This is a genomic window from Streptomyces sp. NPDC043878 (genome assembly GCF_056435735.1).
The window spans coordinates 696020-752956 of record NZ_JBWKDW010000001.1 but is presented as its reverse complement, the minus strand read 5'-3'; the positions used below and the strand labels follow the sequence as shown (position 1 = coordinate 752956).

The window sequence follows — 56937 nt, the reverse complement described above, 5'->3', positions numbered from 1 at the left end:
ATGGGTGGAGGCGGACGGCGGTGTGTGGACCAGGAGCACCAGAAGCAGCGTCGCCGTATGGGCCGTCGGCATCACCCTGCGCCTCGCCCTGTTCGCCCTCGGCGCCGTGCTGGGGATCCACCAGGACAGCTCCGCACTGCTGCTCGCCCTCTCGGGCACCCTGCTCGTCCGCTCCGGAATCATGGTCTGGCGGACTCGGTCCCTGGAACGGCCCGCGGAAGCGGGTGCGGCGTACGGTGACGCCACGGCCCGGCCCGCCTGGAAGGAGCGCGTGTGAAGGACGACACCTGGACACGCTGGCCCTCACCGGAAGCGCTGCGACGGACCGGCATCTCCCGGGCTCGGCTCATGCTCGGCAGGGTCGCCCGGCTGCTGGCCGTCGGCATCCTCCTCTGGGGCGTCTTCACCAGTGACGACGGCCATGGCTGGGGTGCGGTGGCAGCGGCCGCCGGCATCGTCCTCGCCGCCCTCGCGGCCTGGGCCTTCTTCCGGACCACGCTGGCACACCGGCTCTGGCCGTCCTTGGTGCTCCTCGTTGTGCTGCTGGGCGTCGCGGTCGCCGCGCAGGCGGCCGGTTTCAGAATTCCCGCTCTCGTCCTCTGGTGCGCCTGCGCCGTGGCTTCCCTGGAGCGGCTGCCCCTGGCGGCCGCGCTGCCCGCGACCTCGGTGGCTCTCGCCGCCTACGCGGCTGTCAACGACGACGTGTGGCTGACCACCGCGGCGACGACGGCGGGGCTCGCCCTGTCCGGATATGTCCTACGGCTGGACGCCGAGGCCCGAGGGAGCGCGCAGCGACTGCTCGCTCAGGAGCGGGCCGCGCGTGCGGCGGAGAAGGAGTCGGCGGCCCTCACCGAGCGTTCCCGTATCGCGCGGGAGATCCATGACGTACTGGCACACAGCCTGTCGGCGCAGCTCGTGCACCTGGAGGCGGCCCGGCTGCTGATCGAGCGGGGCGCCGACCAGCAGCAGATCCTCGAAAGAGTGGTGGCGGCGCGGGGAATGGCACGCGACGGCCTGTCCGAGACCCGCCAGGCACTGTCGGCGCTGCGCGGGGAGCTGACCCCGCTGGAGGACTTCCTCACCGAACTCGTCAGCGCGTCCGAGGGTGCCGAGGTCACCGTTGAGGGTGAGCGCAGACCGTTGCCTGCCGAGGCGTCGCAGGCGGTGCGCAGGGTCGCCCAGGAAGCCCTGACGAACGTCCGCAAACACGCCCCCAGCGCGAAGGTGCGCTTGCAGCTCGTCTACGGCGATCACCAAGTGGCCCTCGTCGTGCGGGACACGGGTGGTTCGCCCGGCGAACTCACGGCCACCGGAGCCGGGTACGGTCTGCTCGGCATGCGGGAGCGTGCCGAGTTGCTGGGCGGCTCTTTGGCCGCCGGGCCGGACGAGGAGGGGTTTGTGGTGAGGTTGCAGGTGCCCGTATGACGCAGGAGGCGACGAGGAAGCCCGCGCGGGTCGTGGTCGCGGACGATCAGACCGTCGTCCGCGAGGGCATCGTGATGTTGCTGGGGCTGCTGCCCGGCATCGAGGTCGTCGGTGCGGCGGGTGATGGGAACCAAGCGGTGGAGCTGGTCGCCGAACTCGCCCCCGACGTCGTGCTGATGGACCTGCGGATGCCTCGGTGCGACGGGGTGGAGGCGACCCGGCGCATCCGGGCCGAGTATCCCGGCACGCAGGTCGTTGTGCTCACGACCTTCGCCGACGACGATTCGCTGTTCCCCGCGTTGAGAGCCGGTGCGCGCGGCTATCTCACCAAGGACGCGGGGGGCGACGAGATCGTGCGGGCGGTGCAGAGCGTGCTGTCCGGGGATGCGGGGCTGTCGCCGAGCATCCAACGGCGTCTGCTGGAGCGGCTGTCCGAACCCGAGCCCCCGCCCGCGGCGCCCGCCGAGGTGCCGGACGGACTCACCGTGCGGGAGACCGAGGTGCTGGTGCTGATCGCCGAGGGCCTGAGCAATCAGGAGATCGCCCGTCGGCTGCACGTCTCCACGGCGACCGTGAAGACCCACATCAACAACCTGTTCGCCAAGACCGGGCTCAAGGACCGTGCACAGGCGGTCCGTTATGCGTATGCGAAGGGTCTTGTGCGGCCAGCGGTGAATTGAGTCACCTGATGGGGTGAAGACCGCGGGGAAGAAGTGTCGGGGATCTTCCCGTTCTGTCCATCCTTGGGCATGCAGTCAAGCAACGGCCTTCCCCGCGGGGACGCGGGTGGTGCCGAGAGTCCGGCCGAGACCCCCACCGGTCATGACCAGGCCGCCAACGAGACGTCCGGCAGCGTCCGGTACGACGACCCCTGGTACGACGCGCTCGCCTCCGGATGGGGTGAGTCGCACACGGCAGGCGCGCCCGCGGCCGTCCCGGCGAGTCGGCAGGGTGAGGCACGGGCCGCCGCGGCGGCCGACGTGTACCTCGAGGTGCAGCGCAGCGCCGCGTTCCAGGAGGTGCGCAGCCGCTACCGCAGGTTCGTGGTGCCGGGCGTGGCCGTGTTCCTCACTTGGTACCTGGCCTATGTGGTGACCGCCACCACCGCGCCCGGGCTGATGGCGCGGCCCGTGGCCGGCGCGGTGAACGTCGCGATGCTCGCCGGGCTCGGGCAGTTCCTCTCCACGTTCCTGCTCACCTGGGCGTACACCCGCCACGCGCGGCTGCGCAGGGACCGGGCCGCGCTCGAACTGCGGTGGGACACCCAGGAACTCACGCGCGGTGTGCGGGGCGGTGTGCTGTGAGAGGCGAGCACCAGACTCTGGCGCTGCTGCTGTTCAGCGCGTTCGTCGCGGTCACGTTGGGCATCACGACATGGGTGAGCCGTCACCGGCACGGCTCGGCCGAGGAGTTCTACGCCGGCGGCCGTCTCTTCTCACCCATGGAGAATGGCTTTGCCATCGCGGGCGACTACATGTCCGCGGCGTCCTTCCTGGGGATCTCCGGGATCATCGCGCTGTTCGGCTACGACGGGCTGCTGTACTCGGTGGGCTTCTTGGTGGCCTGGCTGGTGGTGCTGTTCCTGGTCGCCGAACTGGTCCGCAACTGCGGGCGGTTCACGTTGGCCGACGTGGTCGCGGCGCGGATGAGCGAGCGGCCCGTACGGATCGCGGCGGGTACGTCCTCGGTCACGGTGTCCGTGCTGTACCTGGTGGCGCAGATGGTGGGCGCGGGCAGCCTGGTCGCGCTGCTGCTCGGCGGCACGGGCAAGGCGGCGCAGACCTGGACCGTCATCGGTGTCGGTGCGCTGATGGTGATCTATGTGTCGCTGGGAGGGATGCGGGCCACCACCTGGATCCAGATCGTGAAGGCGGTCCTGCTGCTCGGCGGCACCATCGCGCTGACCGTGCTCGTCCTGGTGCGTTTCCACGGTGACTTCGACCAGTTGCTGCTCACGGCGGCGGCGCGCAGTGGGCACGGCGACGCGTTTTTGGCACCCGGACTGAAGTACGGCGGCGACTGGACGGCCCGCCTCGACTTCATCAGCCTGGGTCTCGCGCTGGTGCTGGGCACGGCCGGACTGCCGCACATCCTGTCGCGGTTCTACACCGTGCCCACCGCGCGGGCGGCAAGGAGTTCCGTCGTCTGGTCCATCGGCCTGATCGGCGGGTTCTACCTGATGACGATCGTCCTCGGCTTCGGGGCCGCGGCGATCGTGGGCCCGGATGCCGTACGAGGGTCGAACGCGGCCGGCAACACGGCCGTCCCGCTGCTGGCCCTCGACCTCGGCGGCGGTGCCGACTCCACCGGGGGGACGGTTCTCTTCGCGGTCGTCGCCGCCGTCGCTTTCGCAACGATCCTCGCGGTGGTCGCGGGAATCACGCTCGCCTCGTCGGCCTCCGTGGCCCACGACCTCTACGCGTCCCTGCGGCGCCGCCACTCCAAGCCGCGCAGCGAGGTCGCCGTGGCACGCGTCGCCGCGGTCGGCATCGGGGTGGTCGCGATCGCCCTCGGACTCCTCGCGCGCGATCTCAACGTCGCGTTCCTGGTGGGCCTCGCGTTCGCCGTAGCGGCCTCGGCCAACCTGCCGGTGCTGCTGTACTCCCTGTTCTGGCGCGGCTTCACCACCCGCGGTGCCGTATGGGCCGTCTACGGCGGTCTCGTCCCGGCCCTGGTCCTCGTGCTGCTCTCTCCCGTCGTGTCGGGGAGCCCGGAATCGCTGTTTCCCGGCGTCGACTTCCAGTACTTCCCGCTGCAGAACCCCGGGCTCGTCTCGATCCCGCTGGGCTTTCTGGCGGGCTGGCTCGGCACCGTCACCTCGGCGGAGCTGCCCGACGAGGCCAAGCACGCGGAGACCGAAGTGCGCTCACTGACCGGGGCGGGGGCTGTGTAGAGGCGACGCCGTGACGGTCGTAGGGCATACGGCTACGGAGTCACCCAGGCGTAGCGGTGTTCCGGGCGGCCCGTGTCGCCGTACTTGAGGGAGAGGCGGAGGCGGCCGGCCTGTTCCAGGTGCCGCAGGTAGCGCTGGGCGGTGGAGCGGCTCAGGCCCGTTTCTGCGGCGACCTCGTGGGCGGACAGCGGATGGTTCGCGCTGTGCAGGACGCGGCAGATCAGGTCGGTGGTCGGCTCTGAGTGGCCACTCGGCAGCCCCGGTGCGGGCGGCGCCGGTGTGGTGCGCAGGGCGCTGAAGATCCGGTCGACCTGCTCCTGACCCGCGATGCCGCGACCGCCGCCGACCCGGTCGACGGTGCGGCGCAGGGCGGCGTAGGAGTCCAGACGGGTACGCAGCGCGGCGAAGGTGAAGGGCTTGACGAGGTAGTGCAGGGCGCCGAGGCGCATGGCGGTCTGCACGGTCGCCACGTCCCCGGCCGCCGTGATCATGATGACGTCGGTGCCGTGGCCCTGTTCCCGCATGCGATGGACGAGGTCGAGGCCTGTCCCGTCGGGCAGGTAGTGGTCGAGCAGCACCAGATCTATGGTGCCGCGCTGGACCGCGGCCAGTGCCTGGGCAGCACTGTGCGCGCGGGCGGCCACCCGGAATCCGGGAACCTTCCCCACGTACTTGGCGTTGATCTCGGCGACGCGGAAGTCGTCGTCCACGACCAGGACGTCAATCATCGGGCCTCTTTCCGTCAAGGCCTGACAGGCGTTGCGCCCGTGTTTCGGCTTCGCTGTTGTAGCGCGAGCAAAAGAAGCACAACAGGCCGTTGCAGGCAAAAGAACGGCATGTGCTCAGAAGACTGCTGCTGTGGCGCGCGCCACTTCTACCGTCCGGCCATGAGCGCAGACACCAGCCCCGCCATCGAGTTGCGGGGCGCGAGCAAGACGTTTCGGACCCCCTCCGGGGGTCTGCACACGGCCGTCAGGGGACTGGATCTCACGGTGGGACGTGGGGAGTTCGTGGCGGTCGTCGGTCCCACGGGGTGCGGCAAGTCGACCACGCTGACACTGGTCAGCGGCCTTGAGGAGCCGAGCGAGGGTGAGGTTCTGGTCTCCGGCGAGGCGGTACGCGGCGTCGGCGACAAGGTCGGCTTCGTCTTCCAGCAGGACGCCACGTTTCCCTGGCGCACCGTCCTGTCCAACGTCATGGCGGGCCCGCGCTTTCGCGGTGTGCCCAAGGCGGAGGCGAAGAGCAGGGCGCGCGACTGGCTGGCCCGGGTGGGCCTGAGCGCCTTCGAGGACCGCTACCCGCACCAGCTCTCCGGCGGTCAGCGCAAACGTGTCGCGCTGGCCGCGACCTTCGTCAACGACCCCGAGATCCTGTTGATGGACGAGCCGTTCTCCGCGCTCGACGTGCAGACCCGCGCTCTGATGTCGGACGAACTGCTCGAACTGTGGGAGGGCACGCGCGCCTCCGTCGTCTTCGTCACCCATGACCTGGAGGAGTCCATCGCGCTGGCCGACAAGGTCGTGGTGATGACCGCCGGGCCCGCCACCGTCAAGCAGGTCTTCGACATCGACCTGCCGCGGCCGCGCAAGGTCGAATCCGTCCGCCTGGAGTCGCGGTTCATCGAGATCTACCGCGAGATCTGGGAGTCCCTCGGCGAAGAGGTGCGCATCACGCGGGAGAGGGGTGCGGCCGATGTCGCCTGACATCCTGCCCGAGGCCGCGGTCGCGCTGCCCCTCACCGAGTCCGGCGGCAAGACGGATCGCGCCCAGACGCGCGCGCGTGCCGCACGCAGACGCAGGCTCGTCGTCACGGCCGCCCGCGTGATCCTCCTGGTCGCCGTTCTCGGTCTGTGGGAGGTGTGCGCCCGGACCAAGATCATCGACCCGTTCAACTTCTCGATGCCCTCGAAGATCTGGGACCAGATCTACACCTGGGTGACGCACGGCACCGCGCTGGGTCCGCTGGGCGAACAGATCTGGTACACGCTGTACGAGGCGCTGCTCGGCTGGGTCTTCGGTGTGGTCGGCGGTGTGGTCTTCGGCATCGCGCTGGGGCGGATCACCTTGCTCGCCGATGTTCTTGGTCCTTACATCAAGGTGCTCAACTCGATTCCCAGGATCGTCCTCGCCCCGATCTTCGTGATCTGGTTCGGGCTCGGCCCGGCCTCCAAGGTCGCCTCGGCCGTCGTCCTGGTGTTCTTCCCGGTGTTCTTCAACGCGTTCCAGGGTGCCCGCGAGGTCGACCGCAATCTTGTCGCCAATGCCAGGATCCTGGGTGCCAGCGACCGCAGGGTGACGCTCCAGGTCGTCATCCCGTCCGCCACCTCCTGGATCTTCACCAGCCTCCACGTCAGCTTCGGCTTCGCCCTCATCGGCGCCATCGTCGGTGAGTACATCGGCGCGACCAAGGGCATCGGCCTGCTCGTCGCGCAGTCGCAGGGCACCTTCAACGCGGCCGGGGTGTACGCCGCGATGGTCCTCCTCGCTGTCGTCGCGCTGCTCGCCGAAGGGCTGCTGACCTTCGGCGAGCGCCGCATCTTCCGCTGGAAGCCGTCGGACTCCGACAGCTGAACCGGCCCCTCCTCCCGAGTCTCCTCCTCCCCGCTCCGCCCACTCACAAGGACGTGAACCGCATGCGCAAGTCCGCCAGAATCGCCGCGCTGGCCGCCGCCGGTCTGCTCGCTCTCTCCTCGCTCACCGCCTGCGCCAACGACGCGGCGAGCACCGCCTCCTCCGGCTCCGGTGGCAAGGGGGACGGCAAGGGCGAGAAGGTCAAGATCATGGTCGGTGGTCTGGACAAGGTCATCTACCTGCCGGCCATGCTCACCCAGCGGCTCGGCTTCTTCGACGCCGAGGGCCTCGAGGTGGAACTGCTGAGCGAGCCGGCGGGGGTGCAGGCCGAGACGGCACTCGTCTCCGGCCAGGTGCAGGGCGCCGTCGGCTTCTACGACCACACCCTCGATCTGCAGGTCAAGGGCAAGGCCGTCGAGTCCGTGGTGCAGTTCTCGCACGCGCCGGGCGAGGTGGAGATCGTCTCCACCAAGGCGGCGGGCGACATCACCTCGCCCAAGGACTTCAAGGGCAAGAAGCTCGGTGTCACGGGCCTCGGTTCCTCGACGGACTTCCTCACCAAGTACCTCGCCGTCAAGAACGGCGTCAAGGTCAGCGATTTCACGCCGGTCGCCGTCGGCGCGGGGCCGACCTTCATCTCGGCGCTCCAGCAGGGCTCCATCGCCGGAGGCATGACCACCGACCCGACCGTCGCCACGATCCTCGACAAGAAGGCGGGGAAGGTGCTGCTCGACATGCGTACCCCGCAGGGCTCGGAGGAGGCCCTCGGCGGGCCGTACCCCTCGTCGAGCCTGTACATGCAGACGAGCTGGGTCAACAGTCACAAGGCCACCGTGCAGAAGTTGGCCAATGCATTCGTCAAGACGCTCAAGTGGATGTCCACGCACAGCGCGAGCGAGATCGCCGACACGATGCCGGCCGACTACTCGCAGGGCAACAAGATGCTCTACGCGGTGGCCATCAAGAGCACGCTGCCGATGTTCACCAAGGACGGCGTGATGCCCGCGGAGGGCCCCGAGACCGTCGAGAAGGTGCTCAAGGCGTTCAACCCCAACATCCAGAACGCGACGGTCGATCTGAGCAAGACGTACACGACCGAGTTCGTGAAGAAGGCGGCCGGCTGACATCTCCGCGCCCGCCGTGCGTGTGTGAGGAGGGCGTACGGCCCCTTCCCCCGCCCCAAGGGCCGTGCCTCAGGTGCGGGTCGCCCACACGTAACGGTGTTCGGGGCGGCCCGCGTCGCCGTATCGGAGAGTGAGCCGGGCCCGGCCCGTGCGCTCCAGGAGCTTCAGATAGCGCTGGGCGGTCTGGCGGCTCACCCCCGTCCGCTCGGCGATCTCCTGGGCGGACAGGGGGCCTTCGGCGTTCATCAGGGACCGCCGGACGAGCTCCGCGGTGGTGGGGGAGTGCCCTTTGGGCAGGTCGGGCTCCGAAGGCGTGGACAGCGCGCCGAAGATGCGGTCCACCTCGGCCTGTTCCGCCTCACCGCCGCTGTCAAGGGTGTGCCGCAGCTTCGCGTACGCCTCCAGCCTGGCCCGCAGGCCCGCGAAGGCGAACGGTTTGACCAGGTACTGCAGGGCGCCCTGCCGCATCGCCGCCTGCACGGTCGTCACGTCCCGTGCCGCCGTCACCATGATCACGTCGGTCTGATGACCGCGTCGGCGCATCTCCTGGACGACCGCCAGTCCCGTCTCGTCGGGCAGGTAGTGGTCCATGAGCACGAGGTCCAGGTGCGGTAGCGTCTCCAGCTGACGCAGCGCCTCGGCGGCACTGTGCGCCTCACCGGCCACATGGAACCCCGGCACCTTCTCGACGTAGGCGGCGTTGACGCGTGCGACCCGCGTGTCGTCGTCCACGACCAGCACCTCGATCACGACTCCTCCCGGGGCGCGGTCCGCGGCACGGAGGGGGCGGTGAGGGCCGGTTCCAGGTCCGGTCCTGCCAGGGCCTCGGGCAGGACGACGGTGAACTCCGCGCCGCCGCCCGCCGCTTCGCCGACCGAAGCGCTGCCGCCCTGCCGCTCGGCGAACCTGCGCACCAGGGACAGTCCGATACCGCGTTCCCGGTGCGCGGGCGGTTTCTTCGTGGTCCAGCCCTCCGTGAACACCGACTCGTGGTGCTCCGCAGGGATGCCCGGTCCGGTGTCCCGCACGCGGAGCACGACGGTACGGCCGTCCGCGCGCACTTCGACCTCCACGCGCGCGTGCGCGGTGCCGGCCACGGCGTCCAGGGCGTTGTCCACCAGGTTGCCGACAACCGTGACGAGCCCCCGGGGCTCGACCAGCCGGTCCGGGAGCCGCGTCCCGTCGGAGACCCACAGAGCGACCCCGCGCTCGGCGGCGACGGTGGCCTTGCCGACGAGCAGAGCGGCGAGCAAGGGGTCGTGGATCTTCTCGGTGACCTGTTCCGCGGTCGCGCGGTGGTCCCCGACCACCTCTCCCACGAACTCCACGGCGTCGTCGTACATCTCCAGTTCCAGCAGCCCGAGCAGCGTGTGCATGCGGTTGGCGTGCTCGTGGTCCTGGGCGCGCAGCGCGTCGATCAGACCGCGGGTGGAGTCGAGTTCCCGGCCGAGCTGCTCAAGTTCGGTGCGGTCGCGGAGGGTGGCGACGGCGCCGCCGTCGTCGGTGGGCATGCGGTTGGCGACCAGGACGCGCTGGCCGCGGACGGTGAGCAGGTCGGTGCCCGTGACCCGGCCGGCCAGCACGTCGGCCGTACGTCCGGTGCCGAGCGCGTCGTCGGGGGACCGGCCGACGACCTCGTCACCTATGCCCAGAAGGCGCTGCGCCTCGTCGTTGAGGAGGCGGACACGGCCGGCGCGGTCCAGGGCGACGACGCCCTCCCGTATGCCGTGCAGCATCGCCTCGCGCTCCGCGAGAAGCCCGGAGATGTCCGAGAAGGCCAGGTCCCGGGTCTGCCGCTGCACCCGGCGGGAGATCAGCCAGGCGGCGAGCGCGCCGACGGCCAGCGCGCCACCGGCGTACGCGAACAGCCCCGGGATCGCGTGGATCAGCCGCGCCCGCACGCTGTCGTACGCGATGCCCACGGACACCGCGCCGACTATGTCGCCCGCGCTGTTGCGCAGGGGCACCTTGCCGCGCGCGGAGCGGCCCAGGGTGCCGCTGTCGATCTCCATGACGTCCTTGCCGGCGATGGCCCGGCGCGGGTCGGTGGAGACCTTCCTGCCGATCTCCCGGGGCTCGGTGTGCGACCAGCGGATGCCCCGCAGGTCCATCACCACGACGTACTCGGCGTCGGTGGCGAGGCGGATCCGCTCCGCCTCCTGCTGGACGGGGCCCGCGGCCGTCGGAGGCGTGGTCTCGACCTCCTCCGCGATCCGCGGCTGCGCGGCGGTCGTCTGCGCGATGGACAGCGCCCGGCGCATCGCCTGGTCGTCCAGCTGCTGGCTGAGCGGCGCGAGGAACAGTCCGGTCGCGAGCACCGCGACCCCCGCGGCGATCGCCAGCTGCATCAGCAGCACCTGCGAGAACACCCGCCGGGGCAGACCGAGGCGCAGACGGCGTGCGGGGGGAGTGGGGCTCATACCCATGACGGTACGTGGACGGGCGGAAAGTGCGGTCGAGGGGGTCTGACCTGGATCGTGTTGATCAAGGGCGGCGTCGGGATCAACTGGTCAATGCTCGGGTACGGCGTCGGGGCGGGTCGGAGAACTGGCAGGCCGGCGCGGCAGCGGTCGGAGTGCGGTCGCCGGTGAGTCCCCTGCGGCCCACACGTTCGGCGAATCCCCTGCGGCCCGCACGTTCGCCGCCCGGAGCGCAGGGGGGCACGGCCTCCCTCAGCCCGTCAGGGCCGCCGTCAGTTCCTGCACCCGCACCACGTCCATGCGTGCCGGCGAGCCGAGGACCGAGGTTCCGCAGGTCTCCGGGCGGGGCGGCGCGGAGGCGCCCTGGGCCACGACGACGCGCCAGTGGCGTCCGTCGGTGTGCGCGACGGTCACCTCCCAGCGCGGAGCCGTACCGTCGGTCCGCACGACGGTCAGGGCGTCCGCCGCGTACTCGCCCACCGAGGTGCGCACCGCGAGCTCCGCCGCCTGCCCGGGCCGGTCCCAGGCGGAGTTCCCACGGCAGCCGTCCACGACGACCCGCCCTTCCCGGACGCCGTGCAGGATCGCCTCCACGTCGGCGGCTCCGACCCGGCCGTAGGCGTGTCCGTACGGCAGGACGAGCAGCGTCGGGGAGAAACGATGACCACCCAGATGGGTGACCTCCCAGGTGCCGTCCGCGCCGGCGGCGGCCAGCTCGGCCGCGAGGGGCCGCCCGAGCAGCGCGCAGCAGCGGTCACGCCTGCCGTTGGTGCACACGAGCGCGAGAGGGCTGCCCGCGTGAGGCCGGCCCTGGACCGCCCTGTCGAAGCCGCGGTGGTCGCCCGCGCCGAGAGCGGCGAAGTCGACGTCCAGCAGACGCCGGGGATCGCAGGTGGTGGCCTCGTGCAGCCAGGCGTTCCCGGGGCGGGTGTGAGCCGCGTACACCTGACGCGAGGTGACCGTGCCGCTGTCGGCGTGCCGTCCGGGCCGCCGGATGAGCGCGACGCGTACGCCCGTGCCCTCCGCGGCCGCTTCCAGGGCGCGCCCGACCAGGGGGTCCAGGTGGCTCGAAGTGAGCGCTCTGGGACCCCACGGCCCCGTCTGCTCGATGAGCAGCCAGGCGCTCGCGGTGGGCGCGGTTCCCGAGAGGGGCTCGTCGAGGCTCTGGGAGACGGTTGAGCACGTACTCACAGAGGTGAGCCTAACCTGACTCGCGGCGGGATTGCCTACGGCCGCCGTGGGTCCTGCTCCGGAAGGGGCCGCGGGGGTCGTGCGCCGACGTAGTGACCGCTCGGCCGCATGCGCAGGGGGCGTTCCCCGTACTCCTCCAGGGCGTGGGCGATCCAGCCCGCCGTACGGGCCACGGCGAAGATCGTCTCGCCCGCCGTGGGAAGCATGCCGCAGGACGCCGTGAACACGGCGAGAGCCAGGTCGACGTTGGCGTGCAACGGGGTGTGCCGAGCGGCGGTGGCCACGATGTCGCGGGCCGCGGCGAGGGCGGGCGCCGCCCGGGGCATCTCCTCCAGGAGGCCGAACAGGGCACGCGCGCGGGGGTCCTCGCCGGGATACAGCCGGTGGCCCAGCCCGGGGATGCGGCGGCCCGCGCGCAACTCGTCCGCGATCACGGGCGCCGCGCTGCCGTGGTCCAGCACGTCGAGCAGCAGTCGGTGGGCGACTCCGCTGGCCGCGCCGTGCAGAGGACCCTCCAGCACGCCGAGCCCGGCGGAGACGGCCGCGTAGGCGTGCGCGCGTGCCGACGCGGCGACCCGCACCGCGAGGGTCGAGGCCGCGAGGTCGTGGTCGACGAGGAGGGCGAGCGCCGTGTCCAGGACGCGCAGGGAGGCCTCGTCGGCGGCCGTCCCGCTGAGGCGTGTCCACAGCCGGTGAGCCATGGGGCCGCCGTCACGGTGGCCCCGCCCCATCGGCGGCAGCGCGGCGACCAGGGTGGGGATGAGGGTGCGCGCGGTGCCGAGCACGGACTCCTCGGACAGGTCGAACCGGAGCGGGTCCGCGGCCGCCGCGGCGATCGCAGCGACCCGCAACCGGTCCGTCGGAGTGGTGTGTTCGGGCAGTGCCTCCACGACGCGCCGGGCGACCGCGACCGAGGCGCGGGGCGCGGTGAAGGCGACACCGGGACTCAACTGCCCGGTCCACAGCCACTCGGCGACCTCTTCGTAGGAATGGCGGGCGGCCAATTCGACTGCGTCGACGCCCCGGAAGTAGTACCGGTCCGTCTCGATGAGCGTGAGGCGGGTGCGTACGGACAGCTCACCGCCGATTGAACTCGGGCCACTGTCCCGCCTGTTGCGCCGGGCGAGTGCCTCCACCTCCCGGGCGTCGAAGGTGCTGCCCCGGCCGCCGGCGACGCGTCGGCTGCCCAGCTGGCCCCGGCTCACGTACGCGTACACGGTCTCGGGCTTCACGCCGAGCAGTTCGGCGGCTTCCTTGGTGCTGAGCCGCCGCTCCGTGTCGCCGGGGGCGGGTTCTTGATCGCGCATGGGGGTCACCGTAGCCGCAACTCGCTAAGTTGATTCAATCAATGTTGACATGATTACAGTCAAGCATAGACAGTCGAATCAAGTTCAAGGAGGATGCCATGTCCGTCAACAGGTCGGCTGCCGTCATCGAGGTGCCGCGGGGGCTCGCGGGTGTCGTGGTCACCGAGACCGAGATCGGCGACGTACGGGGGATCGAGGGGTTTTATCACTACCGCCAGTACTCGGCCGTCGAGCTGGCTCGCACGCGAGGCTTCGAGGACGTCTGGCACCTCCTGGTGCACGGCGAACTCCCTGACCCCGGACGCGCCGCCGCATTCGGCGCGGAGACCGCCACGTTGCGCCGACTGCCCGACGAGGTGCGGGCTGCCCTGCCCGCCATCGCGGCGGCCAGTGGTCCCTCCGGCCCGCTGGCCGGAATGCGCACGGCACTGTCGCTGCTCGGTGCGGCGAAGGGATTCCGCCCGGTCTACGACATCGACGCCGACCAGCGCCGGCGGGACGCCCTCGCTGCGGCCGCCGCCGTACCGACCCTGCTCACGGGACTCCACCGGCTGGGTCTCGGGCTGGATCCCGTCGAGCCGCGCGACGATCTGTCCTATGCGGCGAACTACCTCTACATGCTGACCGGTGTCGAGCCGGAGGCGCGGCTGGCCAGGGCGATCGAGCAGTACCTGATCACCACCATTGATCACGGATTCAACGCGTCAACGTTCACCGCGCGCGTCATCGCCTCGACGGGGGCGGACGTGGCGGCATGCCTCGTCGGAGCGGTGGGGGCACTGTCGGGCCCGCTGCACGGCGGTGCGCCGAGCCGGGCACTGGACACCCTGGACGCGATCGGCAGCCCCGACCGCACCGACCCCTGGATTCGCGAACGGGTCCTGGCCGGTGAGCGCGTGATGGGGTTCGGCCACGCGATCTACCGTACGGAGGACCCCCGTTCCCGGCTGCTGCGCGAGATCGCCCAGAGCTTCGGCGGCCCGCGCGTCGAGTTCGCCGTCGAGGTGGAACGCCGGGTCGAGGCGATCCTCGCCGAACTCAAACCGGGCCGGGAGCTGCACACGAACGTCGAGTACTACGCGGGAGTGGTCATGGAACTGTGCGGCCTGCCCCGCGCGATGTTCACCCCCACCTTCGCGGCCGGGCGGGTGGTGGGGTGGAGCGCGAACGTCCTGGAACAAGCCGCCGACTCGAAGATCATCCGGCCGGTGGCGCGGTATGTGGGGCCGGAGGCGCCGGTGGCCGTGCCGGCGGCGGTCTGAGATACGCGTGTGGCCTGGTGTCGTTCTGACGCCAGGCCTCATCGGTGGTGACCGGGCAGCGACGGGGTGCCGGGCTGCTCGCCGTGTGGGTGCCCGACTCGCTCAACGGTTCCGTGCGCTCGGGGGGTAGGACGGGACGGGTCGGGGTGGACCCGTGCTCGTGCGATGGTGTCAGGCGTCGGGGATGTCCGCCTTGGCGCGGATCAGGGTTTCTCTGCTCACGATGACGATGCGTTCGTAGTCGGCGCGGCCGGCATCCGCGGGCAGTTCACCGTCCAGCGCCTCGGTGGCCTCGGTGCCGATCACGGCGAAGTTTCCGTCACTGAGTTCGAACACGTCCGGGCAGGTGGATCCTGAGCTACTGCCACGGGCGCTCGGAGGCACACCGATGCGGCGCACGATCTTCAAGAGTTACCGGTCCTTACAAAAGGTGTGGGCACAGTGCTGAGCAAAACCTACTGGGATTCGAGAGGTGTCCGTGGGCGACATCAACAAATGTCACTCGGGTGTGTGCGTGATGCTGCAGGGTTGACCGGTTCTGTGAGTGAGGGGCCGGGAGTGTCAGTCGGTCGGAGGTGTCCCCACCACCCACCACTCGTCCGTGTCGGCCTCGTCGAGATCCGAGACGAGTCCGTCGACCATGTGGCCGATCGACGCCTCCTCCGACGACTGGTTCAAGGACGCCCGTTGCGTCTTCGAGGCCTTCCAGTACTCGCGGAAGAGGGAGCTCTGGAAGAACTCACGCAAACGCGTGTACAGCTCCTCCCGGTCCACGAGGCCCGCCTGGTACAGGTGGAACAGGTGGACGTACCACGCGTTGGCGTAGAAGAACTGGCGGCGCTTCTCCGCGGGGATGTTCTTGTCCCAGGTGTCGATCACCGCGGCGAGGGAGGGGTCGTCGATGGCCCGGGCGAGCAGTTCCCAGTGCATGCGTTGCTGGTGAGCCAGGGCGGTACGCCGGATCGTCAACTCCGCTAGCTGCAGGCGCCGTTCCTCCAGGCGCTGTTCTGTCAGACGCGCCGCTTCCTGACGCCGTTGCCGGGCCGCCAGCGCCATCGTGGCGGCGGCGAGCAGAAGGCTCAGAGCGGTTGAGCCCGACCTCCCCGCGGTCTTCTTCTGTGTGGCCATGTCAAAACCCCCGAATCAGGCGGCCGTCCGCCGGTCGTCGGGGTGCGGGTCGACTGATGGGGACCGGCGAGCGGTGGGCGGCGCTTGCCGTCTCCCATGGTGCCGAGCGGCTCTGATCGGCGGGGAGGCGGAGAGGAGGCGCACGGAGGGAAGCGAGGGTCGCACACTCCGACGTCTGCCCAACGTCTGCCCCGCAAAGGCTGCTAACAATCGTTCACTTCGCGGAGATTCTTCCGGCTCGTATCCTGTGTCGGCATTCAATCTTCGTACGTGTGCCGGACCGTGTGCCGGTGCACGCGTGGGCGTGAGAGGTCGCACGTTGAGCCAGTCGAGTCCGCATTCGAGCGCCAGTCCCGGCTTCGGCCCGCACCGGCGGCAGATCCCGGTCGTCGTCCTCGCCGGATTCCTGGGGTCCGGCAAGACCACGCTCCTCAACCATCTCCTGCACCGCAGCGGAGGCAGTCGTATCGGTGCCCTCGTGAATGACTTCGGTGCCATCGAGATCGACGCGATGGCCGTCGCGGGCGCGCTCGGCGACTCCACCGTTTCGCTGGGCAACGGGTGCCTGTGCTGTGCCGTGGACGCCGGTGAACTCGACGTCTACCTGGAGCGGCTCGCCCGGCCCGGCGCCGGCATCGACGTCATCGTCATCGAGGCCAGTGGTCTGGCCGAGCCGCAGGAACTCGTGCGCATGGTGCTCGCCAGCGAGCATCCGGGAATCGTGTACGGCGGTCTCGTCGAGGTCGTCGACGCCGCCGAGTTCGACGCCATCCGGGTCAGGCATCCCGAGGTCGACCGGCACCTCGCGCTCGCCGACCTCGTCGTCGTCAACAAGCTCGACCGGGCACCGGAACCGGAGCGGATCCTCGGCCTGGTTCGGTCCCTCACCGACCGCGCCGCTGTCGTCCCCGCCACGTACGGCCGTATCGATCCGGAGTTCCTCTTCGACGGCCGGCCGAGCGAGGAGCGTGTCGGGCAGCTGTCCTTCGACGACCTGCCCGGGCGCGCCGAGCGCACCGCAGACACCGCGGAGCGCACCGAGCGCACCGCCCCCGGCGATCCCCCCGCAGGCACCGCGCACACCGCACCCACCGCCCACGACGAGCACGCCGGTCACCTGCACACCGCCTACGACAGCCTGTCCTTCACCTCCGACGTCCCGCTCGACCCGCGTCGGCTGATGCGGTTCCTCGACAGCAGGCCGGAAGGGCTGTACCGGATCAAGGGGCACGTCGACTTCGGACCGCACGATCCCGGCAACCGGTACGACGTCCACGCCGTCGGGCGGTTCCTGCGCTTCTACCCCCAGGCGTGGCCGTCCGCCGGGGAGCGCCTCACGCAGCTCGTGCTGATCGGCTCCGGCATCGACGTGCCGGCCCTCGGCAAGGAGCTCGACGGGTGCAGAAGCGACGCCCCGCACGCCGACGAGCACGGCATGTGGGGCGTCCTGCGCTACGTACAGGATCCCGAAGAGCCGGCCCTCGAAGAGCCGGCCCTCGAAGAGCTGGATCCCGAAGAGCTGGATCCCGATGAGTGGGGCGGCGCCGCGGGGTCTGTCTAGCTAGAGCGGTCCCGCCACCACCGACACCGTCTTCGCCAGGGACACACCTGAGCCGTCGCGGCGCGGGTCCATCTCCGGGAGTTCGGCCGGCGTGCCGTTCTTCTGGGCGGCGCGCGCCGGGACGGGGCCGGCCCAGCCCAGGGACAGGCAGTCCTCGCCCTTCAGGAAGCGCTGGCAGCGCACGCCGCCGGTCGCCCGGCCCTTGCGCGGGTACTGGTCGAACGGGGTCAGCTTGGCCGTCGTCTGGACGGAGTCGTCCAGGGTGCCGCGCGAACCGGCGACGGTGAACACCACCGCGTCCGCGGCCGGGTCGACGGCGGTGAACGAGATGACCTTGGCGCCCTCGGTGAGCTTGACGCCCGCCATGCCGCCCGCCGCACGGCCCTGCGGCCGCACCTGCGAGGCCTGGAACCGCAGGAGCTGCGCGTCGTCCGTGATGAAGACCAGGTCCTCCTCGCCGGTGCGCAGCTCGACCGCGCCGACGATCCGGTCGCCCTCCCTGAGGGTGACGACCTCCAGCTCGCCCTTGTTGGACGGGTAGTCGGGGACCACGCGCTTGACGACGCCCTGTTCCGTGCCGAGCGCCAGTCCGGGGGACGACTCGTCGAGCGTGGTCAGGCAGATCACCGTCTCGGTGCCCTCCAGTGACACGAACTCCGCCAGCGGCGCGCCGCCTGCGAGGTTCGGCGCCGCCGCCGTGTCCGGGAGCTGCGGCAGGTCGACCACGTTCAGGCGCAGCAGGCGGCCGCCCGACGTGACCACCCCGACCTCGCCGCGCGCCGTCGCCGGCACCGCCGAGACGATCACGTCGTGCTTGGTGCGCTTGCCGTCGGCGTCCTCCGGGAAGGGGTCGGCGTTCGCCGTACGGGCCAGCAGTCCCGTCGAGGACAGGAGCACCCGGCACGGGTCGTCAGCCACCTGGAGGGGGACGGCCGACACGGTGGTGCCCGCCGACTCCAGCAGGATCGTGCGCCGCTCGGTGCCGAACTTCTTGGCGACCGCGGCTAGTTCGGCGGAGACCAGCTTGCGCAGCTCGGTGTCCGAGTCGAGGATCCGGGTCAGCTCCGCGATCTCCGCGTTCAGCCTGTCCTTCTCCGACTCCAGCTCGATCCGGTCGAACCGGGTGAGGCGGCGCAGCGGCGTGTCCAGGATGTACTGCGTCTGGATCTCCGACAGGGAGAAGCGCTCCATCAGGCGTTCCTTCGCCTGCGCCGAGTTGTCGCTGGAGCGGATGAGGCGGATCACCTCGTCGATGTCCAGCAGCGCCGTGAGTAGACCCTCGACCAGGTGCAGACGGTCGCGCTTCTTGCCGCGGCGGAACTCGGAGCGCCGGCGTACGACGGTGAAGCGGTGGTCGAGATAGACCTCCAGGAGTTCCTTGAGGCCCAGGGTGAGGGGCTGGCCGTCCACCAGCGCCACGTTGTTGACGCCGAAGGACTCCTCCATCGGCGTGAGCTTGTAGAGCTGCTCCAGGACGGCCTCCGGCACGAAGCCGTTCTTGATCTCGATGACCAGGCGCAGGCCGTGTGCGCGGTCGGTGAGGTCCTTGACGTCGGCGATGCCCTGGATCTTCTTCGCGCCGACCAGGTCCTTGATCTTGGCGATGACCTTCTCGGGGCCGACCGTGAAGGGCAGCTCGGTGACGACGAGACCCTTGCGCCGGGCGGTGACCGTCTCCACGGACACCGTCGCGCGGATCTTGAAGGTGCCGCGGCCCGTCTCGTAGGCGTCGCGGATGCCGGAGAGGCCGACGATCCGGCCGCCGGTGGGCAGGTCGGGGCCCGGGACGAGCCGCATCAGGGCGTCGAGATCGGCGTTCGGGTAGCGGATCAGGTGGCGGGCGGCCGCGATGACCTCGGCGAGGTTGTGCGGCGGCATGTTGGTGGCCATGCCGACCGCGATGCCAGACGCGCCGTTCACCAGGAGGTTCGGGAAGGCGGCGGGCAGGGCCACCGGCTCCTGTTCCTGGCCGTCGTAGTTGGGGGCGAAGTCGACGGTGTCCTCGTCGATGGACTCCGTCATCAGGCTCGCGGGCTCGGCGGCCTTGCACTCGGTGTACCGCATGGCGGCCGGCGGGTCGTCGTTGCCCAGGGAGCCGAAGTTGCCGTGGCCGTCGACCAGGGGCACCCGCATGGAGAACGGCTGGGCCATGCGGACCAGGGCGTCGTAGATCGACGCGTCGCCGTGCGGGTGCAGCTTGCCCATGACCTCGCCGACGACACGGGCGCACTTCACGTACCCGCGGTCGGGGCGCAGCCCCATCTCGTTCATCTGGTAGACGATGCGGCGGTGCACCGGCTTGAGGCCGTCACGGGCGTCCGGCAGGGCGCGGGAGTAGATGACCGAGTACGCGTACTCGAGGAAGGAGCCCTGCATCTCGTCGACGACGTCGATGTCGAGGATCTTCTCCTCGTACGAGTCGTCGGGCGGCGGGGTCTTCGTGCTGCGGCGGGCCATCGCTGCCGGCTCCTTGCTCAAGCGTGAACGGGATCTGACGCGGACCATTGTGGACCGCGGCACTGACAACGCGGACCAGGACCCGACGCCGGGCCCCCGGCCCGGCGTTCACAGGTGCCGCTGCTTCGGAACAGGTGCCGCCGTGCGGCACGACTGCCCGCAGGCTACGCGATCCGCTGTGGGCGTATGTCGCCCGGGAACTTCGCCGGGGCTCCACACGCTTGCATACAGTGGCAGGACAGCAGGAAAACCGCGGTTTTCGACGACCGCATCCGCGATCGAAGGGACGACATGCCCATGGGTCACACGGCCACAGCGCAGGCAGGCTCCGGCGGCCTGACAGCGACAGAGCACCGCCTGGCCAACGGCCTGCGCGTGGTGCTCTCCGAGGACCACCTGACCCCGGTCGCGGCGGTGTGCCTCTGGTACGACGTCGGCTCGCGCCACGAGGTCAACGGCCGCACCGGACTGGCTCACCTCTTCGAGCACCTGATGTTCCAGGGCTCCGGCCAGGTCAAGGGCAACGGCCACTTCGAGCTCGTCCAGGGCGCGGGCGGCTCGCTCAACGGCACCACCAGCTTCGAGCGCACCAACTACTTCGAGACCATGCCGACCCACCAGCTGGAGCTCGCCCTCTGGCTGGAGGCCGACCGCATGGGCTCCCTCCTCGCGGCCCTGGACGACGAGTCCATGGAGAACCAGCGGGACGTCGTGAAGAACGAGCGCCGCCAGCGCTACGACAACGTCCCCTACGGCACCGCGTTCGAGAGGCTGACCGCCCTCGCCTACCCGGAGGGCCATCCCTACCACCACACGCCGATCGGCTCCATGGCCGACCTGGACGCGGCGACCCTGGAGGACGCGCGCGCCTTCTTCCGTACGTACTACGCGCCCAACAACGCGGTGCTGTCGGTGGTCGGCGACATCGACCCGGAGCAGACGCTCGCCTGGATCGAGAAGTACTTCGGTTCCATCGCCTCCCACGACGGGAAGCCCGCCCCGCGCGACGGCACCCTGCCCGAGACCATCGGCGAGCAGTTGCGCGAGGTCGTGGAGGAGGAGGTCCCCGCGCGCGCCCTGATGGCCGCCTACCGGCTGCCGAACGACGGCACGCGCGCGTGCGACGCGGCCGACCTGGCGCTGACCGTCCTCGGCGGCGGCGAGTCCTCCCGCCTGTACAACCGGCTCGTACGGCGCGACCGTACGGCTGTGGCGGCCGGCTTCGGTCTGCTGCGGCTGGCGGGTGCGCCCTCCCTGGGCTGGCTGGACGTGAAGACCTCAGGTGACGTCGAGGTGCCGGTCATCGAGACCGCCATCGACGAGGAGCTCGCCCGGTTCGCCGAGGAAGGCCCCACGCCCGAGGAAATGGAGCGCGCCCAGGCCCAGTTGGAGCGCGAGTGGCTGGACCGGCTCGGTACGGTCGCGGGCCGTGCCGACGAACTGTGCCGCTACGCCGTCCTGTTCGGTGACCCGCAGCTCGCCCTCACCGCCGTGCACCGCGTGCTGGAGGTGACGGCAGAGGAGGTCCAGGAGGTCGCCAAGGCCCGGCTGCGCCCCGACAACCGGGCCGTGCTGGTCTATGAGCCCATCGAGGGCACCGAGAACCCCGCCGACGAGGACGAGAACGAGGAGGCGGCCAAGTGACCGAGCTCGCCACGATGGACTTCCACCCCCAGCCGCAGGCCGGCGAGGCGCGGCCGTGGGCGTTCCCGGCCCCCGAGCGCGCGACGCTCGACAACGGCCTGACGGTCCTGCGCTGCCACCGCCCCGGCCAGCAGGTCGTCGCCGTCGAGGTACTCCTGGACGCGCCCCTGGACGCCGAACCGGCCGGTCTCGACGGCGTGGCCACGATCATGGCCCGCGCCTTCTCCGAGGGCACCGACAAGCTCTCCGCCGAGGAGTTCGCCGCCGAGCTGGAGCGCAGCGGCGCCACCCTCGACGCGCACGCCGACCACCCCGGTGTCCGGCTGAGCCTCGAAGTGCCGGTCTCCCGCCTGCCCAAGGCGCTCGACCTGCTCGCCGACGCCCTCAGGGCACCCGCGTTCGCCGACAGTGAGGTCGAGCGCCTCGTCCGCAACCGGCTCGACGAGATCCCGCACGAGCTGGCCAACCCCTCCCGCCGGGCCGCCAAGGAACTCTCCAGGGAGCTGTTCCCTGCGACGGCGCGCATGTCGCGTCCGCGCCAGGGCACCGAGGAGACGGTCACCGCGATCGACTCCGCGGCGGTTCGCGCCTTCTACGAGAAGCACGTCCGCCCCGCCACCGCGACCGCCGTCGTCGTCGGTGACCTCACCGGCATCGACCTCGACGCGCTGCTCGGCGACACCCTGGGCGCCTGGACCGGCTTCCAGGCCGAGCCCCGGCCGGTGCCGCCCGTGACCGCAGACGACACGGGCCGGGTCGTCATCGTGGACCGTCCCGGCGCCGTCCAGACGCAGCTGCTCATCGGCCGCGTGGGCCCCGACCGGCACGACCGCGTGTGGCCCGCGCGCGTGCTGGGCACCTACTGCCTCGGCGGCACCCTCACCTCGCGCCTGGACCGCGTCCTGCGCGAGGAGAAGGGATACACCTACGGCGTGCGGGCGTTCGGGCAGGTGCTGCGCTCCGCCCCGGACGGCACCGGCGCCGCGATGCTCGCCATCAGCGGCTCCGTGGACACGCCCAACACGGGCCCCGCCCTCCAGGACCTGTGGACGGTGCTCCGCACGCTCGCCGAAGGCGGGCTCACCGACGCCGAGCGCGATGTCGCCGTACAGAACCTGGTCGGTGTGGCGCCGTTGAAGTACGAGACCGCGGCGGCCGTCGCGGGCACGCTGGCCGACCAGGTCGAGCAGCACCTGCCCGACGACTACCAGGCGACGCTCTACCAGCAGCTCGCCGCGACCGGCACGGTGGAGGCCACGGCGGCGGTCGTGAGCGCCTTCCCGGTGGACCGTCTGGTGACGGTCCTCGTCGGGGACGCGGCTCAGATCAAGGAGCCCGTGGAGGCCCTCGGCATCGGCGAAGTCACCGTCGTCTCCGCCGAGTAGCGGACCGGCCGGCCGGCGGCCGGAGACGCCTGCGGGGCCCTGGTGACTGAGGAGTCGTCAGGGCCGCCGTATGTCCGAATTGAGGGAGAGCAATCCTGTCTGCTCTGTGGCGTGCGCTACAAAAAGCGTGATCCGTTTGAGGATTGAAAGCGGCCGCGTCTAGCGTCATGCCGGCTGTCCGTCAGGCACCGCGCCGCATCCGCGGCACCGGGCAGTCATCGCCGAGTCCCCGTATGGCGCGAGCCAGGGGAGCCGGGGACCCACCATGAGTCCCTGGGGTGAATCGGACGCCCGCGCGCCAGCGAGGGGGTCCGTAGGAGACCTTCCTGCTCCGAACCCGTCAGCTAACCCGGTAGGCGAGAAGGAAGGAAAGGACCAGCCACTTCATGGCGTTCACCCGCGCCGCCGGGAAGCACCGTCGTCCCAGCCGGATGCACCGCACCACCGTTCGCGCGGCGGGCGTCGCCGCGCTCGCCACCACCGGTGTCGTCGGCACCCTGGCCGCTCCCGCGCTCGCCGCGGAGCCCTCTGTCGAGCAGACCGGCCTCACCCCGGTCATCACCATCGGTGACTCGCTCGCCGAGAAGATCGACGCCCAGGCGGCCGCCCAGCAGCAGGCCGCCGAGGACACCGCGCGCAGGGAGGCCGCCGAGGCCGCCGCGCGCAAGGAGGCCGCGGCAGCCGCAGAGAAGGCCCGCGAGGCCAAGGAGCGTGCCACGCGCGAGGCCGAGCGCAAGCGCCTCAACACCTTCGTGCTGCCCGTCACCGGCTCGTACGTCTCCACCGGCTACCAGGCCAGCAGCGGGCTGTGGGCCTCCGGCACCCACACCGGCATCGACTTCCACGCGGCGAGCGGCACGTCCGTGCACGCGGTCGGCTCGGGCACGGTCGTCGAGGCCGGCTGGGGCGGCGCGTACGGCAACAACATCGTGATCAAGATGATCGACGGGACGTACACGCAGTACGGTCACCTGTCGTCCATCGGCGTCTCGGTGGGTCAGACGGTCACTCCCGGCCAGCAGATCGGCCTGTCCGGCGCGACCGGCAACACCACCGGCCCGCACCTGCACTTCGAGGCCCGTACGACGGCGGAGTACGGCTCGGACATCGACCCGGTCGCCTACCTCCGTTCGCACGGCGTGAGCGTCTGACAACCCGTCGCCGCGCAGGCCGGGCCGCCGTCAGCGGCGCGTACCGGCCCCCGCGAGCACCGACCGTCCCGCGACGGACTGCGGCACTTCCCGAAGCCCCGGCTCTCCAGCCGGGGCTTTCGGTGTTTCCGGCCCCCTGCTGTCCAAAAAATATCCATGGATTCCGGTCCGCCGTCGGAAATTCCCGCTCATTGCAATAGAGTCACTGGACAAGCGTCAATCGTCGACGTTTCACGGGGATTAAGGCGGAGGTCGGTCATGCGTATTCCGGCGCACTCGGTGTGCACGGCGATCCGGGACGACATCGTCGCCGGTGTCTACGAGCGTGGCAGCCGCCTCACCGAGGAACTGCTCGCCCGCCGCTACGGCGTCTCCCGCGTCCCCGTCCGTGAAGCCCTGCGCACCCTGGAGGCCGAGGGGTTCGTGGTGACCCGGCGGCACGCGGGCGCGTGCGTCGCGGAACCCACCGAGCAGGAGGGTGCCGACCTCCTGGAGATGCGCATGCTCCTGGAGCCGCTGGGTGCCTCACGCGCCGCGCAGCGGCGTACCGAGGCCCATCTGAAGGTGCTGCGCGGCCTGGTCAGGTTGGGCCAGGAGCGGGCCAGGCGGGGCAACAGCGAGGACCTGCGCTCCCTGGGTGGCTGGTTCCACGAGACGCTCGCCCAGGCCTCCGGCAGCCCGGCGCTGACCTCGATGCTGACCCAGCTGCGTCACAAGATCGCCTGGATGTTCGTGCTGGACGCGCCCGCCGACCCGGTGGACTCCTGGGCGGAGCACGGCGCGATCGTGGACGCCGTGGCGCGCGGCGACAGCGAGCGCGCGCGGGCGGTCACGGCGCTGCACACGGAGCGCGCGACGACCGCGCACCGGTTGCGTTTCGGCGCGGGCGGCGACCGCACCGACCGTGTGAGGAACTCGCAACCTCCCGTAAACATGTCGGGTCTGCGGCATTAACACGGGCACCGTATACAAAGAAGTGCTATTCGGCGGCCGATATTTGTGCTGCCCTTTTTCGCGTGTCCCGGTGAATTCCGTGCCCGCGGCATTTGCGTGTCCGTGGCGGCGACGTAAGCCGTGCTCGCGGTAAAAGCATCCGCCCGTACCGGAAAACGGCGCAGCCGCGCCGACCGGAAAGGCCGACGCGGCTGCGGGTGTGGAGCGGAGGCCCTCAGACGGTCTCGGGGAGCTCCTCGAGGCCCTCGGCCACCAGCTTCGCGAGGCGGTCGAGCGCGGCGTCCGCGCCCTCCGCGTCGGAGGCGAGGACGATCTCCTCGCCACCCTGGGCGCCCAGGCCCAGGACAGCCAGCATGGAGGCCGCGTTGACGGGGTTGCCGTCGGCCTTGGCGATCGTCACGGGGACACCTGTGGCCGTGGTGGCCCGGACGAAGATGGAGGCGGGGCGGGCGTGGAGGCCCTCCGCCCAGCCGACGTTGACGCGGCGCTCAGCCATGTGATGCTGCCCTTCAGTGCTCAGGGTTGTCTAGACCAGTTTCCCATACCGTGAAGCATGCCCGAGGAGGGTGTCGTCCCGCCCCTCGGTGACGTCGGACCGCGGCCTCGGTCCGACGTCCGTCCTCCACAGACTGCCTCGCGCCGTTGTCGTACGCGAGCCGTACTCTGGGGCCCATGCAGACCTCGCCGGACCGGCACGAGTACCCCGCTCACTGGGAGGCCGACGTGGTGCTGCGCGACGGGGGTACCGCGCGCATCCGGCCCATCACCGTCGACGACGCCGAGCGCCTGGTCAGCTTCTACGAGCAGGTGTCGGAGGAGTCGAAGTACTACCGCTTCTTCGCGCCCTACCCTCGCCTGTCCGCCAAGGACGTCCACCGCTTCACGCACCACGACTTCGTGGACCGGGTGGGACTCGCGGCCACCATCGGCGGCGAGTTCATCGCCACCGTACGCTACGACCGCATCGGCGCCGACGGCATGGCCGCCTCGGCGCCCGCCGACGAGGCCGAGGTCGCCTTCCTGGTACAGGACGCCCACCAGGGGCGCGGGGTGGCCTCCACGCTCCTCGAACACATCGCGGCCGTCGCGCGCGAGCGCGGCATCCGCCGCTTCACCGCCGAGGTGCTGCCCGCCAACACCAAGATGATCAAGGTGTTCACGGACGCCGGCTACACGCAGAAGCGCAGCTTCGAGGACGGCGTCGTCCACCTGGAGTTCGACCTCGAACCCACCGACCGCTCGCTGGCCGTGCAGCGCGCGCGGGAACAGCGCGCCGAGGCGCACTCGGTAGGGCGGCTGCTGGCACCAGGCTCCGTCGCCGTCGTCGGAGCCGGCCGCGCCCCCGGCGGCGTGGGCCGCGGCGTCCTCGACAACCTCAGGGGCGCCGGCTTCACCGGCAGCCTCTACGCCGTGAACAAGGCCTTCCCCGAGGAGCAGAAGGAGCTCGACGGCATCCCCGCGTACCGCTCGGTGCGTGACGTGGACGGGCCCGTCGACGTGGCGGTCGTCGCGGTGCCGGCCGAGCACGTGCCCGAGGCCGTCGCCGAGTGCGGCGCGCACGGGGTGCAGGGACTCGTCGTGCTCTCCTCCGGGTACGCCGAGAGCGGCCCCGAAGGGCGTGAGCGCCAGCGTGAACTCGTCCGGCACGCGCGCGCGTACGGGATGCGGATCATCGGGCCCAACGCCTTCGGGATCATCAACACCTCGCCGCGGACCCGGCTCAACGCCTCCCTCGCTCCCGAGATGCCGCGGCCGGGGCGGATCGGGCTGTTCGCGCAGTCCGGCGCCATCGGTATCGCCCTGCTGTCCCGGCTGCACCGGCGCGGTGGAGGGGTCACCGGCACCACGGGAGTGTCCACCTTCGTGTCCTCCGGCAACCGGGCCGACGTCTCCGGCAACGACGTACTCCAGTACTGGTACGACGACCCGGACACCGACGTCGCCCTCATGTACCTGGAGTCCATCGGCAACCCCCGCAAGTTCACCCGCCTCGCGCGGCGTACGGCCGCGGCGAAACCGCTGGTCGTGGTGCAGGGCGCCGGTTCGGCCCCGCAGGGACACGCCGTCCGTGCGACGCGGCTGCCGCACGCGACGGTGTCCGCGCTGCTCCGCCAGGCCGGGGTGATCCGCGTGGAGACGATCACCGAACTCGTGGACACCGGCCTGCTGCTCGCACGGCAGCCGCTGCCGACAGGGCCCCGGGTGGCGATCCTCGGGAACTCCGAGTCGCTGGGGCTGCTGACCTACGACGCGTGTCTGTCCGAGGGGCTGCGGCCGCTGAGCCCGCTGGACCTGACGACCGGCGCGTCCCCGGGCGACTTCCGCTCGGCGCTGTCGCGCGCGCTGGCCGACGACACGTGCGACGCGGTGGTCGTGACGGCCATTCCGGCGGTGGGGGAGGGGTCCGCGGGGGACGCCGCTCTGGCCGAGGCCCTGCGGGCGGCCGCCGACGAGGTCCCCGGGAAGCCGGTGCTGGTGGTCCACGTCGAACTCGGTGGTCTCGCCGAGGCGCTGTCGGCCGCGGCCAGTACCGCCCCGCAGGCGGCCCCGGCCTCCCTCGCCCCGGACCGGCCGACGACTGCGGGGCCCACGCGCCCCCGGACGACGGACACCACGCCACCCCCGACCGCCGGCACCACGCAGCCCGCCACCCCGGGTTCCACGCATCCGACCGCCGCCGACCCGCCCCCGTCGGTTCGCGCCACGCCGCTGTCACCTGTGCAGTCACCGACCGCACCCCCGCCCGGGGCCGTCGCCGAGTCCTGCTCACGGCTCATCCCGGCCTACCCGGCGGCCGAACGCGCGGTGCGGGCCCTCGCCGAAGCCGTGCGGTACGCGCAGTGGCGGCGGGAGGCCGCCGAGCCGGGCCGGGTGCCCGAGTACGAGGACATCGACGAGAAGCGGGCCGCCGGGTTGATCGGCGGGCTCCTCGCCCGCGGGGAGGGGCGCACGCTCGGCCTCGAGGAGACCTGCGACCTGCTCGCCACCTACGGCGTCCAGGTGCACCGCGCCCTGCCCGCACCCACCCCCGACGCCGCCGCCGAAGCCGCCCGCGTCCTCGGCTACCCCGTGGCCCTCAAGGCCACCGCCCCGCACCTGCGGCACCGCGCCGACCTGGGCGGCGTACGGCTGGATCTCGCGGACGAAGAGCAACTGCGTCGCGCGTACGCCGAGTTGACGGAGCTGTTCGGAGAGCCGGAGGGGCTGCGTCCGGTCGTCCAGGGAATGGCCCCGCGCGGGGTGGACACGGTGGTACGCGCGGTCATCGACCCGGCGGCCGGAGCGGTGCTGTCGTTCGGGCTCGCCGGCGCCGCCTCGCAACTGCTCGGGGACATGGCGCACCGGCTGGTTCCGGTCACCGACCGGGAGGCGACCTCACTGGTGCGGTCGATCCGGACGGCTCCGCTCCTGTTCGGCTGGCGCGGGTCCACACCGGTCGACACCCCCGCGCTGGAGGAGCTGCTTCTGCGGGTGTCGCGGCTGGTCGACGACCATCCGGAGGTCGTCGAGATCACCCTGGAGCCGGTCGTGGTCGCCCCGCGCGGCCTGAGCGTGCTCGGCGCCTCCGTGCGCCTGGCCCCGCCGCCCGCCCGCGACGACCTGGGTCCGCGCACCCTCCCGGTGTACTGACCGGTCGGCCGCGGGAGCGACCGGCCGGGCCGCCGGCGAACCGCCGGTCGACCGGTCGCGCGGGGCACTGAGCGACGTTTCCTGTGTACGGAGCGGTGCCTCGCAGTCAGTGCGCCACCGTAGGATGGACGTCATGGCCAAGACCAGTACGACGACCCAGGGGCTGCGTGCGGCGATCGAGCGCAGCGGCTACTACCCGGCCCTCGTGGCCGAGGCGGTGGAGGCCGCCGTGGGCGGCGAGCCCATCCGGTCGTACCTGGTCCACCAGGAGACGACGTTCGACCAGAACGAGGTGCGCCGGCATGTGACCGTGCTCGTCCTCACCGGCAACCGTTTCATCGTCAGCCACACCGACGAGCAGGCCGCGGACAGCACCTCTCCCACGCCGTACGCCACCACGTCCACCGAGTCCGTGAAGATCGGCCGGATCTCTTCGGTCGTGGTCAGCCGCGTCGTCGCCAACCCGGAGTCGTACACGCCGGGCACGCTGCCCCGCGAGATCGTGCTGACCATCGGCTGGGGCGCCGTCTCCCGGATCGACCTGGAGCCGGCCGCCTGCGGCGACCCCGACTGCGAGGCCGACCACGGCTACACGGGCAGTTCCACGGCGGACGACCTCAGCCTGCGGGTCAGCGAGGCGGGGGACGGCCCGGAGACCGTGCGCCAGGCCCTCACCTTCGCGCAGGCCATCTCCGAGGCGACCGCGGACGTGCCCCGCTGATGGCGCAGCCCGCCGCGTGGGACCACTTCCCGGAACCCCTCGCCGTCGACTCCGCGCCGGTCCCGGAGTACGGCTCCGGTTCCCTCGCCGACCTGCTGCCCACGCTGGCGGCGGGCATGGCCGTACCGGGAACGACCGCCACGATCACCGAGTTGACCGCCGCCGACCGCAACTGCGTCTTCCTGGTCGACGGGCTCGGCTGGGAGCAGCTGCGAGCCCACCCGGACGAGGCGCCCTTCATGACCTCGCTCCTCGCCAGCTCGCGCGGAGGCACCGGACGCCCCCTGACCACCGGCTACCCGGCGACCACCGCGACCTCCCTCGCCTCCGTCGGCACCGGCCGCCCGCCCGGCGCGCACGGTCTGCCCGGGTACACCGTGCGCAACCCGGAGACCGGCGCCCTGATGAACCAGCTGCGCTGGCAGCCGTGGACGTCGCCGAGCGCCTGGCAGCCGTACCCCACCGTCTTCCAGCTGGCCGACGCGGCCGGTGTGCACGCCGCCCAGGTGTCCTCGCCCACCTTCCAGAACACCCCGCTGACCAAGGTCGCGCTCAGTGGCGGAACGTTCCACGGACGGTTGACCGGTGAGGAGCGCATGGACCTCGCGGCCGAACAACTGGCCCTGGGCGACCGCTCCCTGGTCTACACGTACTACGCCGAACTCGACGGCGCCGGACACCGCTTCGGCGTCGACTCGGACTCCTGGCGCGGCCAGCTCATGCACGTCGACCGCCTCGTCCAGCGGCTGGCCGAGCAGCTGCCGCCGCGCACCGCGCTCTACGTCACCGCCGACCACGGCATGATCGACGTGCCCTTCGACGAACAGCACCGCATCGACTTCGACGAGGACTGGGAGCTGCGCGCCGGGGTCGCCCTGCTGGGCGGCGAGGGCCGCGCCCGCCACGTCTACGCCGTACCGGGTGCTGCGAGCGACGTCCTGACCTGCTGGCGCGAGGTCCTCGGCGAGCAGTTCTGGGTGGCCTCGCGGGACGAGGCGATCGCGGCCGGATGGTTCGGGCCGCCCGACGGGTGCGACGCGCGCGTGTACGACCGCATCGGCGACGTGGTCGCCGCCGCGCGCGACGACGTCCTGATCATCGCCTCCGAGCGGGAGCCCAAGGAGTCGGCGATGGTCGGCAACCACGGCTCGATGACCCCTGCCGAACAGCTGGTCCCGCTGCTCGAAGTACGCTCCTGACGTCTCACCCCCAGCCCCCCCGTTGCCGAAAGGTGCTCAACCTCCCATGTCCGAGCTGGTGTTCTTCTCCGGAACCATGGACTGCGGGAAGTCCACCCTGGCTCTGCAGATCGAGCACAACCGCTCGGCGCGCGGCCTGGTGGGCGTGATCTTCACCCGTGACGACCGGGCGGGTGAGGGCAAACTGTCCTCCCGCCTCGGCCTGGTGACGGACGCGGTCGAGGTCGAGGACGGGCAGGACCTGTACGGCTACCTCGTCGACCACCTGTCACAGGGCGGCCGCGCGGACTACGTCATCGCGGACGAGGCACAGTTCCTGGCACCGGAACAGATCGACCAGCTCGCGCGCCTGGTCGACGACGTGGGCCTGGACGTCTACGCCTTCGGCATCACGACCGACTTCCGCTCCAAGCTCTTCCCCGGCTCGCAGCGTCTGGTGGAGCTGGCCGACCGGGTCGAGGTGCTCCAGGTGGAGGCCCTGTGCTGGTGCGGCGCCCGGGCCACGCACAACGCGCGTACGACAGGCGGCGAAATGGTGGTGGAGGGCGAGCAGGTGGTCGTCGGAGACGTCAACCAGGCGGATGCCGTCGGCTACGAGGTGCTGTGCCGCCGGCACCACCGGCGCCGCATGACGGCCGCCACGGCGCGGGCGGCGGCACTGTCGCCGGATGTGCTGCCCAGGCCCGACATACTGCCGGTGTCGTCGGCCTAGAGCGGATCGCGGACGCCCCGCCCGCGCCCGGCGACGCCCTGCCCGCGGACCGCGACGCCCTGCCCGCGGACCGCGACGCCCCGCCCGCGCCCGGCGGTGGCCCTGCGGTGGCCTGGTCGCCACCCGCGCCGGCGCCGGATCAGCTCGGGTGCTCCAGCAGGGAGAACCTGGCCCCCTCGGGGTCGGCCACCGCGGCCACCCGCCCGTGGGCGCTGTCCCGGGGCGGCTCCAGGAGATGCCCTCCCAGGTCGACGAGCCTGCCGACCGCCTCGTCGGCGTCGGCGACGGCGAAGTACGTCATCCAGTGCGGGCCCCGCTCGCGCGGCAGGGCGTCGCCCACCCCGTGCAGGCCGGCCACCGCACGGCCCTCGATGTGCAGGCTCACGTAGTCGACGTCGTCGGGGCCCTCCGCCTCCTCCACGTAACCGAACACGGCCTCGTAGAACTTGGCGACGTCCGCCGTCTCCGAGGTCACCAGTTCGTTCCAGGCGGGCGCGCCGGGCACGCCGGTGATGGTCATGCCCAGGCGGGCCAGCGGCTGCCAGACGCCGAACACCGCACCGGACGGGTCGGAGCAGATCGCCAGACGCCCGTCCTCCGCGGCGTCCAGCGGGCCCACGCCGAGGGTGCCGCCGCACAGCCGGACCGTTTCAGCGGTCAGGTCCACGTCCTCGGAGGCGAGGTACGGGGTCCAGGCGACCGGTAGATGACGGTCGGGCGGCAGCTGGCCGATGCCCGCCACCTCATGGCCGTCCAGCAGGGCCCGCACATAGGGGCCGAGCTGGTGCGGGCCGGGCTGGAACTCCCAGCCGAACAGCGATCCGTAGAAGTCCTGCGTCGCTTCCAGCCCGTGCACCATCAGACTTACCCAGCAGGGTGTGCCGGGCGCGTACCGAGCGTGCGTGTCGCCGTTCCGGCCGGCCGACCCACGTGCTTCGGTCATCGCCACTCTCTCTTCTCGGCCCCTCGCGGTGGCCGTGTCGCGTCCGTTGTCCGGACCCTGTGCCGATGCTCGCACCGCGCGCGGTGCGAGGGCTCCGGGCGCGCCGCACGGATGCGGTGCCCGAGACCGGAGAATGCCCGGTGTGTGGCTTCTCGTCCTCATCGGTGCGGTTGCCGACGGATGTCGATCGGCTGTACAGCATGTGCCCGATCCCGTACGCCTCGTGACCGGAGCTGTCCGGCCGAGCAGAGTAGCCGGAGCCGGGCGATGCGGCCACCCCGTGCGCGAGGATGGTGACCATGAACGCCATCATCTCCGCATCCCGACTCGAGAGCGACCTGGCAGGGCAGAACCCGCCGGTACTGCTCGACGTCCGCTGGCAGCTCAGCGTGGCCAGGGCGGCCGGTGAACCACCCTTCGACGGCCGTGCCGCCTACCGGGCCGGGCACCTGCCGGGCGCGGTCTACGTCGACCTGGACAGGGAACTCGCGGGCGCTCCCGGCGCCGCCGGACGTCATCCGCTGCCGGACGTCGCGGAGTTCGGTGCTGCCATGCGCCGGGCCGGTGTGTCGTCCGGAAGACCGGTCGTGGTGTACGACGGGGGGCAGGGCTGGGCGGCGGCCCGCGCATGGTGGTTGCTGCGCTGGACGGGTCACCCGGACGTGCGAGTGCTCGACGGCGGATTGACGGCCTGGGAAGGGTCGCTGGAGACGGCGGCGCCGCCGTCCGTGGCGCCGGGTGACTTCGAACCCGTGCCCGGGGCGGTGGGGTTGCTCGACGCGGACGGGGCCGCGGCACTGGCGCGGTCCGGCGTGCTGCTCGACGCGCGTGCGGGGGAGCGGTACCGCGGCGAGGTGGAGCCGATCGACCGGGTCGGTGGTCACATCCCCGGCGCCGTCTCCGCGCCCACGACACTGAACGTGGGAACGGACGGGCGCTTCCTGCCCACGGAGGAACTGGCCGCGCGTTTCATGGAACTCGGGGCGTCCGAGGGGGCGGACGTCGGCGTGTACTGCGGCTCCGGGGTCTCCGGCGCGCACGAGGTGCTGGCGCTCGCGGTGGCGGGCATCCCGGCCGCGCTGTACGTGGGTTCGTGGTCGCAGTGGTCGTCGGACCCCGAACGGCCGGTTGCCGTGGGCCCCGACCCGCAGTAGCGGGCGGCACGGCGGGGTCCCGGCGCGACGGAGGGCCCGGACGACGGAGGGCCGGCGCGCGACGCACGGCGGGGTCCGACGCGTGGGGCGTAGGGCGATGGGGTCGTGGGACGTATGGGGTCGTACGACGCGGGAGGGCCCACCGCCGACCAGCGGTGGGCCCTCCCGCGTGGAACTCGCCTACTCCTGCTTCTTGCGCCGGGTTCCGAACACGATCTCGTCCCAGCTCGGGACGGCCGCGCGGCGGCCCGGCCGGACGCCGTCCGCCTCGGCCTGGCGGTCCGTCGCGCCGACGAGACGGTCACGGTGGCTGCCGACGGAACGGGGCATGAGGACGTCCGCGTAGGCCGAACCGGCACCGGCCGAGGCCGCGGGGGCCGGGGGCTCCTCCGCGTCCGGCTCGGGGTCGGGCTCCTCCTCCACGGGGGGCTCCGCCGGGCGCTCCGGCACCACCAGGTCGCCCCGGAAGCTGGGCACCGCCTCCAGCAGGCTGGTCAGCGAGTCCCGTTCGCTCGTGCTCTCCTCTACCGGCTCCGGCGACGGCAGGACGGGACGCTCCAGCGCGCGGTCGAGGGCGCGGTCCAGCGGACGGTCACGGGGCAGCCGGGCGATGCGCGGTACGAAGGGAAAGCTGGGCTCCGGCGCGGCGAGGTCCTCGGACTCGCCGATCAGCGAGCGTGCCTCCTCGTCGACGGCCTGGACGAGCCGCCGGGGCGGGTCGTAGGTCCAGCTCGCCGAGTGCGGTTCGCCCGCGACCAGGTAGACGAGCAGGACCTCCCAGGTGCCGTCGTCGCGGCGCCAGGAGTCCCACTGGACGGTGTCCTTCTCGGCGCCACGCAGCAGCAGACGCTCCTGCACGGCCTCGCCGAGCTGGGGTCCGGCGTTCTCACCGGGCCGGCGGACGGGTGTCTTGCGGGCCCGCTCGGCCATGAAGGCGCGCTCGGCGAGCACGGGGCCCTCGAAGCGCCGTACGCGGTCGACGGGGATACCGGCGAGTTGGGCGACCTCTTCCGCGGTCGCACCCGCTCGTATCCGCGCCTGGATGTCTCGGGGGCGGAGATGGCTCTCCACCTCGATCTCGATCTGGCCGAGGCGGGGACGGTCGCCGCGTACGGCGGCGCGCAGACGCTCGTCAATCGGAAGCGTGTACTCCGTGCTGTCCGCAGCCTTCAGCACCAGCCGTGTGCCGTCATTGGAGACGGCCACGACACGCAGTTCGGGCATGGGGACCTCCCGGGTGGTGCCTGCCGACGTCACGTGCGTCGCTGCTTCCGCTAGTCGAGTGTGGCCTGCCCGGGTGCAGCCTGCCACAACCTTGCCGAGTTGCCCGGCGTGTCGGGCGCGGGCCCAGTCACGCCGTTATGGCACGGTTACCTGTTCGCAACGCTAAGTGACCAACTCCGTCACCCTGTGCAACTGGCCCCCTCCTGGCGGTCCTTGAAGGCCACGGACGCCCTGGCGGGAGACTTGACCCAGGGCTCGCCACAGTACTCCATTCGGACCACCTGCGTGGATTGGCACGCCGCCGAACTTCATGCGAGGGACGGGACTTGGTCGTCTCCCCGGGACTTCCGGGATCTTGGAAGTGGCGTACTTCACGCAACCGCCAGAAACGGAGACAATCGTTTCGCGGCCTCGCTCCTGTGGCCCGGGTCCCCTCGTCCCCTGGGTCACGGCGGTCTCCGCCGTCACGGGGACCTCAGGTGTCATGTTCGCCTCTGCCGTCATGAGGACCCCGCATGTCACAGGGGCCCTGGCCGTCACGCACCCAGCACCCTGCGCAGGTAGTCGTTCTGGAACAGCCGGTCCGGGTCGAGCCGGTCCCGCAGGGCGGTGAACTCACCGAAGCGGGGGTAGACCCCGGCGAAGTACTCGGCGTCCCGGGTGTGCACCTTGCCCCAGTGCGGCCGGCCCTCGTGCGCGGTGAAGATGCGCTCCGCGGCGGTGAAGTACGCCTGATAGGGGGTGCCCTTGAACATGTGGACGGCGATGTAGGCGCTGTCCCGGCCCGAGGCGGTGGACAGCGCGATGTCGTCGGCCGGAGCGGTGCGCACCTCGACCGGGAAGGAGACCCGGAGCCCGGAGCGGTCGACCATGGTCCGCAACTCGCGCAGCACCTCGGTGACGGCCTTGCGCGGTACCGCGTACTCCATCTCCACGAAGCGCACCCGGCGCGGCGAGGTGAACACCTTGTACGGGATGTCGGTGTACGTCCGGGCGGACAGGGCCCTGCTGGAGATCCGGGAGATCGCCGGGATGGTGGCGGGCGCCGCGCGGCCGACCAGCTGGGCCGCCTGGAAGACGCCGTTGGAGAGGAGTTCGTCCTCGATCCAGCCCGCGACCGGGCTCACCGGCTTCGCCGGGCCGGCGCTGCGGTTGTTGCGCTTGGTGTTGGTGCTGCCGGTGTGCGGGAACCAGTAGAACTCGAAGTGCTCGTTCTCGGCCCACAGTTCGTCGAAGTCCGACAGGACCCGGTCGAAGGGCATCGGCTCCTCGCGGGCCGTGAGCAGGAAGACCGGCTCCACGGCGAACGTGATCGCGGTGACGATGCCGAGCGCGCCCAGTCCGATGCGGGCGGCCGCGAAGACGTCCGGGTTCTCCTTCTCGGAGCAGCTGAGCACCGAGCCGTCGGCCGTGACCAGTTCGAGCGCCGTGATCTGGGCGGCGATCGACGCCGACTCGCGGCCCGTGCCGTGCGTGCCGGTGCTGGTGGCCCCGGAGACCGTCTGTTCCATGATGTCGCCCATGTTGGTGAGCGACAGGCCCTCGCGCGCGAGAGCCATGTTGAGCCTCTTGAGCGGAGTGCCGGCCTCGACCGTGACCGTCCCGGCCACCCGGTCGATGGTGCGTATACCGGTCAACAGTTGAGGGCGGATCAACACACCGTCGGTGGCGGCGATGGACGTGAAGGAGTGCCCGGTGCCGACGGCCTTCACCTTCAGACCGTCCTCGGCGGCCCGGCGTACGGCCGCGGAGAGCTCCTCGACCGAGGCGGGGGTGACCTCCCGCGCGGGACGGGCGGCGACGTTGCCTCCCCAGTTACGCCACGTGCCGTTCTTCCCGCTCGCTGTCCTGCTCAACGGTGCCTCCCCGACGCGGAACCGGCCTGTTGAGCCGGCGGTACCCGAGGAAACCGACCGCGACCGCGACGGCTCCGGACACCGCCGGAACCCCGTACCCCGCACGCGCGCCGGCCGCGTCGATGACCCAGCCGGCCACGGAGGAGCCGAGCGCCACCCCGACCGCGAGCCCCGTGCTCACCCAGGTCATGCCCTCGGTCAGTCGCGCGCGTGGTACGTGCTTTTCGATGAGAGACATCGTCGTGATCATCGTGGGAGCGATGGACAGGCCCGCAGCGAACAGCGCCACGGCCAGAAACGGCAAGTTTCCGACCAGTAGGAGGGGGATCATACTCACGGCCATGGTGCACACGCCCAGCAGCCAGCGACGTTCGGGCGCCCCCTTGAAGTGCAGCAGCCCGAACACGATCCCCGCGAGGCAGGAGCCCGCCGCGTACAGCGCGAGCACGACGCTCGCCGCGCTCTTGTGCCCCTGCTCGTCGGCGAAGGCGACGGTCACCACGTCGACCGCACCGAAGATCGCGCCGGTCGCCACGAAGGTGGCCACCAGGACCTGCAGACCGGGAGCGCCCAGCGCGGAGCCGCCCCCGCGGTGGTCACGCGGATGCGGGGCGGGTTCGGTGGCGCGCTGCGCGGTCAGCCAGAAGACGCCCACGGCCAGGAAGCAGGCCGCGAGCAGGGGGCCGGCCTCCGGGAACCAGGCCGTCGACAGCCCGATGGAGATGATCGGCCCGAAGATGAAGCAGACCTCGTCCACCACGGACTCCAGGGAGTACGCGGTGTGCAGTTGCGGGGTGCCCCGGTAGACCGCTGCCCAGCGGGCCCTGACCATCGCGCCGAGGCTCGGCACGGAGCCGATGCCGGCGGCGCAGACGAACAGCACCCAGTCCGGCCACGCGTAGTGCGCGGCGAGCAGCAGCCCCGCCGACGCGAGGAGCGCGACCAGCGTCGCCGGCCGCAGGACTCGCCGCTGCCCGTGCAGGTCGACCAGCCGGGAGATCTGCGGGCCGACCGCGGCCGCGGCGAGCGCCATGGTGGCCGACAGAGCGCCCGCCAGTCCGTACCGTCCGGTCAGCTGGGACACCATCGTCACCACGCCGATGCCCATCATCGACAGCGGCATCCGGCCGACGAGACCCGCGGCGGAGAAGGCCGTCGAGCCTGGGGCGGCGAACAGGGCGCGGTACGGGCTGGGCACGGGTGTCTCCGGTCGCGGGAGGGAGGGCTCGCCCAGTGCGGCGCACTGACGCCAGTAAGGCGTGAAGGCGGCCATTACAGCTTACGAATAAGGTGACCCTAACGCACCCCCTCGGACGGCTCGGATTCGCTGCCCGCCACCCCGCGCAGCAGGTCGCGTCCCCCGCCCGCCACCCCGCCGTTTCCCGGCTGTCGGTGCCGGGTGGCAGGATCGAGTCATGCCAGACGCGCTCGATGCCACCCCCTACGACGCCCTGCTCCTGCTCTCCTTCGGCGGCCCTGAGGGGCCGGACGACGTGGTCCCGTTCCTGGAGAACGTCACGCGCGGGCGCGGCATCCCCAGGGAACGCCTGAAGGAGGTCGGACAGCACTACTTCCTGTTCGGCGGGGTCAGCCCGATCAACGACCAGAACCGCGCCCTGCTCGACGCCCTGCGCAAGGACTTCGCGGACCACGGGCTGGACCTGCCCGTCTACTGGGGCAACCGCAACTGGGCCCCCTACCTGACGGACACCCTGCGCGAGATGGTCACCGACGGCCGCCGCCGCGTCCTGGTCCTCGCCACCAGCGCCTACGCCTCCTACTCGGGCTGCCGCCAGTACCGCGAGAACCTCGCGGACTCGCTCGCCGCCCTGGAGGCGGAGGGCCTGGAGCTGCCGAAGGTCGACAAGCTGCGGCACTACTTCAACCACGAGGGCTTCCTGGAGCCCATGATCGAGGGCGTGCTGCGCTCCCTGTCGGACCTGCCCGAGGACGTCCGTGACGGCGCCCACATCGCCTTCTCGACCCACTCCATCCCGCTCGCCGCCGCCGACACCTCCGGCCCCGCCGAGGGGCACGGCGACGGCGGCGCGTACGTGCGGCAGCACCTCGACGTCGCGCGGCTGATCGCCGACGCGGTCCGCGAACGCACCGGCGTGGACCACCCGTGGCAGCTCGTCTACCAGTCCCGCTCCGGAGCCCCGCACATCCCGTGGCTCGAACCCGACATCTGCGACCACCTCGAGGAACGGCACGCCGCCGGGGTGCCGGCCGTCGTCATGGCCCCCATCGGGTTCGTCTCCGACCACATGGAGGTCCTCTACGACCTCGACACGGAGGCCACCGCCAAGGCCGCGGAGCTGGGCCTGCCGGTACGCCGCTCGGCCACCGTGGGCGCCGACCCGCGCTTCGCCGCCGCGATCCGCGACCTCGTCCTGGAGCGCTCCGGCATCGAACGCGGACAGGAGGTCACGCCCTGCGCCCTGGGCGCCCTCGGTGCGAGCCACACCCTGTGCCCCGTCGGCTGCTGCCCGGCCCGCGCCCCCCGGCCCGCCGCCGCGGGCGCCGACAGCCCCTACGCGTGAGGATCCCCGTGAGCGACCCCCTGCACCCGCACCTGCTCAAGCTCGCCCGGGAGGCCGCGCGCCGCGCCGGCGAGCTGCTGCGGGACGGCCGCCCCGCCGACCTCGCGGTCGCCGCCACCAAGTCCAGCCCGATCGACGTGGTCACCGAGATGGACATCGCGGCGGAGAAACTGATCACCGACCTGATCTCCGAACACCGCCCGGACGACGGCTTCCTCGGCGAGGAGGGCGCCTCCAGCGAAGGCACGAGCGGCGTCCGCTGGGTGATCGACCCGCTCGACGGCACGGTCAACTACCTGTACGACCTGCCTACTTGGGCCGTCTCCATCGCCGCCGAGCAGGACGGCGAGACCGTCGTCGGCGTCGTCGCGGTCCCGATGCGCGGCGAGACCTACCACGCGGTCCGCGGCGGCGGAGCCTGGGCCACCGGCGCCTGGGCCGGTGAACGCGCACTCGCCTGCCGTCCCGCGCCGCCCCTGGACCAGGCCCTGGTGTCGACCGGCTTCAACTACGTCCTGGAGGTCCGCGCCCACCAGGCCGAGGTCGCCCGGAAGCTGATCCCGCTGCTGCGTGACATCCGGCGCAGTGGCTCGGCCGCGGTCGACCTCTGCGACGTCGCCGCGGGCCGCCTCGACGGCTACTTCGAGCGCGGCCTCCACCCGTGGGACCTCGCCGCGGGGGACCTCATCGCCCGGGAAGCGGGCGCGCTGACCGGTGGACGCCCCGGAGAACCCCCCGCACGCGACCTGGCGATCGCCGCCACCCCGGGGGTCTTCGAGCCCCTCCAGCGGCTCCTGGAGGACTTCGGCGCCTGGCACGACTGAGCCGGATCGCCCGCTCCCCTTCGGGCCGGCGCGCCGGCAGTGACAGAACACGCAGCGGGACCCCGGCGCTGGATTCGCCGGGGTCCCGCTGTCCTGCCGTACGTGCTGAACAGACGCAAGTGCCGTGGCAGGCGACGTTCGCCCCGTCGCGACGCCCGGCACGCTCCCCCACTGCCGTAAGGGCGTGGGAGGTGCCCCCACTCCCGCACCAGCCGAAGACCCGAGTACGTCCAGTACGAGGGCCTCCGGCCGGCACTCCCCAGCCTCCGGCCGGGGGGACCCCCAGAGCACGCACCGGACGCCGCTCCTTCACGGACAAACGTTGCCTGCCACGGCACTAGAACGCGCCGACCTCCACACCGTGCTCGGCGGCGAGGCGGCGCAGGTCGTCGAGCTCGGCCTGTTCCACCTCGACGAGGAAGTAGTCGCCCTCGTCGCGAGCCCGCGTCAGGTCGGACTCGGTCGCCCTTATGCGCTGCCGAAGTCCTGCGGTGAATGCGTCCATGCTGCGCCCCCTCGTCCTGGGTCGTGGGTCGATGGCACGGGGGTGTGCCGTTCGGAAGGGACGATCACGTCTCCACTGGGCGCCCAGCACACTGCCCGTCGTGCTGGGCGGCGACGGTGCCGGACACCCACGCCCACTCTGCGGAAAGCGGGTCGCCGCATACCGCACGGTGGTGCGGTACATGCAGAGCGTGATCGCGGGGTGTAAAGCCGTCCTCCCCCCAGTCCCCTTCACGGAAACCTCAACCCTCGGAGAAAATCTGGCATTCCCGGGCCTCACGCCGGCCCTCAGTGGGCCGCTCACCCGCCTTACCGCCGACTTATGGCCGAAAGGGGCAGGATGGGCGTCAACACACTCACCGAAGCCCCTGCCCGCGCATGCCCGAGAGGCGCCGCGCGGGCGGACACAGGAAGGAAGCGACGTGCGCGTACTCGTCGTCGAGGACGAGCAGCTGCTCGCCGATGCGGTGGCCACCGGACTGCGCCGGGAGGCCATGGCCGTGGACGTCGTGTACGACGGCGCGGCGGCACTGGAGCGCATCGGCGTCAACGACTACGACGTCGTCGTCCTCGACCGTGACCTCCCGCTCGTGCACGGCGACGACGTCTGCCGCAAGATCGTCGAACTCGGCATGCCCACCCGGGTGTTGATGCTCACGGCGTCCGGCGACGTCAGTGACCGCGTCGAGGGCCTGGAGATCGGTGCCGACGACTACCTGCCCAAGCCGTTCGCGTTCAGCGAGCTGACGGCACGGGTGCGGGCCCTGGGGCGGCGCACCAGCGTGCCCCTGCCGCCGGTCCTGGAGCGCGCGGGCATCAAGCTCGACCCCAACCGCCGTGAGGTCTTCCGCGACGGCAAGGAGGTCCAGCTCGCGCCGAAGGAGTTCGCCGTGCTGGAGGTCCTGATGCGCAGCGAGGGCGCCGTCGTCTCGGCGGAGCAGCTGCTGGAGAAGGCGTGGGACGAGAACACCGATCCGTTCACGAACGTCGTTCGGGTGACCGTCATGACGCTGCGCCGCAAGCTGGGCGAGCCCGCGGTGATCGTCACGGTGCCCGGCTCCGGCTACCGGATCTGAGTCCCGTGGCCACCACGCCCGCGCCCCCGCAGGCGCCTCCGAAACCCACCTGGGACCCCCGCAGGCCGATGGCCCAGCCGCTGCCGTGGCTGCGCCCCACGATCCGCATACGGCTCACGCTGCTCTACGGCGGCATGTTCCTGATCGCCGGCATCCTGCTGCTGTCGATCATCTATCTGCTGGCAGCGCAGGCGCTGCGCGCCGGCAACGAGCCGCTCTACACGATCGTCGATTTCAACGCTCTCAAGGTCAAAAGCAACGACTGTCCAGGGATCCCCAACGGCAACCTGCAGTTGGCGGAGTTCAACGACGCCGTCAGCCAGTGCCTCGACCACCAGCGCCAGCACGCCCTCGACAACCTGCTCAGCCGTTCCCTGCTGGCCCTGCTGGGGCTCGCGGTGATCGCCTTCGCCTTCGGCTACGCGATGGCCGGCCGGGTCCTGTCGCCGCTGGGCCGGATCACCCGCACCGCGCGCGCGGTGGCCGGCTCGGACCTGTCCCGCCGTATCGAACTGGACGGCCCGGACGACGAGCTGAAGGAGCTGGCCGACACCTTCGACGACATGCTGGAGCGGTTGCAGCGCGCCTTCACCGCGCAGCAGCGTTTCGTCGGGAACGCCTCGCACGAGCTGAGAACCCCGCTCGCGATCAACCGCACCCTGCTGGAGGTGCACCTGTCGGACCCGGGCGCGCCGGTGGAGCTCCAGCAGCTCGGCAAGACGCTGCTGGCCACCAACGAGCGCAGCGAGCAACTCGTGGAGGGTCTGCTGCTGCTGGCCCGCAGCGACAACCAGATCGTCGAGCGCAAGCCGGTCGACCTCGCCGAGGTCGCCGAGCAGGCGGTCGACCAGGTGCACGCCGAGGCGGCGGCCAAGGGCGTGGAGATCCGCAGTGTGCAGAAGCCCGCCGTGGTGCAGGGCAACGGCGTACTGCTGGAGCGGATCGCGCTGAACCTGGTTCAGAACGCGGTGCGCTACAACGTGCCCGACAATGGCTGGGTCGAGGTGCACACGGAGATCCAGCACGGCCAGGCGGTCCTGCTGGTGTCCAACACCGGACCGGTCGTGCCGGCGTACGAGATCGACAACCTCTTCGAGCCGTTCAGGCGGCTGCGTACCGAGCGCACCGGCAGTGACAAGGGTGTGGGCCTCGGGCTGTCCATCGTCCGGTCCGTGGCCCGGGCGCACGGCGGCCACATCTCGGCTCAGCCGCGCGAGGGAGGTGGGCTGGTGATGCGAGTCACGCTGCCTGTCTGAGAGCATGTCCCGACACACGAGGATGTTCGCTTTGCGCGGAATTTCGGGGGCGCTGATGCTGCTGTCTCGTGTGTGATCGATCACAAGGGCGAATTTCCGTCCATCCACTCTCGGTGATCATGCGACCTGCCGGAAAGCCGGGAAAATCCGGGTTTTCGGGGGTCCTGATCACGGGAAGTACACGGTGAGACGCCTTTGAAGAGCGGCATGGAGACCGTGTACGGTCCCGTTCGCCATCCAAGCCGATCACTCTTGAGGAGTCCGGTTGGGTGTCGATTGAGTAACAGACCTTGATGTGAGGCAAAATCTCCGCCTCGGGTCGGGCACAAGTCCGGCCTCTCACGCGTTACGTGCGCTGGAGACACCGCAGACACCCAGAGGGGGAGAGCGACATGGCAACGGATTACGACACCCCACGCAAGACCGACGACGACGTCGATTCCGACAGTCTTGAGGAGCTGAAGGCACGACGGAACGACAAGTCGACGTCCGCCGTTGACGTCGACGAGTTCGAGGCCGCGGAAGGCCTCGAACTGCCCGGCGCGGACCTCTCGAACGAAGAGCTGGCCGTGCGGGTACTGCCCAAGCAGCAGGACGAGTTCACTTGCATGAGCTGCTTCCTGGTGCACCACCGCAGCCAGCTGGCCCGGGAGAAGAACGGTCAGCCGATCTGCCGCGACTGCGACTGAGGGCGGGTCGGCCGTGACTGGCTCGACCCCACCTCGGAAGCGCCGCTTTCCTCTCCGGAAGGCGGACCACGGGCCGTACGACGGCCCTCACGGCGCGCGTGACGACGAGCGGGGCTCATCCGAGATCGGAGCGGCCTCGCTCGAACCGTCAGGTGTCCGGGGTGACCTCCCGGCGCCGGCGGAGGTTCCCGCGCCCGTCGCCCGGCGACGGGCGGCGGGAATCCGGGACAAGGCCAGGGAAGGCGTCCGCAGGAGCGGCAGCCACGCCAGGGCGGGACTGGCGTACCTCGCCGACCGGATCATCGACATCGCCCCGCGGATCCCCGTACGGGACCTCGCGGCGCTCCGAAAACAGTTCCCGGGCCTGGGGCCCGAACAGCTCGCCGACAAGCTCGTGGCGGGCGCGGCCAACGCCACCTCCACGGTCGGCGCCGGGATCGGGGCGGCCGCGATGCTGCCCGTGCCTCCGGCGATGCCCACCGAACTGGCCGCCGAGATCACCGGTGTCGCCGCGATCGAGCTGAAGCTGATCGCCGAACTGCACGAGGTCTACGGCGTACGGCCGCCCGGAAACCTGACGCAGCGCAGCACCGCCTACCTGAGTGCGTGGTCGGGCGAGCGCGGGATCGACGTGGTCAGACCGTCGACCGTGAGCACGGCGCTGAACGGCCACATGAAGCGCGAGCTGCGCCAGCAGATCATGAAGCGAACGGTGCGGAACCTGCCGAACCTGATGCCCTTCATGGTGGGTGCCGCGGTCGGTGCGGTCATGAACCGCCGGGACACCAGGAAACTGGCCGCCCGCATCCGCGCGGACCTCCGCGAGCTCCAGGTGCCGTGGGACGCGCTGCCCGCGCTGCCGCCGCTGGAGGAACCCGCGAACCCGCTCTCCGTGGACGACGTCACCAGAGAACTCGGGCCCGGTCGCTGAACCCCGGGCCACCCCACCGTCCGATTCGCACGGCGTGACACCCGCACCCGCCGGCCCGGGGGAGACCCCGCCCGGCGCCGTGCGGTCACCCGCGGGGCGATGCCCCGCGCGCATGTTCTAGGCCGCGGCCCGGGCCTGCTCCAGCGCCTCGGCCAGCCGCTCCGGCTCCCGCGTCGACAGGTACAGGTACGGCGTCGGATCGGCGGGGTCGGTAACCTGCACGCGCAGGGCCCGCGGGATGTAGGCGCGCAGCAGCAGGAAGGCCCGGGTGTCGGCCTTGTAGGTCCGCCAGGCGCGGGCCTCCTCCGGGTCCAGGATCTCCGCCTCACCCAGGGCCGTCACCGGGATCTTCGCCTCGCCCGCGATCAGCAGACCGCCCACGACCCGGATGCGCAGCGAGCCGTAGGCGCTCGCGACGACCGCCGCGGCCGCAGTACCGCCCACCAGGCCCCCGAGCATCGGCAGGGTGCCGAAGGGCAGCAGGATCAGCGCCATCGAGACGCCCACCAGGAAGGAGATCAGCCACCACGAGCGGGGGGCGGTGAGGCGTTCTTCGTACGGGACGGCGGAGGGCTGCATACGGCCAAGCTTGGCACGGTGTCCGGCCGGTGCCGACGCGCGGGTAAGGTCTGCGCCTGTGAGTGGTACTTCCGCAGCTCTTGAGCCTCCCGCCGACGCCGTGAAGCCGGTGCGGCACCCCGACGCTCCCGCACCCGGTGAGCTTCTCGGTGCGCACTACGGCCGGTGTTTCGGCTGCGGCGACGAGCAGCCCCACGGCCTGCACCTGGAGGCGCGGGCCGGGGAGGGCGTGTCCCTCACCGCCGAGTTCACCGTGCGGCCCGCCCACCAGGGCGCGCCCGGCCTGGCGCACGGCGGAGTGCTCGCGACCGCCCTCGACGAGACCCTCGGCTCACTGAACTGGCTGCTGCGCACGATCGCCGTGACCGGGCGGCTGGAGACCGACTTCGTCCGGCCCGTGCCCGTCGGCACCGTGCTGTACCTGGAGGCCGAGGTGACCGCGGTGGCCCGGCGCAAGATCTACTCGTCCGCCACCGGGCGCATCGGCGGCCCCGAGGGGCCCGTCGCCGTCCGGGCCGACGCCCTCTTCGTCGAGGTGAAGGTCGACCACTTCACCGAGAACGGCCGTCAGGAAGAGATCCAGGCCGCCCTGAGCGACCCCGACCGGCTCCGGCGTGCCCGGGCCTTCGAGGTGAATCCGTGAGCCCCGACCCCGTGAACGTCCTGATCCGGCGCGTCGACCCCGACGTACCGCTTCCGGCGTACGCACATCCCGGTGACGCGGGAGCCGATCTGCGCACCACCGAGAGCTGTGAACTGGCGCCGGGCGAGCGGGCCGTACTGCCCACCGGGGTCTCCGTCGCGCTGCCGGAGGGGTACGCGGCCTTCGTGCACCCCCGATCCGGCCTCGCCGCCCGCTGCGGTGTCGCTCTCGTGAATGCCCCGGGGACGGTTGATGCCGGGTACCGTGGGGAGATCAAGGTGATCGTGGTGAATCTCGACCCGCGCGAGTCGGTGCGGTTCGAGCGCTTCGACCGGATTGCCCAACTGGTCGTCCAGCAGGTCGAGAGGGTCCGCTTCCAGGAGGTCGCGGAGCTTCCCGACTCGGCACGGGCCGAAGGGGGCTTCGGGTCCACCGGAGGTCATGCCGCGGTGGGCGGCGCAAGCGGCACAAGTGGCCCTGCCGCCGCGGGCGGCGGGGCGGGTGGGAATCGATACGCTTCGGTCGTATCCGACCGGGAAGGACAGTGACGTGTTCGGACGTCGCAAGAAGAAGGGTGCCGCCGAGGACGCGGCCGGCGAGGCCGAGCAGGTCGTCGACAGCGTCGACGCTGAGGCGGACGAAGAGGGCGGGCGCGAGCGCGTGCGACTCGAGCCGGAGCCCCGGCCCGACGGACCCTGGGACGGCACCGAGGTCCGTGACCCGGCCGAGGGCAGGGTCGACCTGGGCGGCATGTTCGTACCGGGCGTCGACGGCATGGAGCTGCGGGTGGAGGTCGCCGGCGACGCGATCGTCGCGGCCACCGTCGTGCTGCGCGACAGTGCCATCCAGCTCCAGGCCTTCGCCGCGCCCAAGCGCGAGGGCATCTGGGGCGAGGTGCGCGAGGAGATCGGCTCCGGCATCACCCAGCAGGGCGGCATCGTCGACGAGGTCGAGGGTCCGCTGGGCTGGGAGCTCAGGGCCCAGGTGCCGGTGCAGCTGCCGGACGGCACGGGCGGCTTCCAGGTCGTGCGGTTCGTCGGCGTGGACGGCCCCCGCTGGTTCCTGCGCGGAGTGATCTCCGGCCAGGGCGCGGTGCAGCCGCAGGCCGCCGGGCTGCTCGAACAGATCTTCCGGGACACGGTCGTGGTCCGCGGCGAGGGTCCGATGGCGCCCCGCGACCCGATCGTCCTGAAGCTGCCGAACGACGCGCAGATGGTGCCCGAGGGCGTCCAGCAGGACGACGGCACCTCCCGCTTCTCCGGCGGCATGGGCCAGCTCCAGCGCGGACCGGAGATCACCGAGGTCCGCTAGCACGGACACCGCGCGACAAGGGCCGTACTCCCACGGGGTGCGGCCCTTTCCCGTGTCCGGCGGTACGGGAACGGACACCGCGCGACAAGGGCCGTACTCCCACGGGGTGCGGCCCTTCCCCGTGTCCGGCGGTACGGGACGGGAACCGGCGCGGGCCGGACCGCCGGGGTTCCGGGAAGACCGGGCTCCCCGACGGCGGCCAGGGAAGATCGTCCGACGCCGGCGCGCCCGGCGTCAGGGTTGCGTCAAAGGCTGCCCAGGAGCCGCCTTCCGGCCGGTTCGCGGCGATCGGCCGCCGTAGGGTCGACGCTGCGCGGGCAGCACGGACCGGAAGACAATGAGGCCATGGGACGCGGCAAGCTTCGGATATACGTCGGTGCGGCGCCGGGCGTCGGCAAGACGTACGCCATGCTGTCCGAGGCGCACCGGCGCGTAGAGCGGGGCACCGACTGCGTGGTCGCCGTCGTGGAGCACCACGACCGGCCGCGCACCGAGGTGATGCTGCACGGCCTGGAGCAGGTCCCGCGCCGGGAGCTGGGGTACCGCGACACCGTCTTCACCGAGATGGACGTGCGCGCCGTCCTCGCCCGGCGGCCCGAGGTCGCCCTCGTGGACGAACTCGCCCACACCAACATCCCCGGCTCGGCCAACACCAAGCGCTGGCAGGACGTGGAGGAACTGCTCGCCGCCGGCATCGACGTGGTGTCGACGGTGAACATCCAGCACCTGGAGTCGCTCGGGGACGTCGTCGAGTCCATCACGGGCGTACGGCAGCAGGAGACCCTGCCCGACGAGGTGGTCCGGCGGGCCGACCAGATCGAACTGGTCGACATGTCGCCACAGGCGCTCCGCCGCCGCATGGCCCACGGCAACATCTACAAGTCCGACAAGGTCGACGCGGCCCTGTCGAACTACTTCCGGCCCGGGAACCTCACCGCGCTGCGCGAACTGGCGCTGCTGTGGGTGGCCGACCGCGTCGACGAGTACCTGAAGCAGTACCGCAGCGAGCACCACGTGTCGAAGATCTGGGGCTCCCGCGAGCGGATCGTCGTCGGGCTCACCGGCGGCCCGGAGGGGCGGACGCTGATCCGCCGGGCCGCCCGGCTGGCCGAGAAGGGCGCCGGCGGCGAGGTGCTGGCCGTCTACATAGCCCGCAGCGACGGCCTGACCTCGGCCTCCCCCAAGGAACTGGCCGTGCAGCGCACCCTGGCGGAGGACCTGGGCGGCACCTTCCACCACGTCGTCGGCGACGACATACCGGCCGCGCTGCTGGACTTCGCACGGGGCGTCAACGCCACCCAGATCATCCTCGGCTCCTCGCGCCGCAAGAGCTGGCAGTACGTCTTCGGGCCCGGCGTCGGCGCCACGGTGGCCCGGGAGTCGGGGCCCGACCTCGACGTGCACATCGTCACCCACGACGAGGTCGCCAAGGGGCGCGGACTGCCCGTGGCGCGGGGCGCCCGGCTCGGCCGGTCCCGGGTCGTGTGGGGCTGGCTGGTCGGTGTCGTCGGGCCGGCGGTGCTCGCCGTCCTGCTGAACACCGTCCACCTCGGTCTCGCCAACGACATGCTGCTGTTCCTCACACTGACCGTCGCGGCGGCCCTGCTCGGCGGGCTCTTCCCGGCGCTGGCGTCGGCGGCCGTCGGCTCCCTGCTGCTGAACTACTTCTACACGACGCCCCTGCACCGCTGGACCATCGCCGACCCGAGGAACATCGTCGCCATCGCGATCTTCGTCGCCGTCGGTGTGTCGGTCGCCTCCGTCGTCGACCTCGCGGCCCGCCGCACCCACCAGGCGGCCCGGCTGCGTGCCGAGTCGGAGATCCTCTCCTTCCTCGCCGGCAACGTGCTGCGCGGCGAGACCGGTCTGGAGGACCTCCTGGAGCGCGTCCGCGAGACCTTCGGCATGGAGTCGGCGGCCCTGCTGGAACGGGAGAGCGACGTCGCCCCCTGGACGTGCGCGGGCCGCGTGGGCCTCGGCCGGCCACTGGAGCGGCCCGAGGAGGCCGACGTCGACATGCCGGTCGGCGACCACATGGCGCTCGCGCTGACCGGCCGGGTGCTGCCCGCGGAGGACCGCCGGGTGCTCGCCGCCTTCGCCGCCCAGTCCGCCGTCGTACTGGACCGCACGCGCCTGCAGGAGAAGGCGGACCGGGCCGGCACGCTCGCCGAGGGCAACCGCATCCGTACGGCCCTGCTGGCCGCCGTCAGCCACGACCTGCGCACCCCGCTGGCCGGCATCAAGGCCGCCGTCTCCAGCCTGCGCTCCGACGACGTCGCCTGGTCCGAGGAGGACCGGGCGGAGCTGCTGGAGGGCATCGAGGAGGGCGCCGACCGCCTCGACCACCTGGTGGGCAACCTGCTCGACATGTCCCGCCTCCAGACCGGCACGGTCACCCCGCTGATCCGCGAGATCGACCTCGACGAGGTGGTGCCGATGGCGCTCGGCGGGGTGCCCGAGGACAGCGTCGAACTCGACGTCCCCGAGGCGCTGCCCATGGTCGCCGTGGACGCCGGGCTGCTGGAACGGGCGGCGGCCAACCTGGTGGAGAACGCCGTGAAGTACAGCGCGCCCGGCGACACCGTCCTGGTGTCCGCCAGCGCCATCGCGGACCGGGTCGAGGTGCGGGTGGTCGACCGCGGGCCGGGCGTCCCCGACGACGCCAAGGAACGCATCTTCGAGCCCTTCCAGCGCCACGGCGACGCCCCGCGCGGCGCGGGAGTGGGCCTCGGCCTCGCGGTCGCCCGCGGTTTCACCGAGGCGATGGGCGGCACCCTCACCGCCGAGGACACCCCCGGCGGGGGACTCACCATGGTCCTCACGCTCCGCGCGGCGGGAACGCGCCCGGAGCTCCAGCACGCCGTACCACCGGAAAGGCAGGCGACATGACCCGGGTGCTCGTGATCGACGACGAGCCGCAGATCGTGCGCGCCCTCGTGATCAACCTCAGGGCCCGCAAGTACGAGGTCGACGCGGCCCACGACGGAGCCACCGCCCTTCGGATCGCCGCCGCCCGCCACCCCGACGTGGTCGTCCTCGACCTGGGTCTGCCCGACATGGACGGCGTGGAGGTGATCAGGGGCCTGCGCGGCTGGACCCGCGTGCCGATCCTGGTGCTGTCCGCGCGGCACTCCTCCGACGAGAAGGTCGAGGCACTGGACGCCGGTGCCGACGACTACGTCACCAAACCCTTCGGCATGGACGAGCTGCTGGCCCGGCTGCGCGCCGCCGTCCGCCGCGCCGAGCCCACCGGCGGCGGCGAGGACGACGTCCTGGTGGAGACCGAGGGCTTCACCGTCGACCTGGCCGCGAAGAAGGTCAACCGGGACGGCAGGGACGTCCGGCTCACCCCGACCGAGTGGCACCTGCTGGAGGTCCTGGTGCGCAACTCCGGCCGCCTGGTCAGCCAGAAACAGCTGCTCCAGGAGGTGTGGGGGCCGTCGTACGGGACGGAGACGAACTACCTGCGCGTGTACATGGCCCAGCTGCGGCGCAAGCTGGAGGCGGACCCCTCCCACCCGAAGCACTTCATCACGGAGCCCGGGATGGGATACCGGTTCGAGAAGTGAGCCGTCGCACGACCGGCGTCCGGGTCGAACGCCTGCGCGGTGGGTACGAAGCTGTCGGCGTGTCCCGGTACGCTTCAGATATGAGTGCTGTTCCTCGTTCCGAGAAGCCGGTGGGCCGGTTCCGGCGCATGCTCGACCGGCTCTCCTCGTCGCAGGAGGACCTGGAGTCCGAGGAGCTGCGCGAGGACGCCGAGACGGCGGGCTGCACACGCATCGGCGACTGCCACGACCGCCAGATCGTGACGGTTACTGGTACCTTGCGCACGGTCACCCTGCGGCCGCGCGCCGGGGTCCCGGCCCTGGAGGCCGAGCTGTTCGACGGCACCGCCGCTCTGGACGTGGTGTGGCTCGGCAGACGCTCCATCGTGGGCATAGAGCCCGGACGCAAGCTGATCGCATCGGGCCGGGTCTCGATGAGCCGCGGCCGCCGGGTGCTGTTCAACCCCAAATACGAACTGAGACCCCTCGGACGGGAGTAGCCGGTGACGTCGCTCGACAAGCCGACCGAAGACACCGAAGACGCCCGGCAGCGGGACGCCCGGGCGGTCACCGAGGCCGCACTGTTCGAGGCGTTCGGCGGCGTGCGGGGCATGGTCGAGACAGTTCTGCCGGGACTGCTCTTCGTCACCATCTTCACGATCAACAAGGACCTGCACTGGTCGGCCATCGCCGCGCTCGCCGTGTCGCTCGCCCTGGTCGTGGTCCGGCTGGTCAAGAAGGACACCGTCAAGCACGCCTTCAGCGGCGTCTTCGGGGTCGCCTTCGGTGTCGTCTTCGCGATGATGACCGGCAACGCCAAGGACTTCTACCTGCCCGGCATGCTCTACACGCTGGGCCTGGCGGTGGCGTACATCGTCACGACCCTGTGCGGTGTCCCGCTGATCGGGCTGATCCTCGGCCCCGTCTTCAAGGAGAACCTCTCCTGGCGCAAGCGGAACCCGGGCCGCAAGAAGGCCTACGCCAAGGCCAGTTGGGCATGGGGCCTGATCCTGCTCGCCAAGTGCGCGATCCTCTTCCCGCTGTACTGGTGGGCGAACACCGCGCAGCTGGGCTGGGTCCTGGTCGCCCTGAAGATCCCGCCGTTCCTGCTCGCCGTCTGGCTCACCTGGGTGTTCCTCGCCAAGGCGCCGGCCCCCATCGACGTGTTCGCGGAGATGGAGGCCGAGGAGAAGGCGGAGCGGGAGCGCGAGGCCGGCGCCGAGGAGCCCGAGACGGCGGGCGGGCGACACCGCCGGGACGGCTGAGCGGCCGGCGACAGCGGCACTGGGCCGGTCGAGCGGCCGGCGACAGTAGCGCCGGGTCGGTTGAGCGGGCGGCGGCAGCGGGCTCTGGGTCGGTCGAGCGGCCGGCGACAGTAGCGCCGGGTCGGTTGAGCGGGCGGCGGCAGCGGGCTCTGGGTCGGTTGAGCGGCCGGCGGCAGCGGGTCGGCCGAGCGGCCGGCCACAGGAGCGCCGGGTCGGCTGACCGGCCGGCGGCAGCGACAGCGGCGAAGGGCGCCCCGGACATCCGGGGCGCCCTTCGCCGTCGTAACCCTTCGGGGGGTCAGCCCGTCGTGTCCTGGCGGCGGACCGACAGCAGGTCCTCCAGCTGCTCCTCGCGGGCCTGCGCGGCCACGAACAGCAGCTCGTCGCCCGCCTCCAGGGAGTCCTCCCGGGACGGGGTGAGGACGCGGGTGCCGCGGATGATCGTGACCAGCGAGGTGTCCTCGGGCCACTCCACATCGCCGACCGGCGTGCCGGCCAGCGCCGACTCCTCGGGCAGGGTCAGCTCCACCAGGTTCGCGTCCCCGTGGCTGAAGCGCAGCAGGCGGACCAGGTCGCCGACGCTGACCGCCTCCTCGACCAGGGCCGACATCAGGCGCGGGGTGGAGACGGCCACGTCCACGCCCCACGCCTCGTTGAACAGCCACTCGTTCTTCGGGTTGTTGACGCGGGCGACGACCCGCGGGACGCCGTACTCCGTCTTCGCCAGCAGGGAGACGACCAGGTTGACCTTGTCGTCGCCGGTCGCGGCGATCACGACGTTGCAGCGCTGGAGCGCGGCCTCGTCGAGGGAGGTGATCTCGCAGGCGTCGGCCAGCAGCCACTCGGCCCGCGGGACGCGTTCGACCGAGATGGCGGTCGGCGCCTTGTCGACGAGAAGGACCTCGTGGCCGTTCTCCAGCAGTTCGCCCGCGATCGAGCGGCCGACCGCACCGGCACCGGCAATGGCGACCCTCATCAGTGACCGCTCTCCTCTTCGGGACCCTGGGCGAACGCCGCCTCGACCTTGTCGACCTCGTCGGTGCGCATCATGACGTGCACCAGGTCGCCCTCCTGCAGCACGCTCTGCGAGCTGGGCAGGATCGCCTCGCCGAGCCGGGTCACGAACGCCACCCGGACGCCCGTCTCCTCCTGCAGCCTGCTGATCTTGTGCCCGACCCAGGCCGTGGAGGTGTGCACCTCGGCGAGCTGCACGCCGCCGGTGGGGTCGCGCCACAGGGGCTCGGCACCCGAGGGCAGCAGCCGGCGCAGCATCTGGTCGGCCGTCCAGCGGACGGTGGCCACGGTGGGGATGCCCAGACGCTGGTAGACCTCGGCCCGCCGGGGGTCGTAGATGCGGGCCGCGACGTTCTCGATGCCGAACATCTCGCGGGCCACGCGCGCCGCGATGATGTTCGAGTTGTCACCGCTGGACACCGCGGCGAAGGCGCCGGCCTCCTCGATGCCCGCCTCGCGCAGGGTGTCCTGGTCGAAGCCGACGCCGGTGACGCGACGGCCCCCGAACCCGGAGCCCAGTCGTCGGAAGGCCGTGGGGTCGTGGTCGACGACGGCGACCGTGTGCCCCTGTTGCTCCAGGGTCTGGGCAAGAGCGGAACCCACTCTTCCGCAGCCCATGATGACGATGTGCACGACCGTCCTTCCGGTGTCCATAGGTACTGCTCAGCCACATCAGGGTCTCAGACCGACGCCCAAGCTACACACGCGCGGTAGGACGACGGCACCCCTGTGCGCGGTTGCCCCGCGGCGGTGCGGTCCGGGGTGGCTGATGCCGGGGATCGGTCCAGGGGCTGGTTGCCTGGACCGGTGCCGGGACCGGCGCCGGCATCGGTGCCGCGGTCCGCGGCGGCCGGTACCGGTACCGGCCGCCAGCGACGGCCGATGCTGCGGACACTGACAAGGGTCAGGATTCCGAGGCCGACGAGGGCGGCTGCGGCGCCGACGAGCTCTGCGGTCGTGTGCATGGAACCTCCGGAGGCGGCAACGGCCGGGAAGACGGGCGGATTTTGTCATATAGGCATGACCGTCGGGTGCCCTGCGGAATCCGCAGCCGGGCCGCCCCCGATTTCACTCGGAGGGCAGAGGGAGGGCCGCCGGAGAGCGGACTGCGGGCTGTCGGAGGACGGATGTGGGGTGGCGGGTGGGCGGCCGCCCGTTCGAACGCATACGATCCTCTGTTGTGTCCAAACTGACCGACGTGCCCAAACGGATTCTGATCGGGCGCGCACTGCGCAGTGATCGGCTCGGGGAAACGCTCCTGCCGAAGCGCATCGCACTCCCCGTCTTCGCCTCCGACCCGCTGTCCTCCGTGGCGTACGCCCCCGGAGAGGTGCTGCTGGTCCTGTCCATCGCGGGTGTGTCGGCCTACCACTTCAGCCCGTGGATCGCCCTCGCGGTCGTCGTGCTGATGTTCACGGTGGTCGCCTCCTACCGCCAGAACGTCCACGCCTACCCCAGCGGCGGCGGCGACTACGAGGTGGCGACCACCAACCTCGGCCCCCGGGCGGGCCTCACGGTCGCCAGCGCCCTGCTCGTCGACTACGTCCTCACCGTGGCCGTCTCCATCGCCTCCGGCATCGAGAACCTCGGCTCCGCGATCCCCTTCGTGGTCGAGCACAAGGTGCCGTGCGCGATCGCGGTGATCGTGCTGCTCACGCTGATGAACCTGCGCGGGGTCAAGGAGTCGGGTTCGCTGTTCGCGATTCCGACGTACGTCTTCGTCGCCGGCGTCTTCATCATGATCGCGTGGGGTGCGTTCCGCGGGCTCGTCCTCGGCGACACCATGCATGCGCCGACCGCGTCGTACGAGATCAAGGCCGAGCACCAGGGACTGGCCGGTTTCGCCCTGGTGTTCCTGCTGCTGCGCGCCTTCTCCTCCGGCTGTGCCGCGCTCACCGGCGTCGAGGCGATCTCCAACGGTGTCCCGGCCTTCCGCAAGCCCAAGTCGAAGAACGCGGCGAGCACCCTCGCGGCGATGGGTCTGCTCGCCGTCTCCATGTTCTGCGGCATCATCGCGCTGGCGATGACGACCAAGGTCCGGATGGCCGAGAACCCCGCCACCGACCTGCTCCACGACGGTGTCGCGGTCGGCGCCGGCTACGTCCAGAACCCGGTGATCTCCCAGGTCGCCGAGGCCGTCTTCGGCAAGGGCAGCTTCCTGTTCATCGTGCTGGCGGCAGCCACCGCGCTGGTGCTGTTCCTGGCCGCGAACACCGCGTACAACGGCTTCCCGCTGCTCGGCTCGATCCTCGCCCAGGACCGCTACCTGCCGCGCCAGCTGCACACCCGCGGTGACCGCCTCGCCTTCTCCAACGGCATCGTGCTGCTCGCCGGCGCGGCCGGACTCCTGGTGTGGATCTACGGCGCGGACTCGACCCGCCTGATCCAGCTCTACATCGTCGGCGTGTTCGTGTCCTTCACGCTCAGTCAGACCGGCATGGTCCGCCACTGGAACCGCCACCTGGCGGCCGAGAAGGACCAGGCCAAGCGCACCCACATGGTCCGCTCGCGCGCGATCAACGCCTTCGGTGCCTTCTTCACCGGTCTGGTGCTCGTCGTCGTCCTCGTCACCAAGTTCACGCACGGCGCCTGGGTGGCGCTTCTCGGCATGTGCATCTTCTACGCGACGATGACGGCGATCCGTAAGCACTACGACCGGGTGGCCGAGGAACTCGCGGCCCCCGAGGGACCGAGCGACGACAGCCTCCGGCCGTCCCGCGTCCACTCGGTCGTCCTGATCTCCAAGATCCACCGCCCGGCGCTGCGCGCCCTCGCCTACGCCAAGCTGATGCGCTCGGACTCGCTGGAGGCGCTCAGCGTCAACGTCGACCCGGTGGAGACCAAGGCGCTACGCGAGGAGTGGGAGCGACGCGGGATCACCGTCCCGCTGAAGGTCCTGGACTCGCCGTACCGCGAGATCACGCGGCCGATCATCGAGTACGTCAAGGGGCTGCGCAAGGAGTCGCCGCGTGACGTGGTGTCCGTGATCATCCCCGAGTACGTGGTCGGTCACTGGTACGAGCATCTGCTGCACAACCAGAGCGCCCTCCGGCTCAAGGGCCGGCTGCTGTTCACACCGGGTGTCATGGTGACCTCGGTGCCCTACCAGCTCCAGTCCTCCGAGGCGGCCAGGAAACGGGCCCGCAGGCGGCAGGAGTGGAACGCGCCCGGTGCGGTCCGGCGGGGGCCCGCCCACGACCGGCACAAGGAGTCGTCCAGCGCGAAGAACTGAGCGCGGCGCCCGGCGCGTAGACTGGCAGGCTGTTGTCCGCTCGTACCCCTCTCGATGTTGTGGAGTCACCCCGCCATGCAGGCAGAACCGAAGAAGTCGCAGGCGGAATCCCTGGTGGGGGAGGAGTACGAGGTCGAGGTCGGCCCCGTCGCCCACGGCGGGCACTGCATCGCCCGCACGTCCGAGGGCCAGGTGCTGTTCGTCCGGCACACCCTGCCGGGTGAGCGCGTCGTCGCCCGGGTGACCGAGGGCGAGGAGGGGGCCCGGTTCCTGCGGGCGGACGCCGTCGAGATCCTGGACGCGTCGAAGGACCGCATTCCGGCTCCCTGCCCGTACGCCGGTCCCGGCCGCTGCGGAGGCTGCGACTGGCAGCACGCCAAGCCGGGCGCCCAGCGCCGGCTCAAGGGCGAGGTCGTCGCCGAGCAGCTCCAGCGGCTCGCCGGCCTCACGCCCGAGGAGGCCGGCTGGGACGGCACGGTGCTGCCCGCCGAGGGCGACAAGCTGCCCGCCGGCGAGGTCCCGCAGTGGCGGACCCGCATGCAGTACGCGGTGGACGTGGACGGCAACGCCGGCCTGCGCCGCCACCGCTCGCACGAGGTCGAGCCGATCGAGCACTGCATGATCGCCGCCCCCGGTGTCAGCGAACTGGGCATCGAGGACCGCGACTGGTCCGGGATGGAGTCCGTCGACGTGATCGCCGCGACCGGCTCCCAGGACCGCATGGTGATCCTGGAGCCCCGCCCCGGCGCCCGCCTCCCCCTCGTGGAACTCGACGGGCCGGTCTCGGTGATGCGCGTCGAGGAGCACGACGGCGGCATCCACCGCGTCCACGGCCGCGCCTTCGTCCGCGAGCGCGCCGACGGCCGCACCCACCGCGTCGGCAGCGGTGGCTTCTGGCAGGTCCACCCGAAGGCGGCGGACACCCTGGTCACGGCCGTCATGCAGGGCCTGCTCCCGCGCAAGGGAGATTCGGCGCTCGACCTGTACTGCGGCGTCGGCCTCTTCGCCGGCGCACTCGCCGACCGCCTCGGCGACAAGGGCGCGGTGCTCGGCATCGAGTCCGGCAAGCGCGCGGTGGAGGACGCCCGGCACAACCTCGCCGACTTCGACCGCGTCCGCATCGAACAGGGCAAGGTCGAGTCCGTCCTGCCGCGCACCGGCATCACCGAGGTCGACCTCATCGTCCTCGACCCGCCCCGCGCGGGCGCCGGCAAGAAGACGGTGGAGCACCTGTCGTCGCTGGGCGCCCGGAAGATCGCGTACGTGGCGTGCGACCCGGCGGCGCTGGCGCGGGACCTGGCGTACTTCCGGGACGGCGGCTACAAGGTGCGGACGCTGCGGGCGTTCGACCTGTTTCCGATGACGTCGCACGTGGAGTGCGTAGCGATTCTGGAGCCCGCCGCAAAGAGCCTCTGACCTGCTGGTTCTTCTTGCGCCCATGTTCGGGGCGGGTGGGGCCGACCTGTTTCCCAAGGCACACGACGTGGAGTGCGCCGTAATCCGGACGAACGTCGCTGACCTGCGGTTTCTGCCAATGACGTGAGGGTGACGAAACGTCGTGCCACCCGTTCCGCAGGGACGGCGCGCGGCAGTCTCGACGCTCACGTGAC

The 56937-nt window shown here is 71.4% G+C and carries 51 protein-coding genes and 1 riboswitch (1 of these 52 running past the window's edge); of the genes, 34 read left to right on the top strand and 17 right to left on the bottom strand.

Annotation, left to right across the window (positions count from 1 at the left end; all coding sequences use genetic code 11):
• The 5 genes from AC07AZ_RS03210 to AC07AZ_RS03190 all read left to right on the top strand — a co-directional run.
• Nucleotides 1-277: the 3' portion of a DUF1453 domain-containing protein gene (locus tag AC07AZ_RS03210; protein ID WP_478843235.1), read on the top strand. It extends 248 nt beyond the left edge of the window; the window shows 277 of its 525 coding nt (coding positions 249-525); its start codon lies beyond the left edge, outside the window; it ends in the stop codon at nucleotides 275-277.
• Complete coding sequence (locus AC07AZ_RS03205; protein ID WP_478843233.1) at nucleotides 274-1425, top strand: sensor histidine kinase; 1152 nt, start codon at nucleotides 274-276, stop codon at nucleotides 1423-1425. The genes AC07AZ_RS03210 and AC07AZ_RS03205 overlap by 4 nt, the downstream gene beginning before the upstream one ends.
• A complete protein-coding gene (locus AC07AZ_RS03200) occupies nucleotides 1422-2105 on the top strand; it encodes a response regulator transcription factor (protein WP_478843231.1) in 684 nt (227 codons plus the stop codon). Before AC07AZ_RS03205 ends, AC07AZ_RS03200 begins: the two co-directional genes overlap by 4 nt.
• Nucleotides 2106-2174: 69 nt before the next feature.
• Complete coding sequence (locus tag AC07AZ_RS03195) at nucleotides 2175-2729, top strand: DUF485 domain-containing protein (RefSeq protein ID WP_478843229.1); 555 nt, start codon at nucleotides 2175-2177, stop codon at nucleotides 2727-2729.
• Nucleotides 2726-4318, top strand: a complete 1593-nt coding sequence (locus tag AC07AZ_RS03190) for a solute symporter family protein (RefSeq protein ID WP_478843227.1) — start codon at nucleotides 2726-2728, stop codon at nucleotides 4316-4318. Before AC07AZ_RS03195 ends, AC07AZ_RS03190 begins: the two co-directional genes overlap by 4 nt.
• A gap of 32 nt (nucleotides 4319-4350) precedes the next feature.
• On the opposite strand, the gene AC07AZ_RS03185 is transcribed toward AC07AZ_RS03190, so the two are convergent.
• A complete protein-coding gene (locus AC07AZ_RS03185; RefSeq protein WP_478843225.1) occupies nucleotides 4351-5046 on the bottom strand; it encodes a response regulator in 696 nt (231 codons plus the stop codon).
• Nucleotides 5047-5205: 159 nt separating this feature from the next.
• Between AC07AZ_RS03185 and AC07AZ_RS03180 the strand changes: the two genes are divergently transcribed.
• The 3 genes from AC07AZ_RS03180 (at nucleotide 5206) to AC07AZ_RS03170 (ending at nucleotide 8013) form a co-directional block, all read left to right on the top strand.
• Nucleotides 5206-6021: an ABC transporter ATP-binding protein gene (locus AC07AZ_RS03180; RefSeq protein WP_478843223.1), complete on the top strand. Its 816-nt coding sequence runs from the start codon at nucleotides 5206-5208 to the stop codon at nucleotides 6019-6021.
• Nucleotides 6011-6889 carry an ABC transporter permease gene (locus tag AC07AZ_RS03175; RefSeq protein ID WP_478843221.1) on the top strand — a complete coding sequence of 293 codons (879 nt, stop codon included), beginning with the start codon at nucleotides 6011-6013 and terminating at the stop codon, nucleotides 6887-6889. Before AC07AZ_RS03180 ends, AC07AZ_RS03175 begins: the two co-directional genes overlap by 11 nt.
• A gap of 62 nt (nucleotides 6890-6951) precedes the next feature.
• On the top strand, nucleotides 6952-8013 hold the full coding sequence (locus AC07AZ_RS03170; RefSeq protein WP_478843219.1) for an ABC transporter substrate-binding protein: 1062 nt from the start codon (nucleotides 6952-6954) through the stop codon (nucleotides 8011-8013).
• A gap of 69 nt (nucleotides 8014-8082) precedes the next feature.
• Here AC07AZ_RS03170 and AC07AZ_RS03165 read toward each other — a convergent pair whose 3' ends face one another.
• The 4 genes from AC07AZ_RS03165 to AC07AZ_RS03150 all read right to left on the bottom strand — a co-directional run bounded on the left by AC07AZ_RS03165 (nucleotide 8083) and on the right by AC07AZ_RS03150 (nucleotide 12931).
• Nucleotides 8083-8763 carry a response regulator gene (locus AC07AZ_RS03165; RefSeq protein WP_478843217.1) on the bottom strand — a complete coding sequence of 227 codons (681 nt, stop codon included), beginning with the start codon at nucleotides 8761-8763 and terminating at the stop codon, nucleotides 8083-8085.
• Entirely contained in the window at nucleotides 8760-10433 is a 1674-nt protein-coding gene (locus AC07AZ_RS03160) for a sensor histidine kinase (RefSeq protein WP_478843215.1), read from the bottom strand. Before AC07AZ_RS03160 ends, AC07AZ_RS03165 begins: the two co-directional genes overlap by 4 nt.
• Nucleotides 10434-10685: 252 nt before the next feature.
• Nucleotides 10686-11624, bottom strand: coding sequence for a sucrase ferredoxin (locus AC07AZ_RS03155; RefSeq protein WP_478843213.1), 939 nt, complete (start codon nucleotides 11622-11624; stop codon nucleotides 10686-10688).
• Between the two features lie 35 nt (nucleotides 11625-11659).
• Nucleotides 11660-12931, bottom strand: coding sequence for a citrate synthase (locus tag AC07AZ_RS03150; RefSeq protein WP_478843211.1), 1272 nt, complete (start codon nucleotides 12929-12931; stop codon nucleotides 11660-11662).
• Nucleotides 12932-13029: 98 nt separating this feature from the next.
• Here AC07AZ_RS03150 and AC07AZ_RS03145 point away from each other — a divergent pair, with 98 nt between their 5' ends.
• The gene (locus AC07AZ_RS03145; protein WP_478843209.1) at nucleotides 13030-14193 is read left to right on the top strand and encodes a citrate synthase/methylcitrate synthase; all 1164 of its coding nucleotides are present in this window, start codon (nucleotides 13030-13032) and stop codon (nucleotides 14191-14193) included.
• Between the two features lie 171 nt (nucleotides 14194-14364).
• On the opposite strand, the gene AC07AZ_RS03140 is transcribed toward AC07AZ_RS03145, so the two are convergent.
• The gene (locus AC07AZ_RS03140) at nucleotides 14365-14601 is read right to left on the bottom strand and encodes a hypothetical protein (RefSeq protein ID WP_356036536.1); all 237 of its coding nucleotides are present in this window, start codon (nucleotides 14599-14601) and stop codon (nucleotides 14365-14367) included.
• Between the two features lie 153 nt (nucleotides 14602-14754).
• Nucleotides 14755-15321, bottom strand: a complete 567-nt coding sequence (locus tag AC07AZ_RS03135) for a DUF6082 family protein (RefSeq protein WP_478843206.1) — start codon at nucleotides 15319-15321, stop codon at nucleotides 14755-14757.
• Between the two features lie 319 nt (nucleotides 15322-15640).
• On the opposite strand from AC07AZ_RS03135, the gene AC07AZ_RS03130 reads away from it, so the two are divergent.
• Nucleotides 15641-16882, top strand: coding sequence for a CobW family GTP-binding protein (locus AC07AZ_RS03130; protein WP_478843204.1), 1242 nt, complete (start codon nucleotides 15641-15643; stop codon nucleotides 16880-16882).
• Here the strand turns inward: AC07AZ_RS03130 and AC07AZ_RS03125 are convergent, their stop codons facing one another.
• Nucleotides 16883-19339: a DNA gyrase/topoisomerase IV subunit A gene (locus AC07AZ_RS03125; protein WP_478843202.1), complete on the bottom strand. Its 2457-nt coding sequence runs from the start codon at nucleotides 19337-19339 to the stop codon at nucleotides 16883-16885.
• A gap of 291 nt (nucleotides 19340-19630) precedes the next feature.
• Between AC07AZ_RS03125 and AC07AZ_RS03120 the strand changes: the two genes are divergently transcribed.
• The 4 genes from AC07AZ_RS03120 to AC07AZ_RS03105 all read left to right on the top strand — a co-directional run bounded on the left by AC07AZ_RS03120 (nucleotide 19631) and on the right by AC07AZ_RS03105 (nucleotide 24473).
• Nucleotides 19631-20983 carry a M16 family metallopeptidase gene (locus tag AC07AZ_RS03120; protein ID WP_478843200.1) on the top strand — a complete coding sequence of 451 codons (1353 nt, stop codon included), beginning with the start codon at nucleotides 19631-19633 and terminating at the stop codon, nucleotides 20981-20983.
• The gene (locus AC07AZ_RS03115) at nucleotides 20980-22368 is read left to right on the top strand and encodes a M16 family metallopeptidase (protein ID WP_478843198.1); all 1389 of its coding nucleotides are present in this window, start codon (nucleotides 20980-20982) and stop codon (nucleotides 22366-22368) included. Before AC07AZ_RS03120 ends, AC07AZ_RS03115 begins: the two co-directional genes overlap by 4 nt.
• A gap of 209 nt (nucleotides 22369-22577) precedes the next feature.
• Nucleotides 22578-22741: riboswitch (cyclic di-AMP (ydaO/yuaA leader) on the top strand.
• A 13-nt stretch (nucleotides 22742-22754) separates the two neighbouring features.
• Nucleotides 22755-23519, top strand: a complete 765-nt coding sequence (locus tag AC07AZ_RS03110) for a M23 family metallopeptidase (RefSeq protein WP_478843196.1) — start codon at nucleotides 22755-22757, stop codon at nucleotides 23517-23519.
• 258 nt (nucleotides 23520-23777) lie between these two features.
• Nucleotides 23778-24473 carry a GntR family transcriptional regulator gene (locus tag AC07AZ_RS03105; RefSeq protein WP_478843194.1) on the top strand — a complete coding sequence of 232 codons (696 nt, stop codon included), beginning with the start codon at nucleotides 23778-23780 and terminating at the stop codon, nucleotides 24471-24473.
• 214 nt (nucleotides 24474-24687) lie between these two features.
• Here AC07AZ_RS03105 and AC07AZ_RS03100 read toward each other — a convergent pair whose 3' ends face one another.
• On the bottom strand, nucleotides 24688-24969 hold the full coding sequence (locus AC07AZ_RS03100) for an HPr family phosphocarrier protein (RefSeq protein WP_356036559.1): 282 nt from the start codon (nucleotides 24967-24969) through the stop codon (nucleotides 24688-24690).
• Between the two features lie 176 nt (nucleotides 24970-25145).
• Between AC07AZ_RS03100 and AC07AZ_RS03095 the strand changes: the two genes are divergently transcribed.
• The 4 genes from AC07AZ_RS03095 (at nucleotide 25146) to AC07AZ_RS03080 (ending at nucleotide 30735) form a co-directional block, all read left to right on the top strand.
• Nucleotides 25146-28103 carry a bifunctional acetate--CoA ligase family protein/GNAT family N-acetyltransferase gene (locus tag AC07AZ_RS03095; protein WP_478843191.1) on the top strand — a complete coding sequence of 986 codons (2958 nt, stop codon included), beginning with the start codon at nucleotides 25146-25148 and terminating at the stop codon, nucleotides 28101-28103.
• Between the two features lie 133 nt (nucleotides 28104-28236).
• Nucleotides 28237-28824 carry a DUF5998 family protein gene (locus AC07AZ_RS03090; RefSeq protein ID WP_478843189.1) on the top strand — a complete coding sequence of 196 codons (588 nt, stop codon included), beginning with the start codon at nucleotides 28237-28239 and terminating at the stop codon, nucleotides 28822-28824.
• Entirely contained in the window at nucleotides 28824-30023 is a 1200-nt protein-coding gene (locus tag AC07AZ_RS03085) for an alkaline phosphatase family protein (protein WP_478843187.1), read from the top strand. Before AC07AZ_RS03090 ends, AC07AZ_RS03085 begins: the two co-directional genes overlap by 1 nt.
• 46 nt (nucleotides 30024-30069) lie before the next feature.
• Complete coding sequence (locus tag AC07AZ_RS03080) at nucleotides 30070-30735, top strand: thymidine kinase (protein WP_478843185.1); 666 nt, start codon at nucleotides 30070-30072, stop codon at nucleotides 30733-30735.
• 139 nt (nucleotides 30736-30874) lie between these two features.
• On the opposite strand, the gene AC07AZ_RS03075 is transcribed toward AC07AZ_RS03080, so the two are convergent.
• Complete coding sequence (locus AC07AZ_RS03075) at nucleotides 30875-31678, bottom strand: VOC family protein (RefSeq protein ID WP_478843183.1); 804 nt, start codon at nucleotides 31676-31678, stop codon at nucleotides 30875-30877.
• A 299-nt stretch (nucleotides 31679-31977) separates the two neighbouring features.
• Between AC07AZ_RS03075 and AC07AZ_RS03070 the strand changes: the two genes are divergently transcribed.
• Complete coding sequence (locus AC07AZ_RS03070) at nucleotides 31978-32832, top strand: sulfurtransferase (protein WP_478843181.1); 855 nt, start codon at nucleotides 31978-31980, stop codon at nucleotides 32830-32832.
• Nucleotides 32833-33012: 180 nt separating this feature from the next.
• Here AC07AZ_RS03070 and sepH read toward each other — a convergent pair whose 3' ends face one another.
• The 3 genes from sepH to AC07AZ_RS03055 all read right to left on the bottom strand — a co-directional run bounded on the left by sepH (nucleotide 33013) and on the right by AC07AZ_RS03055 (nucleotide 37110).
• A complete protein-coding gene (gene sepH / locus AC07AZ_RS03065) occupies nucleotides 33013-34056 on the bottom strand; it encodes a septation protein SepH (protein ID WP_478843179.1) in 1044 nt (347 codons plus the stop codon).
• A 536-nt stretch (nucleotides 34057-34592) separates the two neighbouring features.
• Entirely contained in the window at nucleotides 34593-35912 is a 1320-nt protein-coding gene (locus AC07AZ_RS03060; RefSeq protein WP_478843177.1) for a D-arabinono-1,4-lactone oxidase, read from the bottom strand.
• Nucleotides 35872-37110 carry an MFS transporter gene (locus AC07AZ_RS03055; RefSeq protein ID WP_478843175.1) on the bottom strand — a complete coding sequence of 413 codons (1239 nt, stop codon included), beginning with the start codon at nucleotides 37108-37110 and terminating at the stop codon, nucleotides 35872-35874. Before AC07AZ_RS03055 ends, AC07AZ_RS03060 begins: the two co-directional genes overlap by 41 nt.
• Before the next feature lie 217 nt (nucleotides 37111-37327).
• Between AC07AZ_RS03055 and AC07AZ_RS03050 the strand changes: the two genes are divergently transcribed.
• Both AC07AZ_RS03050 and AC07AZ_RS03045 read left to right on the top strand, forming a co-directional pair.
• Nucleotides 37328-38455 carry a ferrochelatase gene (locus AC07AZ_RS03050; RefSeq protein ID WP_478843173.1) on the top strand — a complete coding sequence of 376 codons (1128 nt, stop codon included), beginning with the start codon at nucleotides 37328-37330 and terminating at the stop codon, nucleotides 38453-38455.
• A gap of 8 nt (nucleotides 38456-38463) precedes the next feature.
• Nucleotides 38464-39279 (top strand): inositol monophosphatase family protein, encoded by an 816-nt coding sequence (locus AC07AZ_RS03045; RefSeq protein WP_478843171.1) that lies wholly within the window; start codon nucleotides 38464-38466, stop codon nucleotides 39277-39279.
• Between the two features lie 337 nt (nucleotides 39280-39616).
• On the opposite strand, the gene AC07AZ_RS03040 is transcribed toward AC07AZ_RS03045, so the two are convergent.
• A complete protein-coding gene (locus tag AC07AZ_RS03040; RefSeq protein WP_478843169.1) occupies nucleotides 39617-39784 on the bottom strand; it encodes a hypothetical protein in 168 nt (55 codons plus the stop codon).
• Between the two features lie 421 nt (nucleotides 39785-40205).
• Between AC07AZ_RS03040 and AC07AZ_RS03035 the strand changes: the two genes are divergently transcribed.
• From AC07AZ_RS03035 to AC07AZ_RS03020, 4 genes are all read left to right on the top strand, one after another.
• Nucleotides 40206-40859, top strand: coding sequence for a response regulator transcription factor (locus tag AC07AZ_RS03035; protein WP_030605557.1), 654 nt, complete (start codon nucleotides 40206-40208; stop codon nucleotides 40857-40859).
• Nucleotides 40860-40864: 5 nt separating this feature from the next.
• Nucleotides 40865-42115, top strand: coding sequence for a sensor histidine kinase (locus AC07AZ_RS03030; RefSeq protein ID WP_478843166.1), 1251 nt, complete (start codon nucleotides 40865-40867; stop codon nucleotides 42113-42115).
• A 392-nt stretch (nucleotides 42116-42507) separates the two neighbouring features.
• Entirely contained in the window at nucleotides 42508-42804 is a 297-nt protein-coding gene (locus AC07AZ_RS03025; protein WP_005481602.1) for a DUF4193 domain-containing protein, read from the top strand.
• A 13-nt stretch (nucleotides 42805-42817) separates the two neighbouring features.
• Entirely contained in the window at nucleotides 42818-43735 is a 918-nt protein-coding gene (locus AC07AZ_RS03020) for a hypothetical protein (protein ID WP_478843164.1), read from the top strand.
• 117 nt (nucleotides 43736-43852) lie between these two features.
• On the opposite strand, the gene AC07AZ_RS03015 is transcribed toward AC07AZ_RS03020, so the two are convergent.
• The gene (locus tag AC07AZ_RS03015) at nucleotides 43853-44314 is read right to left on the bottom strand and encodes a DUF3093 domain-containing protein (RefSeq protein ID WP_478843162.1); all 462 of its coding nucleotides are present in this window, start codon (nucleotides 44312-44314) and stop codon (nucleotides 43853-43855) included.
• A gap of 58 nt (nucleotides 44315-44372) precedes the next feature.
• Here AC07AZ_RS03015 and AC07AZ_RS03010 point away from each other — a divergent pair, with 58 nt between their 5' ends.
• The 7 genes from AC07AZ_RS03010 to AC07AZ_RS02980 all read left to right on the top strand — a co-directional run bounded on the left by AC07AZ_RS03010 (nucleotide 44373) and on the right by AC07AZ_RS02980 (nucleotide 51081).
• Nucleotides 44373-44957 carry a PaaI family thioesterase gene (locus AC07AZ_RS03010; protein WP_478843160.1) on the top strand — a complete coding sequence of 195 codons (585 nt, stop codon included), beginning with the start codon at nucleotides 44373-44375 and terminating at the stop codon, nucleotides 44955-44957.
• Nucleotides 44954-45505: a dUTP diphosphatase gene (dut, locus tag AC07AZ_RS03005; RefSeq protein WP_478843158.1), complete on the top strand. Its 552-nt coding sequence runs from the start codon at nucleotides 44954-44956 to the stop codon at nucleotides 45503-45505. The genes AC07AZ_RS03010 and dut overlap by 4 nt, the downstream gene beginning before the upstream one ends.
• A 1-nt stretch (nucleotide 45506) precedes the next feature.
• Nucleotides 45507-46268: a DUF3710 domain-containing protein gene (locus AC07AZ_RS03000; protein WP_478843156.1), complete on the top strand. Its 762-nt coding sequence runs from the start codon at nucleotides 45507-45509 to the stop codon at nucleotides 46266-46268.
• 345 nt (nucleotides 46269-46613) lie between these two features.
• Nucleotides 46614-49157, top strand: a complete 2544-nt coding sequence (locus AC07AZ_RS02995; RefSeq protein WP_478843154.1) for an ATP-binding protein — start codon at nucleotides 46614-46616, stop codon at nucleotides 49155-49157.
• A complete protein-coding gene (locus AC07AZ_RS02990) occupies nucleotides 49154-49837 on the top strand; it encodes a response regulator (protein ID WP_478843152.1) in 684 nt (227 codons plus the stop codon). The genes AC07AZ_RS02995 and AC07AZ_RS02990 overlap by 4 nt, the downstream gene beginning before the upstream one ends.
• 80 nt (nucleotides 49838-49917) lie before the next feature.
• A complete protein-coding gene (locus tag AC07AZ_RS02985; RefSeq protein WP_478843150.1) occupies nucleotides 49918-50316 on the top strand; it encodes an OB-fold nucleic acid binding domain-containing protein in 399 nt (132 codons plus the stop codon).
• A gap of 3 nt (nucleotides 50317-50319) precedes the next feature.
• A complete protein-coding gene (locus AC07AZ_RS02980) occupies nucleotides 50320-51081 on the top strand; it encodes a DUF3159 domain-containing protein (protein WP_478843148.1) in 762 nt (253 codons plus the stop codon).
• A gap of 298 nt (nucleotides 51082-51379) precedes the next feature.
• Here the strand turns inward: AC07AZ_RS02980 and AC07AZ_RS02975 are convergent, their stop codons facing one another.
• Entirely contained in the window at nucleotides 51380-52057 is a 678-nt protein-coding gene (locus AC07AZ_RS02975) for a potassium channel family protein (RefSeq protein WP_478843146.1), read from the bottom strand.
• Entirely contained in the window at nucleotides 52057-52728 is a 672-nt protein-coding gene (locus AC07AZ_RS02970) for a potassium channel family protein (RefSeq protein ID WP_478843425.1), read from the bottom strand. Before AC07AZ_RS02970 ends, AC07AZ_RS02975 begins: the two co-directional genes overlap by 1 nt.
• Nucleotides 52729-53275: 547 nt before the next feature.
• Between AC07AZ_RS02970 and AC07AZ_RS02965 the strand changes: the two genes are divergently transcribed.
• Together AC07AZ_RS02965 and AC07AZ_RS02960 are read left to right on the top strand one after the other, a co-directional pair.
• On the top strand, nucleotides 53276-55327 hold the full coding sequence (locus AC07AZ_RS02965; protein ID WP_478843144.1) for an APC family permease: 2052 nt from the start codon (nucleotides 53276-53278) through the stop codon (nucleotides 55325-55327).
• Nucleotides 55328-55402: 75 nt separating this feature from the next.
• Nucleotides 55403-56743: a class I SAM-dependent RNA methyltransferase gene (locus AC07AZ_RS02960; RefSeq protein WP_478843142.1), complete on the top strand. Its 1341-nt coding sequence runs from the start codon at nucleotides 55403-55405 to the stop codon at nucleotides 56741-56743.
• Nucleotides 56744-56937: the final 194 nt, after the last annotated feature.

Coding starts and splice junctions, on each gene's coding strand:
- AC07AZ_RS03150 (WP_478843211.1), bottom strand. CDS start 12,931: ATGCGCGATCAAGAACCCGCCCCCGGCGACACGGAGCGGCGGCTCAGC.
- AC07AZ_RS03110 (WP_478843196.1), top strand. CDS start 22,755: ATGGCGTTCACCCGCGCCGCCGGGAAGCACCGTCGTCCCAGCCGGATG.
- AC07AZ_RS03195 (WP_478843229.1), top strand. CDS start 2,175: ATGCAGTCAAGCAACGGCCTTCCCCGCGGGGACGCGGGTGGTGCCGAG.
- AC07AZ_RS03180 (WP_478843223.1), top strand. CDS start 5,206: ATGAGCGCAGACACCAGCCCCGCCATCGAGTTGCGGGGCGCGAGCAAG.
- AC07AZ_RS03050 (WP_478843173.1), top strand. CDS start 37,328: ATGCCAGACGCGCTCGATGCCACCCCCTACGACGCCCTGCTCCTGCTC.
- AC07AZ_RS03145 (WP_478843209.1), top strand. CDS start 13,030: ATGTCCGTCAACAGGTCGGCTGCCGTCATCGAGGTGCCGCGGGGGCTC.
- AC07AZ_RS03080 (WP_478843185.1), top strand. CDS start 30,070: ATGTCCGAGCTGGTGTTCTTCTCCGGAACCATGGACTGCGGGAAGTCC.
- AC07AZ_RS03160 (WP_478843215.1), bottom strand. CDS start 10,433: ATGAGCCCCACTCCCCCCGCACGCCGTCTGCGCCTCGGTCTGCCCCGG.
- AC07AZ_RS03175 (WP_478843221.1), top strand. CDS start 6,011: ATGTCGCCTGACATCCTGCCCGAGGCCGCGGTCGCGCTGCCCCTCACC.
- AC07AZ_RS03170 (WP_478843219.1), top strand. CDS start 6,952: ATGCGCAAGTCCGCCAGAATCGCCGCGCTGGCCGCCGCCGGTCTGCTC.
- AC07AZ_RS03200 (WP_478843231.1), top strand. CDS start 1,422: ATGACGCAGGAGGCGACGAGGAAGCCCGCGCGGGTCGTGGTCGCGGAC.
- AC07AZ_RS03040 (WP_478843169.1), bottom strand. CDS start 39,784: ATGGACGCATTCACCGCAGGACTTCGGCAGCGCATAAGGGCGACCGAG.
- AC07AZ_RS03120 (WP_478843200.1), top strand. CDS start 19,631: ATGCCCATGGGTCACACGGCCACAGCGCAGGCAGGCTCCGGCGGCCTG.
- AC07AZ_RS03125 (WP_478843202.1), bottom strand. CDS start 19,339: ATGGCCCGCCGCAGCACGAAGACCCCGCCGCCCGACGACTCGTACGAG.
- AC07AZ_RS03135 (WP_478843206.1), bottom strand. CDS start 15,321: ATGGCCACACAGAAGAAGACCGCGGGGAGGTCGGGCTCAACCGCTCTG.
- AC07AZ_RS03015 (WP_478843162.1), bottom strand. CDS start 44,314: ATGCAGCCCTCCGCCGTCCCGTACGAAGAACGCCTCACCGCCCCCCGC.
- AC07AZ_RS03100 (WP_356036559.1), bottom strand. CDS start 24,969: ATGGCTGAGCGCCGCGTCAACGTCGGCTGGGCGGAGGGCCTCCACGCC.
- AC07AZ_RS03025 (WP_005481602.1), top strand. CDS start 42,508: ATGGCAACGGATTACGACACCCCACGCAAGACCGACGACGACGTCGAT.
- AC07AZ_RS02960 (WP_478843142.1), top strand. CDS start 55,403: ATGCAGGCAGAACCGAAGAAGTCGCAGGCGGAATCCCTGGTGGGGGAG.
- AC07AZ_RS02985 (WP_478843150.1), top strand. CDS start 49,918: ATGAGTGCTGTTCCTCGTTCCGAGAAGCCGGTGGGCCGGTTCCGGCGC.
- AC07AZ_RS02990 (WP_478843152.1), top strand. CDS start 49,154: ATGACCCGGGTGCTCGTGATCGACGACGAGCCGCAGATCGTGCGCGCC.
- AC07AZ_RS03090 (WP_478843189.1), top strand. CDS start 28,237: ATGGCCAAGACCAGTACGACGACCCAGGGGCTGCGTGCGGCGATCGAG.
- sepH (WP_478843179.1), bottom strand. CDS start 34,056: ATGCCCGAACTGCGTGTCGTGGCCGTCTCCAATGACGGCACACGGCTG.
- AC07AZ_RS03075 (WP_478843183.1), bottom strand. CDS start 31,678: ATGACCGAAGCACGTGGGTCGGCCGGCCGGAACGGCGACACGCACGCT.
- AC07AZ_RS03070 (WP_478843181.1), top strand. CDS start 31,978: ATGAACGCCATCATCTCCGCATCCCGACTCGAGAGCGACCTGGCAGGG.
- AC07AZ_RS02975 (WP_478843146.1), bottom strand. CDS start 52,057: ATGAGGGTCGCCATTGCCGGTGCCGGTGCGGTCGGCCGCTCGATCGCG.
- AC07AZ_RS03085 (WP_478843187.1), top strand. CDS start 28,824: ATGGCGCAGCCCGCCGCGTGGGACCACTTCCCGGAACCCCTCGCCGTC.
- AC07AZ_RS03095 (WP_478843191.1), top strand. CDS start 25,146: ATGCAGACCTCGCCGGACCGGCACGAGTACCCCGCTCACTGGGAGGCC.
- AC07AZ_RS02995 (WP_478843154.1), top strand. CDS start 46,614: ATGGGACGCGGCAAGCTTCGGATATACGTCGGTGCGGCGCCGGGCGTC.
- AC07AZ_RS03185 (WP_478843225.1), bottom strand. CDS start 5,046: ATGATTGACGTCCTGGTCGTGGACGACGACTTCCGCGTCGCCGAGATC.
- AC07AZ_RS03105 (WP_478843194.1), top strand. CDS start 23,778: ATGCGTATTCCGGCGCACTCGGTGTGCACGGCGATCCGGGACGACATC.